This is a genomic window from Streptomyces sp. NPDC006450 (assembly GCF_040612195.1).
Lineage (GTDB): Bacteria > Actinomycetota > Actinomycetes > Streptomycetales > Streptomycetaceae > Streptomyces.
In genome coordinates, this window is the sequence record NZ_JBEXPT010000043.1 from 1 (window position 1) to 47,288 (window position 47,288).

Annotated in this window: 42 protein-coding genes, 1 tRNA gene and 1 pseudogene; 30 read left to right on the top strand and 14 right to left on the bottom strand. The window is 72.6% G+C overall.

What is annotated here, in order from left to right; genetic code table 11:
• Positions 1–54: 54 nt before the first annotated feature.
• The gene (locus ABZY57_RS15735) at positions 55–1,902 is read right to left on the bottom strand and encodes a glycoside hydrolase family 3 N-terminal domain-containing protein (RefSeq protein ID WP_356512131.1); all 1,848 of its coding nucleotides are present in this window, start codon (positions 1,900–1,902) and stop codon (positions 55–57) included.
• Positions 1,903–2,281: 379 nt separating this feature from the next.
• Here ABZY57_RS15735 and ABZY57_RS15740 point away from each other — a divergent pair, with 379 nt between their 5' ends.
• Entirely contained in the window at positions 2,282–2,941 is a 660-nt protein-coding gene (locus ABZY57_RS15740; protein ID WP_356512133.1) for a TetR family transcriptional regulator, read from the top strand.
• Between the two features lie 117 nt (positions 2,942–3,058).
• Here ABZY57_RS15740 and ABZY57_RS15745 read toward each other — a convergent pair whose 3' ends face one another.
• On the bottom strand, positions 3,059–3,682 hold the full coding sequence (locus ABZY57_RS15745) for a hypothetical protein (protein ID WP_356512135.1): 624 nt from the start codon (positions 3,680–3,682) through the stop codon (positions 3,059–3,061).
• Positions 3,683–3,873: 191 nt separating this feature from the next.
• Here ABZY57_RS15745 and ABZY57_RS15750 point away from each other — a divergent pair, with 191 nt between their 5' ends.
• The 5 genes from ABZY57_RS15750 to ABZY57_RS15770 all read left to right on the top strand — a co-directional run bounded on the left by ABZY57_RS15750 (position 3,874) and on the right by ABZY57_RS15770 (position 10,804).
• Positions 3,874–5,376, top strand: a complete 1,503-nt coding sequence (locus ABZY57_RS15750) for a hypothetical protein (protein ID WP_356512137.1) — start codon at positions 3,874–3,876, stop codon at positions 5,374–5,376.
• Positions 5,377–5,844: 468 nt separating this feature from the next.
• The gene (locus ABZY57_RS15755) at positions 5,845–6,726 is read left to right on the top strand and encodes a sulfurtransferase (protein WP_356512139.1); all 882 of its coding nucleotides are present in this window, start codon (positions 5,845–5,847) and stop codon (positions 6,724–6,726) included.
• A 73-nt stretch (positions 6,727–6,799) separates the two neighbouring features.
• The gene (locus ABZY57_RS15760; protein WP_356512141.1) at positions 6,800–7,738 is read left to right on the top strand and encodes a hypothetical protein; all 939 of its coding nucleotides are present in this window, start codon (positions 6,800–6,802) and stop codon (positions 7,736–7,738) included.
• A 108-nt stretch (positions 7,739–7,846) separates the two neighbouring features.
• Positions 7,847–10,261, top strand: coding sequence for an endopeptidase La (gene lon / locus ABZY57_RS15765; protein WP_356512143.1), 2,415 nt, complete (start codon positions 7,847–7,849; stop codon positions 10,259–10,261).
• A 102-nt stretch (positions 10,262–10,363) separates the two neighbouring features.
• Positions 10,364–10,804 carry a MarR family transcriptional regulator gene (locus ABZY57_RS15770; RefSeq protein ID WP_243336175.1) on the top strand — a complete coding sequence of 147 codons (441 nt, stop codon included), beginning with the start codon at positions 10,364–10,366 and terminating at the stop codon, positions 10,802–10,804.
• A 62-nt stretch (positions 10,805–10,866) separates the two neighbouring features.
• On the opposite strand, the gene ABZY57_RS15775 is transcribed toward ABZY57_RS15770, so the two are convergent.
• Positions 10,867–11,640, bottom strand: a complete 774-nt coding sequence (locus ABZY57_RS15775; protein ID WP_356512146.1) for a protein phosphatase 2C domain-containing protein — start codon at positions 11,638–11,640, stop codon at positions 10,867–10,869.
• A gap of 417 nt (positions 11,641–12,057) precedes the next feature.
• Here ABZY57_RS15775 and ABZY57_RS15780 point away from each other — a divergent pair, with 417 nt between their 5' ends.
• Genes ABZY57_RS15780 through ABZY57_RS15800 form a run of 5 tightly spaced genes read left to right on the top strand, consistent with a single transcriptional unit; the run spans position 12,058 to position 17,746 of the window.
• A complete protein-coding gene (locus ABZY57_RS15780; protein ID WP_356512148.1) occupies positions 12,058–14,955 on the top strand; it encodes a nitrate- and nitrite sensing domain-containing protein in 2,898 nt (965 codons plus the stop codon).
• Positions 14,952–15,443: a roadblock/LC7 domain-containing protein gene (locus ABZY57_RS15785; protein ID WP_356512150.1), complete on the top strand. Its 492-nt coding sequence runs from the start codon at positions 14,952–14,954 to the stop codon at positions 15,441–15,443. The genes ABZY57_RS15780 and ABZY57_RS15785 overlap by 4 nt, the downstream gene beginning before the upstream one ends.
• Positions 15,440–15,829 carry a DUF742 domain-containing protein gene (locus tag ABZY57_RS15790; RefSeq protein WP_327254930.1) on the top strand — a complete coding sequence of 130 codons (390 nt, stop codon included), beginning with the start codon at positions 15,440–15,442 and terminating at the stop codon, positions 15,827–15,829. The genes ABZY57_RS15785 and ABZY57_RS15790 overlap by 4 nt, the downstream gene beginning before the upstream one ends.
• A 19-nt stretch (positions 15,830–15,848) precedes the next feature.
• Positions 15,849–16,484 carry an ATP/GTP-binding protein gene (locus ABZY57_RS15795; RefSeq protein ID WP_356512202.1) on the top strand — a complete coding sequence of 212 codons (636 nt, stop codon included), beginning with the start codon at positions 15,849–15,851 and terminating at the stop codon, positions 16,482–16,484.
• An 11-nt stretch (positions 16,485–16,495) separates the two neighbouring features.
• Complete coding sequence (locus ABZY57_RS15800) at positions 16,496–17,746, top strand: styrene monooxygenase/indole monooxygenase family protein (RefSeq protein ID WP_356512153.1); 1,251 nt, start codon at positions 16,496–16,498, stop codon at positions 17,744–17,746.
• Here the strand turns inward: ABZY57_RS15800 and ABZY57_RS15805 are convergent.
• Positions 17,707–18,915: an NlpC/P60 family protein gene (locus tag ABZY57_RS15805; RefSeq protein ID WP_356512155.1), complete on the bottom strand. Its 1,209-nt coding sequence runs from the start codon at positions 18,913–18,915 to the stop codon at positions 17,707–17,709. The genes ABZY57_RS15800 and ABZY57_RS15805 overlap by 40 nt on opposite strands.
• A gap of 45 nt (positions 18,916–18,960) precedes the next feature.
• Here ABZY57_RS15805 and ABZY57_RS15810 point away from each other — a divergent pair, with 45 nt between their 5' ends.
• Positions 18,961–19,146: a hypothetical protein gene (locus ABZY57_RS15810; RefSeq protein WP_356512157.1), complete on the top strand. Its 186-nt coding sequence runs from the start codon at positions 18,961–18,963 to the stop codon at positions 19,144–19,146.
• A 49-nt stretch (positions 19,147–19,195) separates the two neighbouring features.
• On the opposite strand, the gene ABZY57_RS15815 is transcribed toward ABZY57_RS15810, so the two are convergent.
• Positions 19,196–19,579, bottom strand: a complete 384-nt coding sequence (locus tag ABZY57_RS15815) for an SHOCT domain-containing protein (protein ID WP_356512159.1) — start codon at positions 19,577–19,579, stop codon at positions 19,196–19,198.
• A complete protein-coding gene (locus tag ABZY57_RS15820; RefSeq protein WP_356512161.1) occupies positions 19,579–19,968 on the bottom strand; it encodes a DUF6325 family protein in 390 nt (129 codons plus the stop codon). Before ABZY57_RS15820 ends, ABZY57_RS15815 begins: the two co-directional genes overlap by 1 nt.
• A 125-nt stretch (positions 19,969–20,093) precedes the next feature.
• On the opposite strand from ABZY57_RS15820, the gene ABZY57_RS15825 reads away from it, so the two are divergent.
• From ABZY57_RS15825 to ABZY57_RS15835, 3 genes are read left to right on the top strand one after another with little or no spacing between them, the layout of a single operon-like run.
• Positions 20,094–21,464, top strand: a complete 1,371-nt coding sequence (locus tag ABZY57_RS15825) for an FtsW/RodA/SpoVE family cell cycle protein (RefSeq protein ID WP_356512163.1) — start codon at positions 20,094–20,096, stop codon at positions 21,462–21,464.
• Entirely contained in the window at positions 21,461–22,921 is a 1,461-nt protein-coding gene (locus ABZY57_RS15830; protein WP_356512165.1) for a penicillin-binding transpeptidase domain-containing protein, read from the top strand. The genes ABZY57_RS15825 and ABZY57_RS15830 overlap by 4 nt, the downstream gene beginning before the upstream one ends.
• Positions 22,922–22,964: 43 nt before the next feature.
• Positions 22,965–23,408, top strand: coding sequence for a DUF3291 domain-containing protein (locus tag ABZY57_RS15835; RefSeq protein ID WP_356512167.1), 444 nt, complete (start codon positions 22,965–22,967; stop codon positions 23,406–23,408).
• Between the two features lie 118 nt (positions 23,409–23,526).
• Here the strand turns inward: ABZY57_RS15835 and ABZY57_RS15840 are convergent, their stop codons facing one another.
• On the bottom strand, positions 23,527–24,633 hold the full coding sequence (locus tag ABZY57_RS15840) for a ferritin-like domain-containing protein (RefSeq protein WP_356512169.1): 1,107 nt from the start codon (positions 24,631–24,633) through the stop codon (positions 23,527–23,529).
• 196 nt (positions 24,634–24,829) lie between these two features.
• On the opposite strand from ABZY57_RS15840, the gene ABZY57_RS15845 reads away from it, so the two are divergent.
• The 3 genes from ABZY57_RS15845 (at position 24,830) to ABZY57_RS15855 (ending at position 26,908) form a co-directional block, all read left to right on the top strand.
• Positions 24,830–25,759, top strand: a complete 930-nt coding sequence (locus ABZY57_RS15845) for a diiron oxygenase (protein ID WP_356512171.1) — start codon at positions 24,830–24,832, stop codon at positions 25,757–25,759.
• A 44-nt stretch (positions 25,760–25,803) separates the two neighbouring features.
• Positions 25,804–26,520 (top strand): helix-turn-helix domain-containing protein, encoded by a 717-nt coding sequence (locus ABZY57_RS15850; RefSeq protein WP_356512173.1) that lies wholly within the window; start codon positions 25,804–25,806, stop codon positions 26,518–26,520.
• Positions 26,521–26,632: 112 nt separating this feature from the next.
• Positions 26,633–26,908, top strand: a complete 276-nt coding sequence (locus tag ABZY57_RS15855) for a hypothetical protein (protein WP_356512175.1) — start codon at positions 26,633–26,635, stop codon at positions 26,906–26,908.
• Positions 26,909–26,965: 57 nt separating this feature from the next.
• On the opposite strand, the gene ABZY57_RS15860 is transcribed toward ABZY57_RS15855, so the two are convergent.
• From ABZY57_RS15860 to ABZY57_RS15870, 3 genes are all read right to left on the bottom strand, one after another.
• Entirely contained in the window at positions 26,966–28,237 is a 1,272-nt protein-coding gene (locus ABZY57_RS15860) for a HAMP domain-containing sensor histidine kinase (RefSeq protein WP_356512204.1), read from the bottom strand.
• Entirely contained in the window at positions 28,234–29,022 is a 789-nt protein-coding gene (locus tag ABZY57_RS15865) for a hypothetical protein (protein ID WP_356512177.1), read from the bottom strand. The genes ABZY57_RS15860 and ABZY57_RS15865 overlap by 4 nt, the downstream gene beginning before the upstream one ends.
• 161 nt (positions 29,023–29,183) lie before the next feature.
• Positions 29,184–29,810, bottom strand: a complete 627-nt coding sequence (locus ABZY57_RS15870; protein WP_356512179.1) for a hypothetical protein — start codon at positions 29,808–29,810, stop codon at positions 29,184–29,186.
• A 222-nt stretch (positions 29,811–30,032) separates the two neighbouring features.
• Between ABZY57_RS15870 and ABZY57_RS15875 the strand changes: the two genes are divergently transcribed.
• Positions 30,033–30,857 (top strand): nuclease-related domain-containing protein, encoded by an 825-nt coding sequence (locus ABZY57_RS15875; RefSeq protein WP_356512181.1) that lies wholly within the window; start codon positions 30,033–30,035, stop codon positions 30,855–30,857.
• A 485-nt stretch (positions 30,858–31,342) separates the two neighbouring features.
• Here ABZY57_RS15875 and ABZY57_RS15880 read toward each other — a convergent pair whose 3' ends face one another.
• Entirely contained in the window at positions 31,343–32,521 is a 1,179-nt protein-coding gene (locus tag ABZY57_RS15880) for a Ku protein (RefSeq protein WP_356512183.1), read from the bottom strand.
• 31 nt (positions 32,522–32,552) lie between these two features.
• Here ABZY57_RS15880 and ligD point away from each other — a divergent pair, with 31 nt between their 5' ends.
• Positions 32,553–33,437 (top strand): non-homologous end-joining DNA ligase, encoded by an 885-nt coding sequence (gene ligD / locus ABZY57_RS15885; protein ID WP_356512186.1) that lies wholly within the window; start codon positions 32,553–32,555, stop codon positions 33,435–33,437.
• Entirely contained in the window at positions 33,437–34,336 is a 900-nt protein-coding gene (locus ABZY57_RS15890) for an ATP-dependent DNA ligase (protein WP_356512206.1), read from the top strand. The genes ligD and ABZY57_RS15890 overlap by 1 nt, the downstream gene beginning before the upstream one ends.
• A 57-nt stretch (positions 34,337–34,393) precedes the next feature.
• Here the strand turns inward: ABZY57_RS15890 and ABZY57_RS15895 are convergent, their stop codons facing one another.
• Together ABZY57_RS15895 and ABZY57_RS15900 are read right to left on the bottom strand one after the other, a co-directional pair.
• On the bottom strand, positions 34,394–34,798 hold the full coding sequence (locus tag ABZY57_RS15895; RefSeq protein ID WP_356512188.1) for a DUF6479 family protein: 405 nt from the start codon (positions 34,796–34,798) through the stop codon (positions 34,394–34,396).
• 59 nt (positions 34,799–34,857) lie between these two features.
• Positions 34,858–35,841, bottom strand: coding sequence for an XdhC family protein (locus tag ABZY57_RS15900; RefSeq protein ID WP_356512190.1), 984 nt, complete (start codon positions 35,839–35,841; stop codon positions 34,858–34,860).
• A gap of 969 nt (positions 35,842–36,810) precedes the next feature.
• On the opposite strand from ABZY57_RS15900, the gene ABZY57_RS15905 reads away from it, so the two are divergent.
• The gene (locus ABZY57_RS15905; protein ID WP_356512192.1) at positions 36,811–37,029 is read left to right on the top strand and encodes a hypothetical protein; all 219 of its coding nucleotides are present in this window, start codon (positions 36,811–36,813) and stop codon (positions 37,027–37,029) included.
• An 869-nt stretch (positions 37,030–37,898) separates the two neighbouring features.
• Positions 37,899–38,747 (top strand): annotated as a pseudogene (locus tag ABZY57_RS15910) (hypothetical protein).
• A 219-nt stretch (positions 38,748–38,966) separates the two neighbouring features.
• Here ABZY57_RS15910 and ABZY57_RS15915 read toward each other — a convergent pair.
• Positions 38,967–39,038 (bottom strand) — tRNA-Arg (locus ABZY57_RS15915).
• Between the two features lie 106 nt (positions 39,039–39,144).
• On the opposite strand from ABZY57_RS15915, the gene ABZY57_RS15920 reads away from it, so the two are divergent.
• The 7 genes from ABZY57_RS15920 to ABZY57_RS15950 all read left to right on the top strand — a co-directional run.
• Positions 39,145–39,615, top strand: a complete 471-nt coding sequence (locus tag ABZY57_RS15920) for a response regulator (RefSeq protein ID WP_356512208.1) — start codon at positions 39,145–39,147, stop codon at positions 39,613–39,615.
• A gap of 176 nt (positions 39,616–39,791) precedes the next feature.
• Complete coding sequence (gene nrtL, locus ABZY57_RS15925) at positions 39,792–40,820, top strand: ArgS-related anticodon-binding protein NrtL (protein ID WP_356512194.1); 1,029 nt, start codon at positions 39,792–39,794, stop codon at positions 40,818–40,820.
• Positions 40,821–40,931: 111 nt separating this feature from the next.
• The gene (gene lysA, locus ABZY57_RS15930; protein ID WP_356512196.1) at positions 40,932–42,323 is read left to right on the top strand and encodes a diaminopimelate decarboxylase; all 1,392 of its coding nucleotides are present in this window, start codon (positions 40,932–40,934) and stop codon (positions 42,321–42,323) included.
• Positions 42,324–42,484: 161 nt separating this feature from the next.
• Positions 42,485–43,783 (top strand): homoserine dehydrogenase, encoded by a 1,299-nt coding sequence (locus tag ABZY57_RS15935; protein ID WP_356512210.1) that lies wholly within the window; start codon positions 42,485–42,487, stop codon positions 43,781–43,783.
• A 6-nt stretch (positions 43,784–43,789) separates the two neighbouring features.
• Positions 43,790–44,860 carry a threonine synthase gene (thrC, locus tag ABZY57_RS15940; protein ID WP_356512198.1) on the top strand — a complete coding sequence of 357 codons (1,071 nt, stop codon included), beginning with the start codon at positions 43,790–43,792 and terminating at the stop codon, positions 44,858–44,860.
• Between the two features lie 423 nt (positions 44,861–45,283).
• Positions 45,284–46,210, top strand: a complete 927-nt coding sequence (gene thrB, locus ABZY57_RS15945) for a homoserine kinase (protein ID WP_243336217.1) — start codon at positions 45,284–45,286, stop codon at positions 46,208–46,210.
• A 461-nt stretch (positions 46,211–46,671) separates the two neighbouring features.
• Positions 46,672–47,288 (top strand): Rho termination factor N-terminal domain-containing protein (locus ABZY57_RS15950; RefSeq protein ID WP_356512200.1); only part of this gene is annotated, 617 nt, incomplete at its 3' end.

Sequence of the window (47,288 nt, forward strand, 5' to 3'; positions counted from 1 at the left end):
ATCCGGCCCGCCGGCGTGCGGGGTACGGGGTGCGGGGCGGGGGACGGGGGTGCGTCAGGAACGGACGGCCAGGCCGTGGCCGTGCGGGAAGACCGGGTCGGCGGTGTCGTTCGGGACGTCCGGGCGGGAGGCCGCGACGGCCGCCATCGAGCGCGGGAGCTCGAAGGGGAGGCGGCCCTCGGCTGCGGCCCGGCCGAAGGCCACGTCCAGGAGCGCGGCGTCCGAAGCACCGTAGTCCGCGATCAGCGCGGCTGCCCGCTCCGCGATCTCGGGGATCACCGCGGCCCGCTCCAGGTTGATGCAGACCAGGGTCGGGACGGCGTCCAGGAGGGAGAGGATCTCGGTGAGCTCCGGCTCGGGGAAGGCCAGCGAACCCGAGTGGAAGAAGGACTCGAAGATGTTCGTGCGGGGCTCGTGCGGGGTGCGCAGCCGCAGCACCGCCAGGTCCGCGTCGGCCGGGTCGGACACGAGTTCCCCGTACGCCGCCGCGACGTCCGCGTCCACGTCCTTGACGTACAGCTTCGGCCGACCGGACACCGGCAGGGTCTTCCCGGTGTTGGTGAGCACCGTCAGGGAGCGCCGCTGGGCCGCGGCGCCGGCTGCCGTGAAGTCGGCGCGGCCGACCGTCTCGGCCGCCACGTCCGGGTCCACGTACGGGTTCTCGAACAGTCCGAGGACGAACTTCTCGCGCAGCAGGCGGCGTACGGAGGCGTCGATCCGGGCCTGCGGGACACGGCCCGAGCGGACCAGCTCCACGATGACCTCGGGGCACTGCTCGCCGCCGAACTGGTCGCATCCGGCGTCCAGCGCGCGGGCGGCCCGCTCGGCCACGCTCAGGTGCTCCACGCCCCAGGCGCGGGCCGGGTGCGGCTCGCCGAAGATCGTCGATGCGTTGAGCAGGCCCCAGTCGGTGCAGACGATGCCCTGGAAGCCGAGCTCCTCGCGGAGCAGGCCGGTGACGACGCCCTTGTTGAAGCCGAAGCCGACCTCTTCCCAGTCGGTGCCGGTGGGCTGGCCGTAGTACGGCATCATCTGCGAGCAGCCGGCCGCGATGGCCGCCTTGAACGGCTCCAGGTGGTGCTCGCGCATCCCGCCCGGGTAGACCTGTTCCTTGCCGTGCGCGAAGTGCGGGTCCTCGCCGTCCTTCTGCGGGCCGCCGCCCGGGAAGTGCTTGACCATCGCCGACACCGAGGCCGCACCGAGCGTCTCGCCCTGCAGGCCCCGTACGTAGGCCCGCACCAGCTCGCCCGTGAGCTTCGCGTCCGAACCGAAGGTGCCCGACTGGCGCGCCCAGCGCGGCTCCGTGGCCAGATCGATCTGCGGGTGCAGGGCGACGCGGAAGCCGACGGAGAGGTACTCCCGCCGCACGGTGTCGGCGAACTCGAAGACCAGCTCCGGATCGCCTGTCGCGGCCAGGCCGATGGCCTCGGGCCAGGCGGAGAAGGCGCCGGCGTTGAAGGAGGCGCCGACGTTGTCGGTGAAGGAGTGCCGGGGGTCGGTGGACAGGGTCACCGGGATGCCGAGCCGGGTGCCGGCGGCCATCTCCTGGACCGCGTTCTGCCAGAGCGCCATCTCGCGGGCGCCGTAGCTGCCGAGGAGGTTGAAGTGGGTGAGGTGGCGGCCCTCGATCAGCTCGGGGGTGGTGAACGGGAGGATCGAGCCGTCGGTCTCGGTGACCGGGGTGCCGTCCGGATTCATCATCAGCATCGAGTGGAAGAGCTGGCCGGCCTTCTCCTCCAGGGTCATGCGGGAGAGCAGGTCCTCGACGCGCCGGTCGACGGGGAGGGAGGCGTCCCGGTAGGGGAGGGGGGCGGCGGGAGTGGCAGGCGTGGCAGGGGCGGTGGGCGTGGTGGGGGTGGTGCGCGGAGTGGGGGTGCTCGGGGTGCTCGGGGTGGCGTTCATGGCAGGGCTCCTGAGGCGGACGAGGGCGGCGCCGCCGGCGGTCGTGGCGCCGCCGCGAAGGCGGCGGTGCGCGCGCAGGGCCGGGTGGCGGCGTCCAGGCGGAAGGCCGACTCGACCGGGGCATGGGCCGGTGCGTGGGCCGGGAGAGCGGCCGGGGGCGGGGGCGGGCGTGGCCGGGTCGGTTCGGCAGGCGGCGTGGAGGGCGCTTGCGGGGTCCTGCGTGAGCGGCATGGGGGCTCCAACGTCTCCGCGTCGGCCTCGTCACCGACCGGGCGGTTTCACCGTAGGGGCGAAAACCGTGCACCCACTAGGTTTTCGTGCAGTGAGCTGGATCACGCGCTCGGGATGGCCGGAAACGGTCGGGATTAGGGTGGTCCGCATGGCACAGGACAAGGGCCGGACGGCCCCCAAGGCGGCGGCCGCCCGGGGCGGCTACGCGGTGGGCGACGCCCGGCGCCAGAAGATCCTCGACACCGCCGTCGAGCACTTCGCGCAGTGGGGCTTCCACGCCTCCTCGCTCGCCCGGATCGCCAACGACTGCGGGATCACCCAGGGCGGCCTGCTGCATCACTTCCGGGGCAAGGAGGACCTGCTCCTGTCCGTCCTGGCGCAGAGCGAGCAGCACGACGTCGAGCGGCTCTTCAGTGAGTCCGCGGAGGAGGTCCCCTCGGTCGCCGTGCACTTCACGGCGGTGGTCGCCCTCGCCGAGGACAACGCCCGCCGGCCCGGTCTCGTACGGATGTACAACACGCTGGTCGGTGAGTCCGGGAACCCCGGCCACCCCGCGCACGCCTACTTTCGGCAGCGCTACGACCGGGTCCTCGGCTACAGCGTCGGCCTGCTCAGGGCGGGCGTAGTGCGCGGCGAGGTGAAGCCGGACACGGACTGCGAGGCCGTCGGCCGGGAGATCATCGCGGTGATGGACGGCTTCCAGATCCAGTGGGTGCTGGAACCGGAGGGCGTGGACATGGCGGTCCTGCTCCGCGGGTACCTGGACCGGCGGCTGCGGGAGATCACGGTGGCGGGGACGGGGCTGTGACGGGGCGGTAGCGGCGGTTGCGGCGGTTGCGGCGGTGCCTGGTCCGGTCGTCCGGCTCGCCGTGGTCGCCGTGGCCGTCCTGGCCGCCCTGGTCGCCGTTCAGCCCGTGGCGTGATGTCAGCGCGGCTCGAAGGGCGGCAGGGCGCCAAGGACGCCTTCCAGGGGGCGCGGCAGCGTGGTCTGGGCGGCGGCGACCTCGTAGCCGCCGTGCCGGAAGGCGTACGTGAAGGCGTCGAAGACCGGCTCCTTGGGCATCGAGATGCGCGGCAGACGGGGGAAGTCCGCCTCCTGGAGCGCGGTGCGCAGCTTCGTGAGGGCGGCCGCCGAGAGCTTGTCGCGGTCGACCGTCTCGGCCTTCGCGTTGAGCCGGAGGAACGATCCGTCACCCTTGATGATCAAGGTGCTGGTCTTTCCGCCGATGCCGCCGCTGCGGGTGACCGCGAGGAGGGTCTCGCCGCCGGTGGGGGTCGAGGCGCTGGGCGCGGGAGCGGAGGTGCTGGGCGCGGGCTGCGGGGCGGGACCGGTCGTACCGGTGCCCGGCGCCGGACTCCGGTCGGCGCTCTCACCGGGGGACGGAGTCCCCGGGGCGTCCGTCGCCGTCCCGGACGGGGCGCTGGTGGCGGGGCCGGTGCTCGTGCCCGTGCTCGCGTTCGGTGCCGGGGAGGCCCCGTCCTTCGACCCGTCGGAGGAACACCCGCCCAAGGCCGCCACCACGGCCAGCGCCACGGCCGCCGTCGCCAAGCCCACTCGTCCACCAGGTGCTCGCACGCCCCACCCCCGCAGGTATCCGGCTCGAACCCCGAGTATGGAGTCAGTACCACCCGCACGGATAGCACCCGGAGGCCGACATCCGCCGCTTCGCCCCTTGGCGCTGGCTGCCGCCGCTCACCGCCCTCGCACTCGGGCTCTGGGGCCTCTCGCGGGGCGGCTCCATGTGGCGCGACGAGTCCGTCACGTGGCAGGTCGCGCACCGGCCGCTCGGGGAACTCTGGGAACTGCTCGGCCAGGTCGACGCCGTACACGGCCTCTACTACCTGCTGATGCACGCGGTCTTCGCGGCGACGGGCGGCGCCGCCCCCGATGCCGGCCTCTGGGCCCTGCGCCTCCCCTCGGTGGCCGCGACGGCCCTCGCCGCCTCCGGTGTGGCCGCGGTGGCCCACCACCTGACGCGTGCGGCTGCGCTGCGCGGCGGCCCCGGGCGAGGGGGCCGCGTGCCCGGCCTGCCCGGCACGTCAGGCGAATCCGACCAGGCCGACGGCCCCGACCGGACCGGAGGCCCCGACCCCGTGGGCCGCCCCGACCACACCGACCACACCGATCGGGCCGACCGGGCCGAGCGCGCCGACCGGCCCGGCGTCCCCGACGCCGCCGAGCGGGCCGATCGGCCCGGCGTCCCCGACCGGGTCGCGTTGCTGGCCGGGGTCGGGTACGCGTTGCTGCCGCCCGTGCAGATGTACGCCCAGGAGGGGCGCTCGTACGCCCTCGTCGCCGCGGCCGTCGTCTGGGCCACGTACCTGATGCTGCGCGAGCGCTGGGTCGCCTACGCCGTGGTGCTCGTGCTGGGGTGCTGGCTGCACGAGTTCGCCGTACTGGCGCTGCCCGCGCACGCGTTCGCCGCCCGGCGCTCGCGCGGCTGGCGGCTCGCCGCGGGGGCGGTGGTGGCGGCGCTGCTGCCGCTCGCCCTGGTCAGCGCGCGGCAGGCGCAGCAGCAGCTGGGCTGGCTCGGTCGGCCGAGCTGGCAGGACTGGGCGGCGTACGGGGTCCTCGCGGCCGCCTCGCTGCTCCTGGCCCGGGGAGCCGCGCGGGAACTCGTACGGGTCGCCCTGCCGCTGGCGCTGCTGCCGCCCGGGCTGTTGCTCGCGATCTCGCTGGTGCACCCCTGGTACGTGGACCGGTACGTCCTCTACGCCCTCGCCGGCCTCGCCCTCCTCGCGGGGGCGCGGCTCGCCGCGGCGCGGGGCTGGTGGGTGTGGCCGCTGGTCGGGGTCCTGCTGGCCCCGGCCGTGTTCTGGTCCGCGTGGCTGCGTACCCCCGAGAGCCGCAAGGACGACGCGCGGGCCGTCGCGGCGGCCGTCGGCGAAGTCGCGCGCCCGGGCGACGCGGTGCTGTTCCTGCCCTCGCGGAGGCGCGAGTGGCTGTTGTCCTCGCCGGAGGCCTACGGATCCCTCCGCGACCTCGCCCTGTCCCGCACCCCGGCGGCTTCGCGGAGCCTCCAGGGCGTGGAGCGGACACCGGAAGAGATCCAGGCGGCGCTGCTGGACCCGGCCGTCGACCGGGTGATCGCCCTGCTCGACCCGGTGGGGCAGCCGCTGGACGGCTACCCGGCCGAGGCGGTGAAACGCCAGACGCTGGTCTCCTCCTTCGACCTGTGCTCCGTGACGGACGTGCGCGGCGCCCGCGTGGCCGTCTTCGCCCGGCCGGGCACCTGCCCGTAGGCCCCGGCGGGCCCCTCCTGGCCCCACCGCCTGCCCCTCGGGGGGTGCCTGCGCCGACCGGTCCCGCCCACCTCCGGGCCGCCCGGCGCGAGCCCGGTACCGCCGCACCGGCCCGCCCCCGGACCCGCCGGGCGGAGTTCCCCTACCCGCCCTGCCACCGTTCCCCGGGCCGGCCCCGGCCCCGAAAGACCCAGGGCTCCGCCCCGGACCCCGCCGCGCCGGGCAGGACGGACTCGATGGACGGGGGGCTCCGCCCCAGGCCTGCCGCGCCCCGCCGGCCCGGACCCCGAAGACCCGTCGGCTCCGCCCCGGACCCCGCGCGGCTCTGCGTCAGGGCGGGGCCGGGCGGTGTGGGAACGTGCGCCGGAGGTGGGGGCGTTCGGGGGAGGCGGGGTCGGGGGAGGGAGGATGGGCGGCGGGTCGCCGATCTTGCCGGGGTGGTCCGCCGACTTCTGCCGGAGGTGCCGTATGGATGCAGCCCGTCCCCGCCCCCACTCGCTCGTGCCGCCCGGGCCGCTCGTCGATGGGGAGTGGCTCGCGGAGCGGCTCGGGATGCCCGGACTGGTCGTCTTCGACGCCTCCGTCGGGGCGCACCGCGACACGGACCGGCGGATTCCGGGGGCCCGCCCCTTCGATCTCGACGGCGCGCTGTCCGACCACACCGCCGCCGCCCCGCACACCATGCCCGGCCCCGCCGCCTTCGGCGAGGCGATGCGCGCCCTCGGCGTCGACGGCGGCAGCACGGTCGTCGCGTACGACGGCGCCGGGATCTACTCCAGTGCCCGCGCCTGGTGGATGCTGCGCGCCATGGGCTTCGACAGGGTCGCGGTCCTCGACGGCGGGCTGCCCGCGTGGCTCGCCGCCGGGCGGCCGGTGGAGGAGCGCCGGCCGGGGTACGAGGGCCCGCGCGGCTCCTTCACGGCCCGGCCCCGCGCCGGGCTGCTGGTGGACGCGGCCACCGTCTCGGCGGCCCTGGCCGATCCGGCCGCCGCGGTGCTCGACGCCCGGACCCGCGAACGCTTCGCCGGCACCGCCCCCGAGCCCCGTCCGGGTCTGCGCGGCGGACACATGCCGGGCGCGGTCAGCCTCCCCTTCGGCGAACTGCAGCGCCCCGACGGGCTGATGCGCCCCGCAGCCGAACTCCGCGCAGCCTTCGGGGCGGCGGCGGGTGAGCGGGAACGGCTGTACTTCAGCTGCGGTTCCGGGGTCACTGCCTGCGTGCTCGCGCTCGGCGCGGACCTCGCCGGGTACGGGGACCTGGCCGTGTACGACGGCTCCTGGAGCGAGTGGGGCATGCCCTCCCCGGACCGGCCGGTCGTCCGGGGCGAGGTTGACCCTGACACCGTGTGAGGCGGTCGACTGGTCCCGTACCCGCCGGGCGATCCGTCCGGCGGATCCTCCACCAGTCTGCGAAGGGTTCCCTGTGCTCGACTACGTAGGATCCGGCCCCTACTGCTACACCAACTCGCTGGCCATGGTGCTGGGTGGGGAGTCCCCGTCCACCGCGGTCATCGAGACGCTGACGGGCTCTCCGTTCGGCGCGCAGCTCATCGGCGGTTCCCTGCCGCTGTTCGATCCGTACGGGTGGGACCCCGAGGCGGGCCTCGACGCCGCGATCGCACGGCTGGGCTGGAGTTGTGAGCGCAGCGACGGCGGGTCGCCGGACGAGGCGGTGGAACGGTTGCGGGCCGCCTGTTCGCGCGGGCCGGCCCTGGTCGGGCCGGTGGACATGGGGCTGCTGCTGTACCAGCCCGGCACGCCGGACGCCGAGGGCGGCGACCACTACGTCGTGGTCCTCGCCGCCGGCCAGGACGGCATCGAACTCCACGACCCCCACGGCCACCCCTACGCGACCCTGCCCACACGGGCCTTCCTCTCCGCGTGGGAGGCGACGTCGGTCGGCTACACCGACGCCCCGTTCGTGCTGCGGACCGGCTTCGTGCGCGATCGCCGGGTCACGGCCGCCGACGCGCTGAGGCGGTCGCTGCCGGGAGCGCGCCGCTGGCTGGCCGGTCGCGCCGAGCTCCCCGTACCGGCCGGCACGCTGGGCGGGGCCGCCGCCGTCGAGAGGCTCGCGGAGATGGTCGCCGAAGGCCTGTCTCCCGGCATCCGCACCCTGCTCACCGGGTTCGGCGTCCGCGTGGGGGCGCGCCGCCTGAACGACGCGTCGACGTGCCTGGAAGAGCTCGGGCTGCCCCGCGCGGCCGCCCTCGCACAGGGCCAGGCCCGCATCCTGGGCGCCCTGCAGTATCCGCTGGTCCACGGCGACGACCGGACGGCGGCGGCGCTCCTGCGGCGGCTCGCCCCCACCTACGAACAGCTGCGGACGGCCTTGGGCGAGGCCGCCGACAGCACCCTCTGAGGACACCCCCTCCTCTTGTTCGCCCCCGGCGAACGGCACTTGGGGAACATTGGGGCGCGCACATGCATTGAGTCGGCATAGCTCAACTTCACTGCCGGAGGGAAGATCATGGCTTCGACGTCCGTAACGCTCACCCTGCCCGTGTTGCCGCTCGACGACGAGGTCGTGCTGCCCGGGATGGTCGTTCCGCTGGACCTGTCCGATGCGGAGGTGCGGGGTGCCGTCGAGGCCGCGCAGGCCGCTCAGGCCGCCGCCGGGGGCGACAAGCCGAAGGTGCTGCTCGTGCCCCGGGTCGACGGGAAGTACGCCGCCACCGGCGTGCTCGGGACCGTCGAGCAGGTGGGACGGCTGTCCGACGGGGACCCCGGGGCACTGATCAGGGGGCGCGGCAGGGTCCGCATCGGGGCCGGTACGACCGGGCCCGGGGCAGCGCTCTGGGTCGAGGGCGAACCCTTCGACGAGGCCGCCGAGGCCCTCCCCGATCCGCTGCCCGGGGCCGTCGCCGAGCTCGTCAAGGAGTACAAGGCGCTCGCCACGAGCTGGCTCAAGAAGCGCGGGGCCTGGCAGGTCGTGGACCGGGTGCAGCAGATCGAGGGGGTCGGGGCCCTCGCGGACAACTCCGGCTACTCCCCGTTCCTGAGCGTCGAGCAGAAGGTGGAGCTGCTGGAGACGGCGGACCCCGTCGCCCGGCTGCGCCTCGCGGTCAAGGCGCTCAGCGACCACCTCGCCGAGCAGGACGTCGCCGAGTCCATCGCCAAGGACGTCCAGGACGGCGTCGACAAGCAGCAGCGCGAGTTCCTGCTGAAGCGGCAGCTCGACGCCGTGCGCAAGGAACTGCGCGAGCTCAACGGGGAGTCGGACGGCGAGGAGTCCGACGACTACCGGGCCCGGGTCGAGGCCGCGGACCTGCCCGAGAAGGTACGGGAAGCCGCCCTCAAGGAGGTCGACAAGCTGGAGCGCTCCAGCGACCAGTCCCCGGAGGGTTCCTGGATCCGCACCTGGCTGGACACCGTGCTCGAACTGCCCTGGAACGAGCGGACCGAGGACGAGTACGACATCCGGGGAGCCCGCGCCGTCCTGGACGCGGAGCACGCCGGGTTGAGCGACGTGAAGGACCGGATCACCGAGTACCTGGCGGTGCGCAAGCGCCGCTCCGAGCGCGGGATGGGCGTCGTCGGCGGCCGCAGGGGCGGGGCCGTGCTGGCGCTCGTCGGCCCTCCGGGGGTCGGCAAGACCTCCCTCGGGGAGTCCGTGGCGCACGCCATGGGACGCGAGTTCGTCCGCGTGGCCCTCGGCGGAGTCCGCGACGAGGCCGAGATCCGCGGGCACCGGCGTACGTACGTGGGCGCGCTGCCCGGCCGGATCGTACGGGCGATCAAGGAAGCCGGTTCCATGAACCCGGTCGTCCTGCTCGACGAGATCGACAAGGTCGGCTCCGACTTCCGGGGAGACCCGGCGGCCGCGCTGCTCGAAGTCCTCGACCCCGCCCAGAACCACACCTTCCGGGACCACTACCTGGAGGTGGAACTCGACCTGAGCGACGTCGTGTTCCTGGCCACCGCCAACGTCCTGGAGGCCATTCCGGAGGCCCTCGCCGACCGCATGGAGCTGGTCCGCCTCGACGGCTACACCGAGGACGAGAAGGTGGTCATCGCCCGCGACCACCTGCTGCCCCGGCAGTTGGAGCGCGCGGGCCTGGCCACGGAGGAAGTGGTCCTGGAGGAGGACGCGCTGCGCAAGCTGGCGGGGGAGTACACCCGGGAGGCGGGCGTACGCACCCTGGAGCGTTCCCTCGCCCGGCTGCTGCGCAAGGTGGCCTCCCAGCACGAGCTGGGGGAGCGGGAGCTGCCGCTGCGGATCGGCGCCGGCGACCTGCGGGCGCTCATCGGGCGGCCGCACCACGTGCCGGAGTCCGCGCAGGACCCGTCCGAGCGGCGCACCGCGGTACCGGGCGTGGCCACGGGCCTCGCCGTGACCGGGGCGGGCGGTGACGTCCTGTTCGTCGAGGCCTCGCTGTCCGATCCCGAGACGGGCGCGGCCGGGCTCACGCTGACGGGCCAGCTCGGAGACGTGATGAAGGAGTCGGCGCAGATCGCGCTCAGCTTCCTGCGCTCGCACGGCGCCGAGCTGGAACTCCCCGTCGCCGACCTGAAGGACCGGGGCGTGCACATCCACTTCCCGGCGGGCGCGGTCCCCAAGGACGGTCCGAGCGCGGGCATCACCATGACGACGGCGCTGGCCTCGCTGCTGTCGGGCCGGCAGGTCCGCACGGACGTGGCCATGACCGGCGAGGTCTCGCTGACCGGCCGCGTGCTGCCGATCGGCGGGGTCAAGCAGAAGCTGCTGGCCGCGCACCGGGCCGGGCTGACCACCGTCATCATCCCGAAGCGGAACGAGGCCGACCTGGACGACGTTCCGGCCGAGGTGCTGGCAGGGCTGTCGGTGCACCCCGTGACGGACGTACGCCAGGTCCTGGAGCTGGCCCTGGCCGCGGCCGCGGTCCCGGTGGCCGCCGCGGCCTGACCCGGGCCGGGGCCCGGGGTCCACCGCTTCGGCGGGGCCCCGGGCCCCCGGCGTACCCGCTGCGAAATACTGGTGGGCCACACAGCAGCGAAGGAGCGGGCCTTGCACGGGACCGAAGACCAGGAGTTCCTTGCCCTGGAGCGGGAGCTGTCCGTCTTCCTCCGACGGGCCCGCGCCTCCTCCGGGGAGATGGCGCGCGAACTGCACCCGGAGCTGGAACCGGCCGCGTACGGGCTCCTCGTCCGGCTGGAGGCCGCCGGCCGCCAGCGGGCGACCGAGCTCGCCGCGTACTTCGGGGTCGGCAAGGCCACGATGAGCCGGCAGCTGCGGGCCCTGGAGGTCCTGGGCCTGCTGGCCCGCGAGCCGGACCCGGCGGACGGGCGGGCCTTCCTGGTCGGCCTCACGGAGGAGGGCCGGGAGCGCTTCCTGCGGGTCCGGGGTGCCCGGCGCGAGCAGTACATGCGCAAGCTCGCGGACTGGGACCGCGGAGAAGTGGCGGAACTGGCGCGGCTCCTGAACCAGTTGAACGCGGGCGGGGAGTAGCGCACTCCGCACCCCTGGAGCTCCGCACCCCTGGAGCTCCGCGGCCCTGGACTCCGCGTCCCCTAGAGCTCCGCGTACGCCGCCGACGCGTCGTCGTGGCGCTTGCCGCGCCCGTGCGCCCGGCGCGGGTCCGATTCCAGGGTGCGCACCCGGTCGATCAGGGACTGCGCGCCCTCCTTGCGCAGCACGGCCATGCACGCGGCCCAGTCGCCCTCCCCGAAGGTGTCCGTCCACCGGCTGGCCCCGTCCGTGAGCACCGCCACCGCCCGCACGTCCGCGCGCGGCGTCCGCCCGGTCACCGCCCGGGCCGCCACCTCCGGGTCCGCGGCGGCGGTGAAGAAGCCGCCCTCTGCGTTGCGCAGCACGTCGGCGGAGGCCTCCGTACGCAGCCGCTCGCGCGGGATCCGGTCCAGCCGGTCGTCGAGGACCGCACGCACCTCGCCACCGGTCGCCTGGAGGAGGAGTACGGAGTCCGAGAGCACCAGGTGTTCGACGCAGGACTCGTCCCAGCGGACCACGACCACCGTCGCCTGCGGCGTCCGGACGTGAGAAAGGTCACACGTGTCGCGGTGGGCGTCGGCGGTGCCGCGGATGGCCTCCGCCAGGATCCGGTCGAGGGGCATGTCCCGGCGCGATCCGGACAGTTCGGTCAATCGGCCGCCCAGCCGGGCCGCGAACCACGGCACTCCGTGCGCGCATCCGACCTCGCCCGGCGGCGGGGTGACCCCGTCGAGGGCGACCAGAACGCCGCCGCCCGAGGCGGGGATCGCGGCCGACAGCCAGTCCTCGTTGGGGCGTTCCGGGTTGCCGGGGGCGGAGGAGAGATCGATGCGCATGCGGACATTCTGCCCGCGCGGGGCTCCGTAAGGGCAGGAAGAGCCGGGGAAGGTCCGGACCAAAGCGGGACGGGTGGGGCGGGAAGGGACGCGCGGGGTCGGCGGGGTGACCCTCGGTATGTGGGCGGGCATCCTGCCAAAAGCCGCATCGATCTTTCAACCACCCGTCCACGGCGGGGCTCTGACAGCCGATCGCCGAGTTGGTCGCCAACTCCTCCGTGCTGTTCACTCCTTCGTGTGGCCGGGCGGGCGATGTACGGCCCTCTTCCCAACTCACTGCGAGGGTCTGAAGCGGTGCGGCGGTACGGCGCGGCGGTACAACGGAGACGGGGAACCGTTTGCGGTGACCGGCCGTCACCCCGGCCCCGGCAGACGAAGAGCAACGAGCAGCACACGTAAACAGGATTGCGAGCACCGGTGCAGAAGAAGCGGCCTCGGAAGAACGGCACCGTCGCGAACGGCACCGCACCCGACGGCACCGCACCCGTCCGGCGAGCCCCCGACGGCCCGGTCGCCGCGGCCGCTCCCGCGGGGCGCCGCGTCCGCGTGCGCCGCAGGCTGGTCATCGGGGTCGCCGTGGCCGGGCTCGCCGTCCTCGTGGCGGGAGCGCCCGCCGTCCTGTCCGCCTCCGCGGACCTGAAGGACTCCCAGGACCTGGTCACCCTCGCCGACCGGAGCCGGCAGACCCTCACCCTCGCCCACCTGCTCGGAGACGAGCGCGACGCCGTCACCGCGTACGTGGCCGAGGGCCGCCCCGGCGGCGCCCGGGGCACGCAGGCCGCCGCGGTCCAGGAACGCGCCGCGGGCACCGACCGCCAGCTCGCCGAGGTCCAGGCCGAAGCCGACGAGGAGCTCGCCCAGGCCCTCGGCCGGGTCGGCGCCGTCCGCGCCGCGTCCATCGAGGGCAAGGACAGCGCGCTCACCGCCCACCAGGCCTACTCCGGCGTCATCGCCGAACTCCTCGCGCCGAGCGCCCGGCTCGCCGAACTGACCCCGCCGCGCGCCGCGGACGCCCTCGTCACCACCCGCCCGCTGGGCCCCCTCGGCCAGGCCGTGGAGCAGGCCTCCGCCACCCGCGGACTGCTGCTCGCCGCGCTGTCCGTGCCCGGCGGCGAGCGGCAGCCGGGCAGCGCCTACGTGGACGAACTCGCCGCCGCCGCCCAGCGGGCGCGGGTCCGGGAGCAGGGCGCGCTGGACGATTTCGCGCGGGCCGCGCGGCCGGACGTACGCCAGAGCCTCGCCGCCACCGTCACCGGACCCGAGGTCAAGACGGCCGACGACTACCTCAGGCGGCTCACCGACCGGCCGTCCCTCTCGGCCTCCGACCGCAAGCTCGATCCCGGCACCGTGGGACCGGCCCTCACCGCCCGCGTCGACCGGATGCGCTCGGTCGAGGCCACCCTCGCCGGCCAGCGCGCCACCGCGCTCGCCGCGCTGCGCGACGACGACGTGACCGCGCTGGAGGTCAAGCTGGCCCTCCTCGGCGTGCTGTTCCTCGTCACCGTCGGCATCTCCACCGCCATCGCACGCTCCCTGACCCGCCCGCTGTCGGTCCTGCGGCGCGGCGCGGCACGGCTGGCGACGCCGGAGGGCTCGGTGGAACCGGTCCGCTTCACGGGCCGCAACGACGAGTTCGCCGAGGTGGTCCGCCACCTCAACGCGGTACGCGACCAGACGGTCTCCCTGCACACCCGGATCGCCGGACTCGATGCCGACCGGCGCCGCCTCATCGGCCGCAACGAGGCGCTCTCGGCCGGCCGGGAGGCGCTGGAGGCAGAGCTCGCGCAGCTGCGGGCGGGGCTGGAAGAGCACCGCCGCATCATGTCGACCACGTCCGTATCGCTGTCCCTGCGGACCCTGGGACTCGTCGAGCGCCAACTCGCCGTCATCGAGGAGCTGGAGTCCGAGGAACCGGATCCGGACCGCCTCTCCACCCTCTTCAAGCTCGACCACCTGGCGACGGTGATGCGCCGCCACAACGAGAACCTGCTCGTCCTCGCCGGCCAGGAACACGGCCACGGGCAGGGCCTGCCGGTGCCGCTGGTCGACGTCATGCGGGCGGCGGTCAGCGAGATCGAGCGCTACGAGCGCGTCGACCTCGGGGTGCTGCCCTCGTACACGCAGGTCGCGGGGCACGCCGCCGACGACATCTCGCACGTCGTGGCCGAGCTCCTGGAGAACGCGACGACCTTCTCCCCGCCGGACGCCAAGGTGAAGGTGTCCGGCTGGCTGCTGGACACCGGCGACGTGGTGCTGTCCGTCATCGACGAGGGCATCGGGATCACCGGGGACCGGCTGGCCACGCTGAACGAACGGCTGGCCACGCCGGACGCGTACGACGAGGAGCCCGAGTCGGAACACGGCCTGGGCCTCGGCCTGTACGTGGCCGGGCGGCTCGCGGCCCGGCACGGGGTCACCGCCGAGCTGCGCACCCTGCAGCACGGCGGTACGGAAGCCCTGGTCGTCGTACCTGCGGCGCTGCTGCCCGCCACCCCGCCGGCTTCGCCGGTCCACACCCTGGGGGCGCCGGGCGCACCCGCGCTGCACCTGCCCGGGGTGATCGCGGAGGCCAACGAGAACACCCTCCCCTCGCGCCTACGGGGCCCTGCCGCCTCCACGTCCGGGACCCCGGCGGCCCCGGCGCTGCCGGAGTCCGCCCCGGAGACGTCTGCGGAGCCTCACCCGGAGCCCTCCCCGGCGCCCTCCCCGGAACCGGAACCGTCCGCGGAGCCGGCCCCGGCCGCGCCCGAAGCCGAGGCCGTGGCGCCGGCCGCCACCCCGGCACCGGAGCCCGCCCCCGCCCCCGATCCCGCCGCCCTCTTCCCCGAGCCGGAGCCCGCGCACGAGACCGCGCGGGCCGCTGCCGCGGAGCCGCCCGCCCGGGTGGCGCCGGATCCCGCTCCTGAGGCGTTCGTGCCTCCGGCCGGGCAGTTGCCGCCCACGGAGCAGGTGTTCCGGGTCCCGGCGCCGGCCGAGGTACCCGCCGAGCAGGTGTTCCGCGTACCGCCGCAGGCCGAGGCGCCCGCCCCGAACGGGACCGAGCCGGAGGAACTCCTCACCGACAAGGGGCTCCCCAAGCGGAGCCCCCGCGTGGTGGCCGCCGGGCGCGGGGACGAGGTGCGCCCGGCGCCGGGCCGGGTGGACGCCGACGAGCTGCGCCGCCGCCTCGGCGGGTTCTACCGGGGTGCCCAGGACGGGCGCCGCGTCGTGGAGGCCGAGCTCGCGCACGCCCCCGGTCAGGACGCGCCGCAGGACCCGCCGCAGGACCAGGGGCAGACCGACCGGGGGGACACCGCACAGGAGGCACGCACATGAACGCGTCCAGTACGTACGGACTGAGCACCCAGGCACGCAACCTTCAGTGGCTGCTGACCGACCTCGTCGAGGAGGTCCCCGGGGTCAACTCGGTGGCCGTCGTGTCCTCGGACGGGCTCCTCCTCCTGTCCTCCGATCCGGTGGTGCCCGACCCACCGGCCACACCCTCGGCAGGCTCCCGCCCCAGCGGCCCCCGCGGCGCGTCCGCCGATCTCGCGACCATCGTCTCCGGCCTCGGCTCGCTCACCACGGGCGCCGCCGCCCTGATGGACGGCGGCTCGGTCAAGCAGACGATGGTGGCCATGGAACACGGTTCCGTGTTCGTCATGTCCATCAGCGACGGCTCGCTGCTCGGCGTGCACGCCACGCCCGACTGCGACATGAGCGTCGTCGCCTACCACATGGCCTTGTTCGTGGGCCGCGCCGGCCACGTCCTGACCCCCGAAGTCCGCAGTGAGCTGCGCCAGTCGATGGAGAACACCCCGTGAGGAGTCCGGCCTCCGACCGGCTGCCGATACGCGGCGCCGACCGCCGTCCCGCCCGCGTACGCCCGTACTCCCTTACGGGCGGCCGCACCCGCTTCACGCAGATCCTGCACGTCGAGACCTTCGTCGCGGCCCTCGACACCAAGGTGTCCGAGCCGCGGAAGGCCGACCGGATGCCGGAGATGCCGGCGATCGTCGAGGTCTGCCGCCGCATGCGGACGATCGCCGAGATCGCCGCGCTGCTGAAGCTACCGCTCGGCGTGGTCCGCGTCCTGGTCAGCGACCTCGCCGACCAGGGCAGGATCCGTGTCTACGGGACCGGGCACGGCAGCGGCCGTCCCGACCGCGCTCTGCTCGAAAGGGTGCTCAGTGGGCTCCGCCGTCTCTGAAACCGACCTCTTCTCCCCGATGACGGACCCGGACACTTCGGGGCCGAACCCGAACCCGGACACGGACCGGGACGACCCCGTACAGCCCTGGCAGTACGACCGCTCGCGCGCGCCCGTCGCCGTAAAGGTGCTGGTCGCGGGCGGTTTCGGGGTGGGCAAGACCACGTTCGTCGGTTCCGTCTCCGAGATCCGGCCGCTGCGCACCGAGGCGGTGATGACCGAGGCCGCCGCGCCGACCGACGACCTGTCCGCGACCCCGGACAAGCACACCACCACCGTCGCCATGGACTTCGGCCGCGTCACGCTCGACGACGACCTCGTCCTGTACGTGTACGGGACCCCCGGCCAGGAGCGCTTCTGGTTCATGTGGGACGACCTGGTGCGCGGCGCCGTCGGCGGGATCGTCCTCGCGGACACGCGGCGACTGCGCGACTGCTTCCCGGCGCTCGACTACTTCGAGAGCTGCGGGCTGCCGTACGCCGTGGCCGTCAACCACTTCGAGGGCACGCCTTCCTACGAACCGGAGGACGTGCGGGAGGCGCTGACCATACCGGCGCGCGTACCCGTCGTGATCATGGACGCGCGCCGCCGGGTCACGGTACTGGAATCCCTGATGACGCTCGTGGGCCACGCCCTCGACTCGACCCCTGAATAGAGGACGTGCAGATGCGCAAGATACTCGTCGTCGGCGCCGGCCAGTCCGGTCTCCAGCTCGCCCTCGGACTCCAGGCGAAGGGGTACGAGGTCACCCTCATGTCCAACAGGACGGCGGAGGAGATACGCACGGGGCGTGTCATGTCCACGCAAGTCATGTTCGACACGGCGCTGCAGCACGAACGGAACCTCCAGCTCAACTTCTGGGAGCAGCAGGCGCCGAAGATCGAGGGCCTCGGCGTCTCGGTCGCCACGCCCGACGCCGGCCGCGCCGTCGACTGGCTCGGCAAGCTGAAGGGCTACGCGCAGTCCGTCGACCAGCGCGTGAAGATGGCCGGCTGGCTCGACACCTTCGCGCAGCGCGGCGGCCAGCTCGTCATCCACGGGGCCTCCGTCTCCGACCTGGACTTCTTCTCCCGCACCTACGACCTGGTGCTGGTCGCGGCCGGCAAGGGCGAGCTGGTCTCGCTGTTCGGCCGGGACGCGGCCCGCTCCCCGTACGACGCCCCTCAGCGCGCGCTCGCCGTGTCGTACGTGCACGGGCTGGCGCCGCGCCCCGAGCACCCGGAGACGGAGGCCGTGCGCTGCAACCTGGTCCCGGGCGTCGGCGAGCTGTTCGTGATGCCGACGCTGACCACCTCCGGGCGCGCCGACATCCTGTTCTGGGAGGGCATCCCGGGCGGACCGCTGGACGCCTTCGGCGGCGTGAAGGACCCGGCGGACCACCTCGCGCTGGCGCTGGAACTGATGGAGGAGTTCACTCCCTGGGAGTACGCGCGGGCGACGAAGGTGGAGCTGACGGACGCGGGCGCCACGCTCGCCGGGCGGTACGCCCCCGTCGTCCGCAACCCCATCGGCCGGCTGCCGGGCGGCGGTCTGGTGCTGGGCGTCGCGGACGTGGTCGTCGCCAACGACCCGATCACCGGGCAGGGTGCGAACTCCGCCGCCAAGTGCGCCGCCTCCTACCTCTCGTCGATCCTGATGCACGGGGACAACCCGTTCGACGAGGCGTGGATGAAGGCGACCTTCGACAAGTACTGGTTCACCAGCGGCAAGCCCACCACCCAGTGGACGAACGCCATGCTCGGCGTCCCGCCGGAGCACGTGCTGAACCTGATCGGCGCGGCCGGGCAGCTCCAGCCGGTGGCGGACCGGTTCGCCAACGGCTTCGACAACCCGGCCGACTTCGACGCGTACTTCTACGACCCCGAGGACGCGGCGGACTACCTGGCGGACGTCGCGGGAGCCTCGGCCTCCGAGTAACCCGCATCGTCCCCCGCCGTCGCGGACTCGGGCAGCGGCGGCGGGCTGAAGGAGCGCAGCGGAGCCCCGTCGGGGTCCGGCCGTACCGCGCCGAGCAGCGGATTCGCGGCGATCGGCGAGACCTTCACCTTCGCGCCCGGCCGGGGCGCCTGGATGACCTTGCCGTCGCCGACGTACAGGGCCACGTGGGTGGCGGTCGGGAAGTACACCACCAGGTCGCCGGGGCGCAGTTCGTCGAGCGGCACCCTGGGCAGCCGGGCCCACTGCTCCTGACTGGTGCGGGGGATCTCGCGGCCCGCGTGCGCCCAGGCCTGCGAGGTCAGTCCGGAACAGTCGAAGGAGGCCGGCCCCTCGGCGCCCCAGACGTACGGCTTCCCGATCTGGGCGGCCGCGTAGGTGAGGGCCGTGCCGCCGGCCGCCGTGGGGGTGCGCAGCGACGGCGCGCCGCCGCTGCCCAGCTTCCCCGAACCGAGCAGCTCCCGCTGCGCGGTGGCGGTGTCCTCGGCTTCCCGCGCTTCGAGCTCGGTGAGCTGGGCGGGGCTGAGCGAGGCCAGCATCCGCTCGACCTCCTTGAGCTGCGTGGCGGCCTCCTCCTTGCGCTGCTTGGTCTCGGCGGCCAGCTTCTGCTCGGAGTCCAGGGCCTTGCGGGCGGCGGTGGCGAGGGCGTCGGCCTGCTTCTCGCCGCGGGTGAGCCGCTCCAGCGCGGCGGCCCGCCGGGCACCCTCGCGCGCGGCGACCCGGCGCTGCTCCAGGGCCCCTTGGGGGTCCCCGGCGAACAGCATCCGGGCGTACGGGGAGAACCCGCGGCCTCCCTTGTACTGCTCGCGCGCCAGCCGGCCCGTGGTGGCCTGCGCATCGGTGACGGCGGTACGGGCCTTGCCGAGCTCGGTGCTGAGCCGGCTCTCCTCGCGCCGGCGGGCGGCGAGGGCGGTCTCGGCGGCGTTGTAGGCCTCGGTGGCCTGCTCGGCACGCTGGTAGAGACCTTGCAGCCGGGTGAGGAGGACACGGACGGGCTCGGCGGGTGCCGCGGGGGCGTCCGGGGCCGCGGGTGCCTGCGGGGCTGCGGGGGCTGCGGGCTCGCCGTGGGCGACGGGGAGCGGGCCGGCCGTGACGAGGGCTGCGGCGAGGCACGCGGCGCGAAGCAGCCGACGTCGGCGTCGTCGTGACATGGGGTCACCTCCTGGCGGCCGATGCTGCCACGCGCGATATGACAAATGGCCCACCCGGAACGGCCGGGCCGCATCGCTCACCCGGTCGGCGTACGCCCGCCGACCGGATCCGGCGCATCGATCGACGCGCCTCCGGCCACGTACGGGGCGAGGGCCGTCCGGGCCGGGCGGCGGCCGGGCGGCGGCCGGGCGGCGGCCGGCGGGGTGACCGGCGGGATGGCCGACGGGTGACCGGCGTGGTGACCGGCGTGGTGACCGGCGGATTGATCCGCCGGCCGGGTCAGCCGGCCAGCAGGCGGGCCTTGGCCGCCGAGAACTCCTCCGGCGTGAGCAGGCCTTCGCGGGCCAGGGCGGCCAGTTGGGTCAGCCGGTCCGTCAGGTCGGCTCCTGGGGGCAGCGGTCCCGGAGCCGCAGGCCCCGGGTGCGGAGCCGGGCGGGCGGCCGCGGGCTCCCGGCGGGCGGAAGGGGCCGGGGCCGCGCCGGGGGGAGCGGCCGGGGCCGGGGCCGTGCCGTCCTGCGGCTCCGGATGCGGCTGCGGGGCCGCCGCCGGGTGGTGCGCCGCGTCCCAGACGTAGGCCCCGCGCGCCAGGATGCCGCGCAGCAGGGGGTGGCCCGAGGGGCGCTGGGAGGGGTTCACGACAGAGCCGATGGGGCGGATGAACATCAGGCCGCCCCCAGCCGGTCGGCCGGCAGCCGGACCGCTCCCGCGATCCGGCCGCCCGCCGCACGTACGGCGATGGCGGCGTCCTCGGCCCAGACGTGCTCGACGACCAGGAGGAGTGCGCAGCTGCCGCGGTCCATCAGTTCGGCCGATTCCGTGACGTCCTCCGGGCCGATCAGCGGGGCCGCCTCCCGGTGGGCGAGCAGGCCACGGAGTTCGACGAACTCGTCGAACTCCGCCGACAGCACCTCACCGGACGCCGTCTTGGTGGCCACCAGCCCGTCGATCAGCCGGACGACCCCGGCCTTGCGCAGCCCCATCACCGCCTCGACCGCGGCGACCCGTAGCTGTTCTTCCGGAAAGGCCAGGACGATGAACTCCGCAGGTCCCATGACAGGAGACTCCTGATCCGCTGACGCGCTGATCCGCTACTTCACTTCCGACCAGTTCTGACGACTCTTCGGCACACTATGACATAAGCGGACATACGGCCCGGCTCCTTGCTACGTTTCCCCGTATGACCGCTCTGACGGCGAAGGTGGCGGAACCCGCCCCGCCACCGCCCCCCGACGCCCGTGCGCCCAAGCGTCGCGGAGTCGAGCTGTCCCTGCTCTGCGGCGCCGTCCTGATCGCCGTCCTCGGCCACCTCTACGTGGGGCTCGCCACCACCGGCCACATCCCCGAGCCCGCCGCCCACTACGCCGCCGGGCTCTCCGCGGCCGCGCTCGTCGCCCACCTCGCCGTGCGCCTGTACGCCCCGTACGCCGATCCGCTGCTGCTCCCGATCGCCGTCCTGCTCAACGGCCTCGGCCTCGTCCTCATCCAGCGCCTCGACGCCACCACGCCCGGAAACGCCACCGCCGGTGAGCAACTGCGCTGGTCCGCACTCGGGATGATGCTCTTCGTGCTCGCCGTCGCGCTGCTGCGCGACCACCGGGTGCTGCAGAAGTACGCGTACCTGTCCGTCGCCGTGGCGCTCGCGCTGATGCTGGTGCCCGTCTTCTTCCCGGCCGTGAACGGCGCGCACATCTGGATCCGGTTCGCCGGGCTCTCCTTCCAGCCGGGGGAGTTCGCCAAGATCCTGCTCGCCGTCTTCTTCGCCTCCTACCTCGCGGCGAACCGCACCGCCCTCGCCCTCACCGGCCGCACCCTCTTCTGGAAGCTGAGGCTGCTACCCGGACGGGTCCTCGGCCCGATCCTGGCCATCTGGCTGCTCTCCGTCGGCGTGCTCGTCCTGGAGCGCGACCTCGGGACCTCGCTGCTCTTCTTCGGCCTCTTCGTGATCATGCTGTTCACGGCCACCGGCCGGATCGGCTGGATCGCGATCGGGCTGCTGCTCGCGGCCGTGGGCGCGTACGCCGTCGGGACGTTCGAGCCGCACGTGAACAGCCGCGTGGACGACTGGCTGAATCCTTTCGCCTCCATCGAGCGCGGCGACGGCCCCGGCCAGCTCGCCCAGTCCCTCTTCGCCTTCGGGGCCGGTGGACTGCTCGGAGCCGGGCTCGGCCACGGCCAGTCCTTCCTCATCGGCTTCGCCGCCAAATCGGACTTCATCCTCGCCACCGCCGGGGAGGAGCTCGGCCTCGTCGGCCTCACCGCGATCCTGCTCCTCTACGGGCTCCTCGTCGCCCGCGGATTCCGCGCCGGGCTGGCGCTGCGCGACCCCTTCGGCCGTCTCCTCGCCACCGGGCTCGCCTCGATCGTCGCCCTCCAGGTGTTCGTCATCGCCGGCGGCGTCACCGGCCTGATCCCGCTGACCGGCATGGCCATGCCCTTCCTCGCCCAGGGCGGCTCCTCCGTGGTCACCAACTGGATCATCGTCGCCCTCCTCGTCCGGCTCAGCGACAGCGCCCGCAGGCCCGGCCCGGCCGAGGAGGCCGAAGCGTGATCCGCTACATCCGCTGGTGCGCGTACTTCTGCGCGCTGCTGCTCGCCGCCCTGCTGGTCAACGTCGGTCGCGTGCAGGTCTGGGAGGCCGCGGGCTACGGAGCCAACCCGGCCAACAAGCGCCCCGCCATCGAGCGCTACGCCGAACCGCGCGGGGACATCACCGTCGACGGCCGTCCCGTCACCGGCTCCCGGGACAGTCGCCAGCTGCTGCGCTACGAGCGCACGTACAAGAACGGCCCGCTCTACGCCCCCGTCACCGGCTTCGCCTCCCAGACCTACGGGACCAGCTTCCTGGAACGCGCCGAGGACCCGGTCCTCTCCGGCACCGACCCCGGACTCTCGGCCTTCCCGCTCTGGTACGAGCTCTCGCGCGGCCGCCCGGGCGGCGGGAACGCGGCCACCACCATCCGGGCGAACATGCAGCTCGCCGCGTACACCGGGCTCGCCGGCAAGCGGGGCGCGGTCGCCGCCGTGGAGCCGGCCACGGGCAAGATCCTCGCGCTGGTCAGCAGCCCCTCCTACGACCCCGGGGTGCTCTCCGGCACGGGGCCGCGGGTCAAGGAGGCCTGGGAGAGGCTCAACGCGGACCCCGCCAAGCCGATGCTCAACCGCGCGCTGCGCGAGACGTACCCGCCCGGCTCCACGTTCAAGATCGTGACGGCGGCCGCCGCCCTCGACGCGGGCGTGGTCACCGACGTGGACGCGCCGACCGAGACCCCGGACCCGTACCCGCTGCCCGGCACCAGCACCCTGCTGCCGAACGCGGGCACGGGCTGCGCCGACGCCTCGATGGCGGACGCGGTGCAGTGGTCGTGCAACACGGTGATGGCGAAGATCGGCGTACGGGTCGGGCTGCGCGGGATGACGGAAGCGGCGCGGCGGTTCGGCTTCAACGACGCGGGGCTGCGGGTGCCGGGCTGGGTGTCGCGGTCCAACTTCGACACCGACATGAGCCCCGACCAGCTGGCCCTGTCCTCGATCGGGCAGTTCAACACCAAGGCCACCCCGCTGCAGATGGCGATGGTGGCGGCGGCCGTCGCCAACGGCGGTGAGCTCAAGGCGCCCTACCTGGTGGACCGCACGACCCAGGACGACGGCGACCCGGTCCGGCGCGCCGACCAGCGCAGCCTCGGCCGGGCCATGACCCCGCTGACCGCGATGCGGATGCAGGAACTCATGGTGAAGGTGGTGGAGAGCGGCACCGGCCGCAACGCGGCGATCCCCGGCGCCGTGGTCGGCGGCAAGACCGGCACGGCCCAGCACGGCGTCGGCAACGCGGGCACCCCGTACGCCTGGTTCATCTCCTGGGCCAAGCCGGAGGGCGGCCGGCCGCCGGCCGTGGCGGTCGCGGTGGTCGTCGAGGACGCCTCGGCCGTCCGCGGGGACATCAGCGGCAACGGCGCGGCCGCGCCGATCGCCCGGGCGGTGATGCAGGCAGCACTGTCCGCCCCGTGAAACGGCCGGGCGGAGGCGGCAGTTCCGTGATTACGGTGCGGAAATGAACCACGAACTGGCACAGGTGAACATATCCCGCCTCAAGTACCCCCTGGACTCCCCGGAACTGAAGGACTTCGTCGACGGCCTCGACCACGTCAACGGCGTCGCCGACGCGGCGGAGGGCTTCGTCTGGCGGCTTGAGGGCGAAGGGGGCGACGCGACCGGGGTGAGGGTCTTCGACGATGAGTGGATCATCATCAACATGTCCGTGTGGCGTGACTTCGACGCCCTGAACGCCTTCATGTACGCCGGACGCCACCGGGAGCTGATGGCCCGCCGCCGCGAGTGGTTCGAGCACGTCAAAGAGGCCATGACGACCCTGTGGTGGGTCCCGGCGGGGCAGCGCCCCACGGTCGCGGACGCCGAGGAGCGCCTCGTCCACCTGCGGGAGCACGGCCCGACCCCGTACGCGTTCACCCTCCGCGACCAGTTCCCGCCGGCTTAGCACCCCGCCGGCTCAGCGCCTCGCCGGCTCAGCGCCTCGCCGTCGCGGTACCTCGCCGGACCTCGTGCCGCCATCCGCCCGCGCCGCCATCCGTCCCTGCCCCCGTCCGCCCGCGCCCCTATCCGCCCGCGCCCTCCGTGACGGCCTCCGCCACCTCCGCCACCCGCTGTGCCTCCTCGACCGCGAACCGTTCCCGGTCGAGGGCCTCGGCGATCTCCTCGTCCTGGCTCATCAGCAGGTCCAGGTTGGAGTCGCCCATCTCGAAGACGCCCATGTCCAGGTACGCCTTCTGCAGCCGCTCGCCCCACAGCCCGATGTCCTTCACGCACGGCACGATCCGGCTGAACAGCAGCTTGCGGAAGAGCGCCAGGAATTCCGACCGCTCGCTGAACTCCTCCGCCTCGACGCGCGAGATGCCGAAGTTCTCCAGCACCTCCACCCCGCGCAGCCGGTCGCGCATCAGGTAGCAGCCCTCGATCACGAACTCCTCGCGCTCGCGCAGCTCGGCGTCCGTCAACTGCTTGTAGTAGTCGCGCAGGGCCATCCGCCCGAAGGCCACGTGCCGCGCCTCGTCCTGCATCACGTAGGCCAGGATCTGCTTGGGCAGCGGCTTGTTCGTGGTGTCGCGGATCATCCCGAAGGCGGCCAGCGCGAGCCCCTCGATGAGCACCTGCATGCCCAGGTACGGCATGTCCCAGCGGGAGTCGCGCAGGGTGTCGCCGAGCAGTCCCTGCAGGCTGTCGTTGATCGGGTAGAGCATGCCGATCTTCTCGTGCAGGAACCGCCCGAATATCTCCGCGTGCCGGGCCTCGTCCATGGTCTGCGTCGCGGAGTAGAACTTCGCGTCCAGGTCCGGCACCGACTCGACGATGCGTGCCGCGCACACCATCGCGCCCTGCTCGCCGTGCAGGAACTGGCTGAAGTTCCATGCGCTGTAGTGCCGGCGCAGCTCGCCCCGGTCCCGCTCCGTGAGCTTGGCCCAGTGCCGGGTGCCGTGCAGCGGCAGCGTCTCGTCGGGGGTGCCCAGGGGATCGTACGGATCCACTTCGATGTCCCAGTCGATGCGCTTGGCGCCGTCCCACTGCTTGTCCTTGCCCTTCTGGTACAGGGCCAGCAGCCGTTCGCGGCCGCCGTCGTACTCCCAGCTGAAACGGGCGTTGCCGGAGGCGGGGACCGGCCAGACGGTCTCGCCCGGATCGTTGGTGTAGAGCTCGTGCGTCGACACTGACGCCCCCTCGTCTCACGTAACCGCGTACTTGCGTGTACTTGCGCGTACTTCCGTACGGGACCGGACAGTTGGCAGCGTCACACGTTGGTAGACGCGCGGTCAACAAGTCGTGCGCGAGGGATTGACGGTCTTGCTGACAGGCAGTCTCATAAGAGGTGACCGCCGGTAACTCGACGACGAGGTGTCCGAAGCCATGACCACCGTGACCGAACGAGCCGAGCTCCGCGACGCCCTCGGCCTCCTCAAGGACCGCGAGCAGATCGCCGAGCGGCTGCTCGAATCCTCGGCGAAACACTCCTTCGACCCGGACCGGGAGCTCGACTGGGACGCCCCGCCCATCGACGGCAAGTACTACTGGCCGCCCGAGCTGCTCTCCCTCTTCGACACCCCGCTCTGGAAGAAGATGGGCGAGGAACAGCGCATCGAACTCTCCCGCCACGAAGCGGCGGCGCTCGGCTCGCTCGGCATCTGGTTCGAGATCATCCTGATGCAGCTCCTGGTCCGGCACATCTACGACAAGTCCCTGACTAGCAATCACGTCCGGTACGCGCTCACCGAGATCGCCGACGAGTGCCGCCACTCGATGATGTTCGCCCGCATGATCAAGACGGGCGGCGCCCCCGAGTACCCGGTCTCCCGCACCAACCACAACCTCGCCCGGGTCCTGAAGACCGTCTCCACCACACCCGGTTCCTTCGCCTGCACCCTCCTCGGCGAGGAGGTCCTCGACTGGATGCAGCGCCTGACCTTCCCCGACGAGCGCGTCCAGCCCCTCGTCCGCGGAGTCACCCGCATCCACGTCATCGAAGAGGCGCGCCACGTCCGCTACGCCCGCGAGGAACTCCGCCGCCAGATGCTCACCGCCCCGCGCTGGGAGCAGGAACTCACCCGCGTGAGCTGCGGCCAGGCCGCCCGCGTCTTCTCGCAGGCCTTCGTGAACCCCCAGGTCTACGACAACATCGGCCTCGACCGGCGCGAGGCGCTCGCCCAGGTCAAGGCGAGCGGCCACCGCCGGGAGGTCATGCAGACCGGAGCCAAGCGGCTCACGGACTTCCTGGACGACATAGGCGTGATGCGCGGCGCCGGCCGCAGGCTCTGGAAGAGCTCGGGCCTCCTCGCCTGAACACCCCATGCCCCAGGGCCGCGGGGTGGGGCTACCCTGCGGACATGACAGCCGTACGGGCGTACCGCAGGTTGAGCGTCGAGGAGCGCCGGGCCCAGCTCCTCGACGCGGCCCTGACGTTGTTCGCGCACCGGGCGCCGGAGGAGGTCTCGCTGGACGACGTGGCCGAGGCCGCCGGCGTCTCGCGCCCCCTCGTCTACCGCTACTTCCCCGGCGGGAAGCAGCAGCTCTACGAGGCCGCCCTGCGCTCGGCCGCCGACGTGCTGCGGCTCTGCTTCGCCGAACCGCAGGCCGGACCCCTGACCCAGCGGCTCTCCCGGGCCCTGGACCGCTACCTGGCCTTCGTCGACGAACACGACGCCGGCTTCTCGGCCCTCCTGCAGGGCGGCAGCGTGGTCGAAACCTCCCGTACCACCGCCACCGTCGACGGCATCCGCAGGGCGGCCGCCGAGGCGATCCTCTTCCACCTCGGCGTGCCGGCCCCCGGCCCGCGCCTGCGCATGATGGTGCGCACGTGGATCACGGCGGTCGAGGCCGCCTCGCTGATCTGGATCGACGAGGGCAAACAGCCGGAGACCGACTCGCTCCGGGACTGGCTGGTCGACCAGTTCATCGCCCTGCTCACGGCCACGGCCGCCACCGACCCGGAGACGGCCGCGGCGGCCCGCGCCGCCCTCGCGCTCGAATCGGCGGACGGCCCGGTGGGGGTCCTGGCCCGCCGGGTGATCCCCGTGGTCTCCGAGGCGGCCCACCTGCTGTGACCGCTGAATGGCCGTGCCCCTTGAGCAGCTGTGACCCCTGAGCAGCTGTGCCCCTTGAGTAGCTGTCCCCCTGGAACAGCTGTGATTTTTGAAATGCTGTGAGACTGGTGGGGTGAGAAGCCAACACACCCCCTTCGAGGGCGGCCCGATGGACGGCCGGACCCTCCCGATCCTCCTCGGCCCGACCGGCCACCCGTCGAAGTGGTACGAGATCCCGGTCCCCGCCCCTGACGGCGGCGCCCCCACGGTGCTGCTCTACGAGCGGGTGCCGGCGGGGTACTCCAAGCGACTGGGCCTCCAGCAGGGCTGGAAGTACGTCTACGCCCCGGGCGGCCAGAAGCCGAAGCTCCGCTGGCCCTGGTCGAAGCCGACCCCGCCGGGGGAGTGAGCGCCGGGCCCCACCGGGCCCCGCGCCGCGTCGGGTCGGTGGCGGCGGGGCGCCACGTCACGGCAGCCGGGCCTCGACCAGGGTCAGTACGGCCTCGGCCCCGCCCACCGCGCCCTCGCCGTCCCCGGTGGGCTCCGCCTGCCGGAACACCAGCCCGGCCCCGATGACCTCCGCCTGCCCCACCGCGATCGTCAGCCCCAGCCCGTGCCCCTTGCCCCCGCCCCCGGTACGGAACCGCTGGGGCCCGTGGGACACGAGGTACTCGGGATAGCCGTCACCGTGGTCCCGTACCGTCACCACCGGCCCGTCCACCGTCACCACCACCGGCGCCCGCCCGTGCTTGTGGGCATTGGCGACCAGATTTCCCAGCACCCGTTCCAGCCGGCGCCGGTCGGTCTCCACGTGCGCGTCCCGCACCACGACCACCTCCGTGTCCGTCCCCGACGCCCGCACCACCCGCCGGGCGAGACGCCCGAGCTGGTGCAGGTCCGTCTCCACCACCTCGCTGCCCGAGTCGAGCCGGGAGATCTCCAGCAGGTCCTCCGTCAGCTGCCGCATCGTGCGCACCCGCTCCTGCACCAGCTCCGTCGCCCGCCCCTCCGGCAGCAGCTCCGACGCCGCCTGCAGACCGGTCAGCGGGGTGCGCAGCTCGTGCGCGACGTCCGCCGTGAACCGCTGCTCCCGCTGGAGCTTCGTCTGCAGGGTGCCCGCCATCGTGTCCAGGGCCGCCGCCACCGTCGCCACCTCGTCCTGGTGCCGCGAGGGGTCCTTCGTCCGGGGGTCCCGGACCCGTGCGTCCAGATCGCCCTGGGTGATCCGGCGGGCCACCGTCGCCGTCTGGTGCAGCCGCCGCGTCACCCGGGTCACGGCGAAGGCTCCGACCAGCAGCGTCCCGCCGATGGCCAGGACCGATGATCCGATGATCGCGTTGTCCAGCCCGCCGATCGTCCGCGCGCTCTGCCCGTAGTCGACGGCCGCGGCCAGCGCCTTCCCGTCGGCCGGGGCCGCCGCCCACATCAGCTGCCGCCCCTCGTACTCCGCCACGAGCGTCCCGCGCTGCCCGGCCAGGGCCAGTGCGCGCAGCCGGTCCGGCAGCCCGGCCGGATCCAGCCCGGACCCCGGCGGCAGCATCTCGCCGGCCTCGTAGGCGCGCGAGGCGTCGGTCAGTTTGCCCAGCGCCTTCTCACGGGCCGTCGCGACGGTCTGCCCGGTCACCTCCACGTGCACGAGCACACCCAGCACCGCCGCGAGGGAGCAGCACATCAGCACGATGAAGCACGCCGACTTCCAGGTCAGCGTCGCCGTCCACGCGGGCAGCCGGGGCCTCACCGCGCCGCTCCCGTCGAGCCGGGGCTCGGGGAGGGTCCCGGGGCCCGGCTCGGGCCGGTGCCGGGCACGCGGACGATCTGCTCCCACGTCGGCAGCATCGAGCGCTGCGTCGCGTCCCAGGACCAGGTCGTGTTCACCTCGTAGCCCGCGTTGCCGCTCGGGACGCGCAGGATCACGTCCCGTCCGGCGAGCTCGACGCTGATGACGGTGTCGGTGGTGGCCATGATCCGGTTGAGCCGGCCCTGGGCGTCCGCCGTGTACACGCGTACGGACATCTGCTGATCGGGGTACTCGATGCCGACGATCAGCTCGTCCTTGCCGTTGCCGGTGAGGTCGCGGTAGTACGGCGTCAGCACCGGACACTTCTTCGGATCGGCCCCGTCCGTCCCGCACTCCCGGATCGCGGCGACGGTCTCGGGCGGCATCCCGTCGGGACCGGTCCGCACGTTCGGGTGGGCCCTCAGCTCGGCCTGCACCAGGGCCGCCGGGTCGACCCCGTGCACGCTCTGGTCGTGGACGGGCGCGATCCCGGGTACGTACTCGGGCGGTGCGCCCCCCGGATCGGCGGGCGGTACGACGGCCCCCGCGCGCCCCGGCCACAGATGTACGGGCCCGCTCGCGGTCGGTGTCGCCCCGGCGCCGGCCAGCCCGCCGGTGTCACCGCAGGCGCCGATCAGCGGCAGCAGCAGGGCGGTCGGCAGACAGGCCCGCAGCCCGGCCCGGACGCGCCGGCGCCGGCTGCGGTGTCCGGCACCGTGGGAGGGAACGGATCCGGATCCGATCACCCGTCGACCCTCCTCTCCCATGAGCATGTGCCCGTCCACAGTAGGCAGAGCCGCATCGTTTCTGCCCGTGCGCCGGGGCCGGTGAGCCGGGGTGTCGACGACGAGCAGATGATCAGGGGAAGCGGGTGGGGAAGCCTGCCGACGAGGACCGCTGCGACGGCTTACGCGGTCGTACGGCCGCGGCGCAGCATCGCGAAGCCCAGCCCCGTGGCGCCGATCGCCGCGATGCCGCCGCCCGCGGCGAGCAGCAGCATGCCGTCACCCGGGCCGTCGGCCAGCGTGTTCAGGCCGAGCGCCTCGAAGGTCCCCGTACCCGATCCCGAGGGCGCGACGGCGGGCACGACGCGGCCGTCACGGCTCGCGGTCTTGTGCCCGGCCGGGCCGCCGGTGGCGGGGGAGCCGCCGGAGTCCTCCGTAGCGGTTCCGCTCCCGGCCCAGGAACTGAGCCGGCCGTCGGACCGCAGCGCGAGGTGCATCTCACCGGCGTCGACGAAGCCGGTGCTGCCGTCAGTGCTGGTCAGGGTGGCGGCCGTGGAGCCGTCGGGGTTGAGGACCTCGGCCTGGTAGGCACCCTTGGCCACGCGGTACACCTTCGCGGTGGAGACGCCGTCCGCGAGGGACAGGGTCTGGACCAGGGTCCGCGGGGCGACCGCGCCCTGCGCGGAGGAAGCCGACGGCACCCCCTCGGCGATCGCGGCGGCCGCGGGGAACGCCAGCAGGGTGCCGGCACACACGGTCACGGCGGCGGCGCGTACCAGACTGCGGCGGCTGCGGTTCACGGTGCTCACGGGACGTCCTTCGATGCAGGTCGGGCCCTGGGCTGTCCAGGTGGGACAAACGTATGCACCGGCCGTTGCGGTAACCCGTTGCTTCTGTAACAGCCACGCCTCAGCGACCCGACGGAGTCGTTACACGCCACGGTCCGGACGATCCCCGCCGCGGGCCGGACCCCACCGGGGGATTGCCGCGGGCCGCGAGGCCTGGTCCCATGGACGCCGGGGGTGAGGGCAATGGCTTCGACTTCGGCTTCGGCTTCGGCTTCGCGGGGACTGAAGGTGCTGCCGAGCGGCCGTCCGGGCCGCGGCAGGCTGTACGTGAACCTGCCCGACGGCCGGGCGGTGGCCTGGTACGACCGGCGGGCCAACCGGATCAGCGTGCTGGCGGACGAGCGCCGGGAGGAGATCCTGACGGCGTTACGCCCCTACCTCACCGGAACCGTCGCCATCGGCCCGCCACCCGTCCCCACGGCCGAGGACCTGCTCCGCCTGTCCCTCCCGCCCGACGAGGACCTGGCCCCGAACCGGCCGGGGGAGGCGCAGCTCGGCACCCTCACGTACGGCACCACGGGCACCCGCGCCCGGCACCGGCTCCGGCAGGAGCTCACGGTGAGGCAGCGGATGGGCGACGTACTGGACGCCCTGGCGGAACTCGAGGACTGGAAGGTCCTCCACTCCCTGCACTCCCTCCACCCCATCGCGGACCACCTGCTCATCGGCCCGCCCGGCGTCTTCTGCATCCGCACGGTCCAGGGCCGCCGCCAGCGCGCGGTGATCGGAGACCTGCTCCTCACGGTGGGCCGCTCCGACCCCACCCCGGACCCCCGCGAGGCCCGCCGCGCGGCGGCGTACGCGACCCGCGCCCTCTCCACCCCGGTGACCCCGGTCCTGGCCGTGGTCGACGCGACCCGCCTGGAGGTCGCCCCCACCCTCCGCGACGTCCGCGTCATCACCCCGTCAACGACATCGACCTTCCTGACGAACGCCCCCACCACCCTCAAACTCCCGGACGTAGAAGCCCTCTTCACCACGGCCAGAGACCGCCGAACCTGGCACTGACGCCTCCGGCGTCCTTCAGCGTCCCGGATCACCGGAAGCCTTCAGCCGTCCCCGACTTGTGATGCGCGGGTCTGGCTTTCAGCCGCCCCGACCTTTGATGTGGGGGTCTGGCGTTCAGCCGTCCGAGTGTTGAGGTGCGAGGTCTGCCTTTTTCAGCCGTCCGGCGTTTGAGGACCGGTGCCTGGGGCGGAGCCCCAGGGGGTCCGGGCGGCAGCCCGGTACCCCCTTCCAGTGGGTCTGCGCTGAGGTGCGGGTTATAGGAGGAGCCTTGGAGGGGCCGGGCGCCAGCCGGTTACCCCTCCCAGCGGGTCCGGCGCTGAGGTGCGGGGTCGGGGGCGGAGCCCCAAGGGGGGTCCGGGCGCAGCCCCGTACCCCTCCCAGCCCGTCCGGCGCTTGAGGACCGGGTCAGGGCGGAGCCCTGGGAACGGAGGAAGGGCGGGTAGGGGACTCCGCCCCGCAGGGCCGGCGGCCGGCCCACGGCCCCCTCAAGCGGAGCTCCGCTTGCGCGGCGTCACCGCCTTCTTCGCGGCAGCCCGTGCCGGCTTCGACTCCGCGGCCTTGGCCGAAGCCGCCGTCTTCTTCACAGCCGCCGCAGCGGACTTCTTCTTCGCAGCGGCCGAAGCCGTCGACTTCTTCCCGGCACCGGCACCGGCACGGGAACCCCCACCCGCCGCCGAAGCCGTCGACTTCTTCCCGGCACCCGCACCCGCACCCGCACCCGCACGGGAACCCCCACCCGCCGCCGACGCAGTCGACTTCTTCCCGCCCACCGCTTTGGGCGCGGCCCCGGCCCCGGCCCCCCCGCGCGCGCCCTTCCGCCGAATCGGCGTGACCTCCGCCCCAGCACCATCCCCCTCCGCCTCCGGCGAACCCGCCCCCGTCCGAGAAGCCTTCGCCGCCCGCACACTGTTCTCCAACGCCGCCATCAGGTCGATGACCTGCCCACCCGCACCCTCCGCCGGGGGTCCCGGCGCCACAGCCTGTTCACCCCCACCCGCCTTCGCCGCGACCATCGCCTCGACCGCTTCCCGGTAGTCGTCGTGCAGCGAGTCCATCTCCACCTCCCCCAACGTCGCCATCAGCGCATCCGCGAGGTCCAGCTCGGCCTCCCGCACCGACACCGCACCCTCGGGCGCCACCCCCTCCGGAACCCGGATCTCGTCCGGCCACAGGAGCCCGTGCATCGCGATCACGTCGTCGACGACCCGCAGCATGCCCAGCCGTTCCCGCCCCCGCAGCGCGTACTTCGCGATCGCGACCTTCCGGCTCCGCTTCAGCGCCTCCCGCAGCAGCGTGTACGGCTTGGCCGCCGTCGCCCCGCTCGCCGCCAGGTAGTACGCCGCGTCCATCTGCAGCGGATCGATCTGATCGGCAGGCACGAACGAAACGATCTCGATCGTCTTGGCGGTGGCGATCGGCAGCTGCGCCAGGTCCTCATCCGTGATCGGAATGATCGACCCGTCGGCCTCCTCGTACCCCTTGCCGATCTCGGCGGTCGGCACCTCCTCCCCGTCCAGCTCGCAGACCTTGCGGTAGCGGACCCGCCCGCCATCGCTGGCATGGATCTGGCGGAAGGAGATCGAGTGGCTCTCCGTGGCGTTCACGAGCTTGATCGGAATGCTGACCAAGCCGAAGGAGATCGCCCCGTTCCATATGGATCGCACGGTTCCTCCTGTTTCGTGGCAGTCTCATCGTATGACGCCGATCACCCTGGTGGAGGGCCGTCGTATTTCGCTCAGCAACCTCGACAAGGTCCTCTACCCGGAGACCGGCTTCACGAAGGGCGAGGTCCTCCACTACTACGCCACGGTCGCGGGCTCCCTGCTCGCCCACATCCACGACCGCCCGGTGTCCTTCCTGCGCTATCCCGACGGCCCGGACGGACAGCTCTTCTTCACGAAGAACCCGCCGCCCGGTACCCCCGGCTGGGTGAAGACCACCCCGGTTCCGCGTTCCGAGGACCTACGGGCCGAGCAGGTGGTCGTCGCCGACCTGCCCACCCTCATGTGGGCCGCCAACCTCGTCGTCGAGTTCCACACCCCCCAGTGGCCGGCCGGCGCCCCCGCCCTCGCCGACCGCCTGATCCTGGACCTCGACCCGGGTCCCCCCGCCACCGTCGTCGAATGCTCCGCCGCGGCCCTGTGGCTCCGGGACCGGCTGGCCGCCGACGGCCTCCACGCCTCCCCCAAGACCTCCGGCTCCAAGGGACTCCACCTGGCGGTCCCCCTCGAACCGACCCCCTCCGAGCACGTGTCGGCGTACGCGAAGGCCCTCGCCCAGGAGGCCGAGCGCGAGCTCCCCGACCTCGTCGTGCACCGGATGGCCAAGGCACTGCGCCCCGGGAAGGTCTTCGTCGACCACAGCCAGAACGCCGCCGCCAAGACCACGGCGGCCCCCTACACGCTGCGCGCCCGCGATCTGCCCACCGTCTCCACCCCCCTGTCCTGGGCGGAGGTCCAGTCCTGCCGGACCCCTTCCGACCTGGTCTTCCTCGCCGACGACATCGTGCCCCGACTGGCCCGTGAAGGCGATCTCTTCGCCCCGCTCCTCGACCCCGGCCGGGCCGGACGGCTCCCGTGATCACCGTCGCGCTCGCGGTCGCCGTACGGACGCTGCCGCGCGGGCCCGGTCTCGCGTACGAGCCCAAGTTCGACGGCCACCGCCTCGTCGTCATCCGCACCGTCGACGGGGTGAGCCTCCAGGCCCGCTCCGGCCGCATCGTCACCGCGGCCTTCCCCGACCTCGCGGCGGCCGCACACCACCTGCCCGCCGGGACCGTCCTCGACGGGGAGGTGGTGGTCTGGCACGCGGGCCGCACCGAGTTCGCGCTCGTACAGCGCCGGGCGGCCGCTGCCTCGGCCGCGCGGGCCGGCGTACTGGCACAGACCCTCCCGGCCTCGTACGCGGCCTTCGACGTCCTCGAACTCGCCGGGCTGGACCTGCGCGCCCGCCCCTACGAACGCAGGCGCGCGCTCCTCGTCGACCTGCTGCTGCCGCTGGGCCCTCCGCTGCAGCCGGTCCCGATGACGACGGACCCGGAGCTCGCGGAGACCTGGTACGAGACCCTGCCCGCCAGCGGTATCGAGGGCCTGGTCGTGAAACGGATGGACCAGCCCTACCCCGCCGGCCAGCGCGGCTGGCAAAAGCTCCGCCACACCAACGTCCGCGACGCGGCGGTGGTCGGCTACACGGGCACCGCCCGCCGCCCGCTCGCACTCGTCCTGGTCATGCCGGTCGGCGACGAGACCCCGCTGGTGTCGAGCCCCCTGACGGCGGCGCTCCGCACCGAGGTGGCGGCCGCCGTGGCCGAGCGCACCTCAGCACACACCTCGCACGCCTCTCAGGGCGCCACCGTCACGGCCATCGGCCTCGGCGAGGTCCCCTTCCACCTCCTGGACCCGCCGCTGACGGCCGAGGTCCGCCACACCTCGACCCGCCACCCGCCACCGGAGGTCCTGCGCCTGCGCACAGACCTGTGACCCGCGCGGGAGGCGCGGGTCACAGGCCGGCCGGCCCGTCGGCGGGTGATCGCGGGGTCAATCGTGCGCGCCCCGCCCCGAGTTCGGTGGAGCGCCGGGCTGCGGGTGCGGGCCCGGCCCTTCGACCTGCCTGTATCCGGACTCCCGTTCGGCCCTGACCTCCTTCGGATGGCTTGAGGTGGTGGAGCCGAAGTTCCCGTAGCCCTGCATCTCGTGCGGGCGCAGGCCGCCCTCGGGGATCTCCACAGGGTCCCGCTCCTCGCGCACCTCGTAGACCGCACCGCCGTTCGGCAGGTGGGGTTGGCTCTCGGGAGTGGGCGGCGGGGGCTCGTTGGCGCGGACCCGCTGGCCGAGCTTGAAGCCGCCGAGAAGAACGCCTACCACGGCGATCCCGACGACCAGGAACCACGCGATGTTGGTCAGTGTTCTGTCCAACGCGAGGAAGGTCAGAGTCGTGTCCATGTGACCCATTTTCCCGCATCGGCGCCCATTTCACCCGATCACGCCCCCGAGCCGCCTCCTCACCCCTTGAGCGGCCCGTCCGCATCCCGCACTCCACGCACTTCCCTGCCCCCGAGCACCGCCAGGATCTCCGCACAGATGGCCAGCGCCGTCTCCGCCGGAGTCTGCCCGCCCAGATCCAGGCCGATCGGCCCGTGCACCGTCCGCAGCCGCTCCTCGCTGACCCCGGCCGCGAGCAGCCCCTCGCGGCGCCGCGCGGTGGTCTTGCGGGAGCCGAGCGCACCGACGTACGGAATCCCCAGCGCGAGCGCGGTCCGCAGCGTCGGCACGTCGAAGTCCGGATCATGGCTCAGCATCGCCAGGCAGGCCGCGTCACGCCGCGCCTCGAGCAGCTTCTCGGCCTCGCCCCCGGAAACGACGATGCTCACCTCCCACCCGAGCAGACGGGCCTGCGCCTCGATGACCTCGGCCAGCTCCCCGCCCCCGCCGATCACCACGTACGGAGCCGAGGGGTACGCCTCGACGAGCACCAGCCCGGACCCCGCGTACAGCGCGTCCCGCCCCGGCCGCCGCGTCCGCAGCAGCTCGCCGGCCCGCCGCTCGGCGTCACCGGACGGCTGATCGGACCCCCGCACCACGACACTGACGGCCTGATCCGCCCGCTCGTTCAACTGGGTCACGAGCGCGACCCCGACCCCCTGCCCGAGCAGCTCCCACCACTCAGCGGGAATCGCGCTCAGCGGCTGCAACAGCACCTCGGCCTGCCCGCCGCACGTCAGCTTCGCCTCGACGGCCTCGCCGCCACCCACCGAAACCTCGCACACCCGCGCGGTCTCCCCGCCCCCCATGGAGGCAGCCTCCGCCACCAGCTCGGCGTCGAACACCCCCCGGTACAGGGCCCCGACGCACTCCCCGCGCGCATCCACGAGCACCGCCCCGGCCGGATCACGGGGCCCGAACCCCTGCTCGGTCACGGGCCGCGCCAGAAACCCGACCCGCCCCTCGGCCACCCACTGCCGCGCCGTCTCCACCAAGTCACGCATTTCGCGCCGCCCCATCCTCACCGTCAGAGCACGCCACAAAGCACCAGGTCAACGACACCAAGTGGCCTCCCGCCCAACGTACGCACCCCCACCCCTCCACCCCACCCCCCAAAACCCACAGTTCCACCCCCACATCCTTCGTACGGACCACCGGACCCGACCCCGGAACTGCGGTCGCCGCACAGGCGCCAGACGCTGCCCGAACCTCACTCCACGGCGAGACCGTCACGTACGTGATGCTTGGAGGTCAGGATCGGCCTGGACGCAGAGGGCATGCCACGCACCGACGCGGAGAACACCCCCCACCGGCGACCGGCGTACAGAAACCTTCCGCAGAACGGCAGTTGACCCAAGAAACGCGAGGACCCCGTCTCAGCGTTCTCGCTGACGGCGGGGTCTTGGACACACGTGCACCGTGTGCCCCCGGCAGGATTCGAACCTGCGCACACGGCTCCGGAGGCCCCGGGCGTCTCACGCGTTCCATCAGGTCAGCGCCTTACAGACTCCGACCGATCCCCCGCCGGTCCACGCATAGGCCGCGGACCGGCGATGAGGGAGCACGTACGGGATGAGGCCCGGTTCGGTGCTGTCGTAGCTCTTGCCCTCGGGCCAGATCACGACACATCCCTGGCTCTGGGCGAGGTCGAGCAGGTCCCTGATCTCATAGCCGCGACAAAGGGCATGAGCTTGGGAATCACCGGGCCGTCACGGAGGGGTTGACGCTGACCAGTGCAAACGGCCTCTGGTGATGAATCGCGAGGCGTCGCGCCCGACTGCTCTTGACCGCTGGGATCCGCTCTTCCTGGCACGAATGCGGCACGGGCTTCCATCCGCTCTGACGGGTCGCGTCACCGACCCCGCATCCGACAACACTGTCACCCGAATGGCCCAACATGAGGTGCCACCCACACGGGTGAAGATCAAGCTGGCTAGTGCCCCAACCGAGGCAATCTGTGAAAGGCGAACCACATGCGCATTCGACGAATACTCGCCGCGGTCTTCGCCACGGCAGCCCTCGCCGGACTCGGTCTCACAGGCGCCGCCACCGCCACCGCCACCCCCGGCAGCGTCACCCCGGCCAGCGTCACCCCGGGTGAGTGCACGGACAACGGCGGAACGATCGATCGGTCGACGCCCGTGCTCCCGACCTGCAGGGGCGGTATGTACGACGGGCAGACGGTCGACTAATCCCCACTAGGCCCGTTGCGTCAGTGGATCGTCGCCCCGCAGCCACGCGTTGCGGGGCGACTCCCTCGCGAGCGTTCTCCCTCGGCTGACGGCTCAACGTACCTGGGAGGCGTGACGATCGCACACGGGCCCGGGCCTTCGCCGTGGAGCGGGTGACGGGAATCGAACCCGCGCTCTGAGCTTGGGAATTACCGATCTTGCCCGCACGATCCCGCCCCTGAGCTGTATGAACGGGTACGAGGGAGAACCTGCGGGCCGACCCTGGCGCCCGCCGTCTACCGCTGCTCCCCGCCCTGCCTGGCACGCGTCTGGCACGGCTCGACCGGGGTCTGGTGGGGGCTATCTAGGACGCCGATCGCACGCCACGCCGTACGGCCACCCCGTGAGCCGCCTCTTACCCCCACCAGTTTGGCTTCCGCCTGGGGCGCCCCCGGGCGCCGGTTGTCGGGACGACGTGACCGTACGGCCATGGGGGATCTGACTTCAAGGCGTTTCTCAGTTAGACACATAGCCCTGCGCTAGGGGGGCGGCCACCGAACAGCTCCGGGTAAGGGCAACGTTCCGGTGAAGCCTCCGGCCGATCTGCCCACTGCCACCAGATGTGGCGCTGGGAACAGCCCCATACGCCGCGGCGAACGTGCTCATTGCCACGATCGCAGAGAGCGAACCCGCCGAACTTCATCGGCTGACTGCACTCGGGACATTGGGGAGTCGGACGGCATGAGCGGACCGTACTCGGCTGGCCGGCTCCCTGCACCCTTAGCCTTCTGATCCGTAGCTCTAGCCCGACCGGTCAGCGACGGCCATACCGGCCACTACGGGGCCTCGGAAGGACGTTGAAAATCAGGGGCAGTTGCTGTGGTTGCGGTATGAAGCTGCTGTACCGCTACGGCCTGCTCCGCGTTCTCAGTCCGGTACGAGACCGTCAAGACGTGGAACCCTCCACCGCTGGAGGATCGTCCTGGCTGCTCTCCAAAGCGAGGACGAAAGGGCTCGCAGACAACCTCCGGTCCAAGTTGATGCGGGCGGCCCGTGACGGCGAGGAATTCGACACGGAGTCGGGCCTTCCCGGTTCGATGGCCGAGCAGAAGGCGACGCTGAGCTGGTACGCCTTCGCGCTCAAGTACCTCGCCATGAAGTGGCCCCACGCGGCGCCGAACACCCGGGACGGGATCAACGCGCGCGAGCGGTGCTTGATTCACTGAAGGTCAAATTGGATGGGACTGCGGCTGCTGCTGAGACCGTACGGCGGAAGCGGCGCACCTTGGTCAATGCCCTGCACTACGCGGTGGATCTCGGGGAATTCCGGGCTGAAGAACCGGCCCACGGAAGACGTCCGGCGAGTGCCGATCCCACCCCAGCTCGTGAGCATCCTGCGCGAGCACCTCGATACCTTCGGCACCGCCAAGGACGGACGCCTCTTCTTCAGCGAGGGCGGGGGAGTGGTCTCCTCCTCGACCTACTACCGGGCGTGGCAGGAAGCCCGAGTGCTGGCCCTGCCGCCGGCCGCCGCTGCTTCGCCGCTCGCCCACCGGCCTTACGACCTGAGGCACTCGGCGCTCTCTCCCTGGCTCAATGCCGGTGTCGACCCCACCGAGGTCGCCGAGCGGGCGGGCAACAGCGTGGAGGTCCTGCTCAGTCGGTACGCGAAGTGCCTCGACGGTCGGCAGGAGGTGGCCAACCGGAGGATTGAAGATCTACTCAGCGAGTACGAGTGATCGCGAGTGACTGGCGATACGCTGCGAGGCCCCTGGACCTGTCCGGGGGCCTTCCGCGTTTCTACGGCTGACCTGGGGCGATGGACCAAGATCCTGTCCACGAATAGTCCACAGGGCCTGACATACGGGTGCACAGGGCGGCAGTTGGCTGCGCATACGCGAAGACCCCGTTCTCAGCGTTAGGGCTGATGGCGGGGTCTTTGGGCACTTCATGCGAAGTGCCCCCGGCAGGATTCGAACCTGCGCACACGGCTCCGGAGGCCGTTGCTCTATCCCCTGAGCTACGGGGGCGCTGTCGCTGGTGTTGCTGCGACGGGTTGAACACTACCAGCTTCCCGGTGGTGATCAGGAACGGATTCCGGGGGATCGGGGCGTGGGTCGCTCGGACGGGGTGGAAGTGGCAAAAACCCGGACGCGGGAGCCGGGGCGGACCTACTCTCGAGTTGTGTCAGGCGCCTCGGGCCGGGTGCTTGTTGTCGACGACAACAAGGTCATCCGGCAGCTGATCAAGGTCAATCTCGAGCTGGAGGGCTTCGAGGTCGTGACCGCGAACGATGGTGTCGAGTGCCTGGACGTGGTGCATCACGTGCTGCCCGATGTGATCACCCTTGATGTGGTCATGCCCCGCCTGGACGGGTTCGGGACTGCCGCGAAGTTGCGGGCCGACCCGAGGACGCGGCATCTGCCCGTTGCGATCGTGAGCGCCTGCACGCAGAACGAGGTCGAGACCGGGATCGCCGCCGGCGTGGACGCCTTCCTCGCCAAGCCCTTCGAGCCCGCGGAGCTGGTGCGTGTCGTGCACCGGCTCATCGAGCGCCGTGACAGGAGGGAGAGGAAGGGTGCTCCCGCCGGGAGGGGGAGGGGGTGACCCTTTCAGTCGCTCCAGTTGGTTCCCGTCGCGCCCGTCGCGCCCGAGGTTGTAGCTCTGCTCGGCCCTTCGGGTCTTGCAGTTCCCTTCGTCCTTGCGGCCCTTCCGGTTGGGGCCGCTGTTCACATGGCGAAACCGTTCGCGTGACGTGGGGGCTTCTCCCCTAGGCTGGTCACGTGACCCCCGTCGACCTCTCCCGCTCCGTCGTGCGCGCCCTGCGCCGCGCCGTCGAGGACGGGGAGCTGCCCGCCGGTGTGGTCGTGCCCGAGCGGGTCGTCGTCGAGCGGACGCGGCCCGGGGGAGTGGGGGACTACGCCTCGCCCGTCGCGTTCGGGGTGGCGAAGGGTGCCGGAGTCGCGCCCCGTGGAGTGGCCGAGGTGCTGGCCCCGCGGCTGGCGGGTCTGCCCGGGATCGAGCGGGTGGAGATCACCGGAGCCGGGTTCCTGAACTTCGTACTCGCCGCGAGTTCCGTCGGAGAGTTCGTACGGGGCATTCGGGCCGGCGGAGCGTCGTACGGACTCGCCCCCGAGGGGTGCCGGGCCCCCGAGCCCGTCGACGGCGGCCCCGGTGCGGCCCTGCGTGAGCGCGTCGTGCGCGCTGCCGTGCAGCGGATTGCCGCAAGTCAGGGGGTGGGGGGAGATCGTGCCGCCGCCGACGCTCCCCGCGTCGCCCCCGTAGCCAAGCGGGACGGGGACGTGGTCGCCGCGTACGGGGCCGGCGCTGCCGTCTGGGCGATGCTGGGCGTTCCCGCCGCCGAGACCCCCGTGTTCTCCGCGTCGCTGCTCGTCCAGGACGAGTCCAATGAGTTCTTCCGGGTGCGGTACGCCCACGACCGGGCGCGCGCCCTGACCCGTAATGCCGGGCAGTTGGGGTTCAGCAGTGAGCCCGGTGAGCCCGGTGAGCCCGGTGAGCCCGGAAGCCCGGGTGAGGTGCATGGCGCCGACGTCCTGCTCGGGGTTCTTCGCGACCACCCCCTCGTGCTCGAAGCCGCCGCGCACCACCGTGCGCCCGAGCGGCTCGTCCGGCAGCTCGTCGCGATCGCCGACGCCCTGCTCGACTTCCAGTACCACGTCCTGCCCAAGGGCGACGAGAAACCCTCGGCCGCCCACCGTGCCCGGCTGGCCCTTGCCGAAGCCGCCGGGACGGTGCTGGCCGGCGGCCTGGCCCTGCTCGGCATAGACGTGCCCGACCACCACCACCTGTGATGCCGCGAACAGTATGCGATCTGATGTGATCCGACGTGATCCGATGTGTCTCGTTGGGGTCCGATGTGATTCGCCTGTGTTCCGGTTGATTTGCGAAGAGAGAATGTCGAGATGAGTCGTTCCGCACACCCCGCCGGGCCCCGCCACGCCGACGTCATGCCCGAGGGCCACTACGCCCCGCCGCCCGCCGACCTCAACGCGCTCGACGAGAAGGTCTGGGCCCGGACGGTGAGCCGGAACGCGGACGGTGTCGTGTCCGTCGGCGGGATCGAAGTCACCAAGCTCGCCGAGGAGTTCGGGACGCCCGCCTACTTCCTCGACGAGGAGGACTTCCGGGCGCGCTGCCGTGCCTGGGCGCACGCCTTCGGGCCGGACGCCGACGTCTTCTACGCCGGCAAGGCGTTCCTCTCCAAGGCCGTCGTGAAGTGGCTCAAGGAGGAGGGGCTCAACCTCGACGTGTGTTCCGGAGGGGAGCTCGCCACCGCGCTCGCCGCCGGGATGCCCGCCGAGCGGATCGCCTTCCACGGCAACAACAAGTCCACCACGGAGATCACCCGTGCCATCGAGGCCGGTGTCGGCCGGATCGTGCTCGACTCCTTCCAGGAGATCGCCCGCGTCGCGCACATCGCCCGCGAGCGCGGCGTACGCCAGCCCGTGCAGATCCGCGTCACCGTGGGCGTGGAGGCGCACACCCACGAGTTCATCGCCACCGCGCACGAGGACCAGAAGTTCGGGATCGCCGTCGCCGACGGGTCGGCGGCCGAGGCCGTACGGCGCGCCCTGGGGCACGACAGCCTGGAGCTGCTCGGCGTCCACTCCCACATCGGCTCGCAGATCTTCGACATGGCCGGCTTCGAGGTCTCCGCCAAGCGCGTCGTACGCCTCCTCGCCGCCGTGCGCGACGAGCACGGGGTGGAGCTCCCCGAGATCGACCTCGGCGGCGGGCTGGGCATCGCCTACACCTCCGCCGACGACCCGCGCGAGCCGCACGAGATCGCCAAGGCCCTGCACGAGATCGTCGCCCGCGAGTGCGAGGCGGCCGGCCTGCGCGCCCCGCGGATCTCCGTCGAACCCGGACGGGCGATCGTGGGGCCGACGGCCTTCACCCTGTACGAGGTCGGGACGATCAAGCCGCTCGAGGGCCTGCGGACGTACGTCTCCGTCGACGGCGGGATGTCCGACAACATCCGGACGGCCCTCTACGACGCCGAGTACTCGGTCAGCCTCGTCTCCCGGACCTCCGACGCGGAGCCCATGCTGGTGCGCGTCGTGGGCAAGCACTGCGAGAGCGGTGACATCGTGGTCAAGGACGCGTTCCTGCCCGCCGACGTGGCCCCCGGGGACCTCCTCGCGGTGCCGGCCACCGGCGCGTACTGCCGTTCCATGGCGAGCAACTACAACCACGTGCTCCGCCCGCCCGTCGTCGCGGTGCGCGACGGAGAGGCGCGTGTCATCGTCCGCCGGGAGACGGAGGAGGATCTCCTGCGTCTCGACGTCGGCTGACACGCATTCTTCTGGGGGACGGCCCCCGGACCTCGGAATAGGTGTCTCACTCAATGGACCGAGGGTGGAAACTGTTGTCCATTGAGTGAGACTGGTTCACACCTGGGGTGCAAACCGCGCAACAGGTACTGATGTGAAGATCGAAAGGCGTAGGTCGAATGATGCGTACGCGTCCGCTGAAGGTGGCGCTGCTGGGCTGTGGAGTGGTCGGCTCGGAAGTTGCCCGCATCATGACGACGCACGCCGACGACCTGACGGCCAGGATCGGCGCGCCCGTCGAGCTCGCGGGCGTCGCCGTGCGCCGCCCCTCCAAGGTCCGCGAGGGCATCGACCCGGCCCTGGTCACCACCGATGCGACCGCGCTGCTCAAACGCGGTGACATCGACGTCGCGATCGAGGTCATCGGCGGCATCGAGCCGGCCCGCACCCTGATCACCACCGCCTTCGAGCACGGCATCTCCGTGGTCTCGGCGAACAAGGCGCTGCTCGCCCAGGACGGCGCCGCGCTGCACGCAGCCGCCGAGGCGGCCGGGCTGGACCTGTACTACGAGGCCGCCGTCGCCGGCGCCATCCCGCTGGTCCGTCCCATGCGCGAGTCCCTCGCGGGCGACACGATCAACCGGGTGATGGGCATCGTCAACGGCACGACGAACTTCATCCTCGACAAGATGGACTCCACCGGCGCCGGGTACCAGGAGGCCCTCGACGAGGCCACCGCCCTCGGGTACGCCGAGGCCGACCCCACCGCCGACGTGGAGGGCTACGACGCCGCCGCCAAGGCCGCGATCCTGGCCGGCATCGCCTTCCACACCCGGGTCCGCCTGGACGACGTCTACCGCGAGGGCATGACCGAGGTCAGCGCCGCCGACTTCGCGTCCGCCAAGCGCATGGGCTGCACCATCAAGCTCCTCGCCATCCTGGAGCGCGCCGCCGACGGCGAGTCCGTCACCGCCCGCGTCCACCCGGCGATGATCCCGCTGACCCACCCGCTCGCCTCCGTCCGCGAGGCCTACAACGCGGTGTTCGTCGAGGCGGAGGCCGCCGGGCGGCTCATGTTCTACGGTCCGGGCGCGGGCGGCGCGCCGACCGCGTCCGCGGTCCTCGGCGACCTCGTCGCCGTCTGCCGCAACAAGCTCGCCGAGGCAAAGGGGCCCGGCGAGTCGGCGTACACCCAGCTGCCGGTCAGCCCCATGGGGGATGTCGTCACCCGTTACCACATCAGCCTCGATGTGGCGGACAAGCCGGGCGTCCTCGCCCAGGTGGCGACCACCTTCGCGGAGCACGGAGTGTCGATCGACACCGTCCGCCAGCAGGGTCGCCAAGCTCAAGACGGCGAGGCCTCCCTCGTCGTCGTCACTCACCGCGCACCCGACGCCGCCCTCTCCGGGACCGTCGAGGCGCTGCGGAAGCTGGACACCGTCCGCGGTGTCGCCAGCATCATGCGTGTTGAAGGGGAGTAAGGACCCATGAGCAGCAATCGCACCCACCAATGGCGCGGCATCATCGAGGAGTACCGGGACCGCCTGCCGGTCACGGCCACGACTCCGGTGGTCACGCTCCGTGAGGGCGGCACTCCCCTCGTCCCCGCCCAGGTGCTCTCCGAGCGCACCGGCTGCGAGGTACACCTGAAGGTCGAGGGGGCCAACCCCACCGGGTCCTTCAAGGACCGCGGCATGACCATGGCGATCACCAAGGCCAAGGAGGAGGGCGCCAAGGCCGTCATCTGCGCCTCCACGGGCAACACCTCGGCCTCTGCCGCCGCCTACGCGGTGCGTGCCGGGATGGTCTCCGCCGTCCTCGTGCCCCGCGGCAAGATCGCGCTCGGCAAGATGGGTCAGGCGCTCGTGCACGGCGCCAAGATCCTCCAGGTCGACGGCAACTTCGACGACTGCCTGGCCCTGGCCCGCGCGCTTTCCGACAACTACCCGGTGGCGCTGGTCAATTCCGTCAACCCGGTACGCATCGAGGGCCAGAAGACGGCGGCCTTCGAGATCGTGGACGCGCTCGGCGACGCCCCGGACATCCACGTGCTGCCCGTCGGCAACGCCGGCAACATCACCGCGTACTGGAAGGGCTTCAAGGAGTACAAGGCCGATGGCCTGGCCTCCCGTACGCCCCGCGTGTGGGGTTTCCAGGCCTCGGGCTCCGCGCCGATCGTGCGCGGCGAGGTCGTCAAGGAGCCGCACACCATCGCCACCGCGATCCGCATCGGCAACCCGGCCTCGTGGGACTACGCCCTGCAGGCCCGGGACGAGTCGGGCGGCCTCATCGATGAGGTGACGGACCGCCAGATCCTGGCCGCCTACCGCCTGTTGGCCGCTCAGGAGGGCGTCTTCGTCGAGCCCGCCTCGGCCGCTTCGGTGGCCGGTCTGCTCAAGGCCGTCGAGCTCGGCCTGGTCGACCCCGGCCAGAAGATCGTGTGCACCGTCACCGGCAACGGCCTGAAGGACCCCGACTGGGCCGTCGCCGGCGCTCCCCAGCCGGTCACCATCCCGGTCGACGCCGAAGCCGCCGCCATCCGCCTCGGCCTCGTCTGACCGGGAGCCCCGGGCCGGAATTCCGGCCGACGGTCCCCGGGACCCCTGGGACCCCCGGGACCCCCGGGACCCCCGTGGTCCCAGCAGTACCGCAGTAACCGAGTTGCCGGATTCCGGAAGCCTTTCGAAGGCAGAGGAATCCGGCAACTCGGGCCGTACGGCACAAAGAACGACGGAATCCCGCCAGATATCTTGGCGGAAACCCGACCTGACCGGCGGGAGCCGGCGACACGCATCGTGCGCCTGCTGTGCGCCCTATGTCGGAGAAGAACCTTCCTTCGATAGGCTGTACTTACATCCGCCGCCGTGCATATGACCGCGGTGCTGCCCACAGGGCCTTCGGGTGTCGTACGTTCTCCAGTACATTCACAGCGAGCCAGCGAAAATCCCGTCTCGCACAGTCACAAGGAGTGTCATCGGAAGATGGCCGGTCCAGCGTTCCGCGCCGCCGCCGTACGGGTGCGCGTTCCCGCCAGCAGTGCCAACCTCGGCCCGGGCTTCGACGCCTTCGGGCTGGCCTTGGGGCTCTATGACGATGTCGTCGTACGCGTGGCCGATTCCGGCCTGAACATCGACATCGCGGGCGAAGGTGCCGACACCCTGCCGCGGGACGAGAGCCACCTCCTCGTACGTTCCATGCGCACCGCCTTCGACCTGCTGGGCGGCCAGCCGCGCGGCCTCGAGGTCGTCTGCGCCAACCGCATCCCGCACGGCCGCGGCCTCGGCTCCTCCTCCGCCGCGATCTGCGCGGGCATCGTGGCCGCCCGCGCCGTGACCATAGGCGGAGAGGCCAAGCTCGACGACACGGCGCTGCTGGAGCTCGCCACCGAGATCGAGGGCCACCCCGACAACGTCGCCGCCTGTCTGCTCGGCGGCTTCACCCTCGCGTGGATGGACGGCGGCAGCGCCAAGGCGATCCGCATGGAGCCCGCCGATTCCATCGTTCCGGTGGTCTTCGTCCCCTCCAAGCCGGTCCTGACGGAGACCGCGCGCGGCCTGCTGCCGCGCACCGTCCCGCACGTGGACGCCGCCGTCAACGCGGGCCGCGCGGGTCTGCTCGTAGAGGCCCTGACCAGGCGTCCCGAGTTCCTGCTGCCGGCCACCGAGGACCGTCTCCACCAGGAGTACCGGTCCCCGGCGATGCCCGAGAGCGTGGCGCTCGTGGCCCGACTGCGGGCGGACGGCATCCCCGCGGTGATCTCCGGCGCGGGACCCACGGTCCTCGCGCTGGTCGACAACGGTGCGGCCGACAAGGTCGCACGGCTCGCGGGCGAAGGGTGGGCGGCCAACCGGCTCGCACTCGACGCCGCGGGCGCGAGCGTACTTCCGCTGGGAACCCAGGGCGGCTGATCCGCGCAGGAGAGGACACAGCCGGCCAGGGGCGGGCGGCCAGGGCAGGCCGCCCGCGCGGAGCCCGCGCGAAACCCGCGCGGATGGGCTCGATAGCCGGTGATGGAGAGGGGGAATGTCTGTTGGATCCGGTAGTGTTAGTCTCAAGTGCGCATCCGAAGCCGCCATGGCTTGGTGCTCAGTGTCCCTATCAGGGACCACCTTTCTTCCGGGAGCCTCCCCGACTGCTTTGATCGCTGCCAGCAGTTTCGAGCACGCTCCGGAATCGGCGTGACATTCCCACGCTTCCAGCTCGGGGGCTTCTCGCCGGAACCACCCACGCACATGCACGTTTCTCTCCGCCGTATCTCTATCGGCGGACCACCGCCCCGGCACAGTCCGCACATTCCGGACTGTTGTCGGACAGCACAACCGGTCGCCGAGCCAGACAGGCCGACGTCCGCTCCAGGGAAGGACCCTTCGTGAGCGACACCACCGATCTGATGGGCGCTGCCGACACCAACGTCGGTACCAGTGCCCCCGCCGAGGGCGCCGCGCCGACCAAGCGCCGCCGCTCCGGCACCGGCCTTGACGGCATGGTCCTGGCCGAGCTCCAGCAGGTCGCGTCGGGCCTCGGCATCAGGGGCACCGCGCGGATGCGCAAGGGCCAGCTGATCGAGGTCATCAAGGAGGCGCAGGCGGGAAGCAGCGCCCCCAAGGCCGCGGCCTCCGCGCCCGCCGCCGCCCCGGCCGCCGACAGTGGCGAGACCAAGCCGAAGCGCCGCGCCACCAGCAAGGCCCGTACGGGCGAGGCCGCCGCCGAGGCGCCCGCCGAGAAGACCGCCACGCAGGCCCAGATCGACATCCCGGGCCAGCCCGCCAGCGAGGACGCCCCGGTCGGCGAGCGCCGCCGCCGGCGCGCCACCGCCCCCTCCGGCAGCCCCGAGGCCTCGGCCCCCGCCGCCGCCGTACAGGTGGAGCAGAAGTCCGAGACCGTCGCTCCGGCCGCCCAGGCCGAGGCGAAGGCCGAGGCCGCCACCGCCCCTGCCGGCCAGGCCCAGGGCCAGGAAGGCGAGGGCCGCGGCCGTCGCGACCGCAC

What these genes read in the sequence shown, in the direction of transcription:
- ABZY57_RS15935 (WP_356512210.1), top strand. Translation starts at nt 42,485, where the DNA reads ATGCGTACGCGTCCGCTGAAGGTGGCGCTGCTGGGCTGTGGAGTGGTC.
- ABZY57_RS15850 (WP_356512173.1), top strand. Translation starts at nt 25,804, where the DNA reads ATGACAGCCGTACGGGCGTACCGCAGGTTGAGCGTCGAGGAGCGCCGG.
- ABZY57_RS15750 (WP_356512137.1), top strand. Translation starts at nt 3,874, where the DNA reads ATGTGGCGCGACGAGTCCGTCACGTGGCAGGTCGCGCACCGGCCGCTC.
- ABZY57_RS15835 (WP_356512167.1), top strand. Translation starts at nt 22,965, where the DNA reads ATGAACCACGAACTGGCACAGGTGAACATATCCCGCCTCAAGTACCCC.
- ABZY57_RS15795 (WP_356512202.1), top strand. Translation starts at nt 15,849, where the DNA reads ATGACGGACCCGGACACTTCGGGGCCGAACCCGAACCCGGACACGGAC.
- lon (WP_356512143.1), top strand. Translation starts at nt 7,847, where the DNA reads ATGGCTTCGACGTCCGTAACGCTCACCCTGCCCGTGTTGCCGCTCGAC.
- ABZY57_RS15820 (WP_356512161.1), bottom strand. Translation starts at nt 19,968, where the DNA reads ATGGGACCTGCGGAGTTCATCGTCCTGGCCTTTCCGGAAGAACAGCTA.
- thrC (WP_356512198.1), top strand. Translation starts at nt 43,790, where the DNA reads ATGAGCAGCAATCGCACCCACCAATGGCGCGGCATCATCGAGGAGTAC.
- lysA (WP_356512196.1), top strand. Translation starts at nt 40,932, where the DNA reads ATGAGTCGTTCCGCACACCCCGCCGGGCCCCGCCACGCCGACGTCATG.
- ABZY57_RS15805 (WP_356512155.1), bottom strand. Translation starts at nt 18,915, where the DNA reads ATGTCACGACGACGCCGACGTCGGCTGCTTCGCGCCGCGTGCCTCGCC.
- ABZY57_RS15845 (WP_356512171.1), top strand. Translation starts at nt 24,830, where the DNA reads ATGACCACCGTGACCGAACGAGCCGAGCTCCGCGACGCCCTCGGCCTC.
- ABZY57_RS15775 (WP_356512146.1), bottom strand. Translation starts at nt 11,640, where the DNA reads ATGCGCATCGATCTCTCCTCCGCCCCCGGCAACCCGGAACGCCCCAAC.
- ABZY57_RS15815 (WP_356512159.1), bottom strand. Translation starts at nt 19,579, where the DNA reads ATGTTCATCCGCCCCATCGGCTCTGTCGTGAACCCCTCCCAGCGCCCC.
- ABZY57_RS15800 (WP_356512153.1), top strand. Translation starts at nt 16,496, where the DNA reads ATGCGCAAGATACTCGTCGTCGGCGCCGGCCAGTCCGGTCTCCAGCTC.
- thrB (WP_243336217.1), top strand. Translation starts at nt 45,284, where the DNA reads ATGGCCGGTCCAGCGTTCCGCGCCGCCGCCGTACGGGTGCGCGTTCCC.
- ABZY57_RS15810 (WP_356512157.1), top strand. Translation starts at nt 18,961, where the DNA reads ATGGCCCACCCGGAACGGCCGGGCCGCATCGCTCACCCGGTCGGCGTA.
- ABZY57_RS15895 (WP_356512188.1), bottom strand. Translation starts at nt 34,798, where the DNA reads ATGGACACGACTCTGACCTTCCTCGCGTTGGACAGAACACTGACCAAC.
- ABZY57_RS15900 (WP_356512190.1), bottom strand. Translation starts at nt 35,841, where the DNA reads ATGCGTGACTTGGTGGAGACGGCGCGGCAGTGGGTGGCCGAGGGGCGG.
- ABZY57_RS15735 (WP_356512131.1), bottom strand. Translation starts at nt 1,902, where the DNA reads ATGAACGCCACCCCGAGCACCCCGAGCACCCCCACTCCGCGCACCACC.
- ABZY57_RS15740 (WP_356512133.1), top strand. Translation starts at nt 2,282, where the DNA reads ATGGCACAGGACAAGGGCCGGACGGCCCCCAAGGCGGCGGCCGCCCGG.
- ABZY57_RS15755 (WP_356512139.1), top strand. Translation starts at nt 5,845, where the DNA reads ATGGATGCAGCCCGTCCCCGCCCCCACTCGCTCGTGCCGCCCGGGCCG.
- ABZY57_RS15825 (WP_356512163.1), top strand. Translation starts at nt 20,094, where the DNA reads ATGACCGCTCTGACGGCGAAGGTGGCGGAACCCGCCCCGCCACCGCCC.
- ligD (WP_356512186.1), top strand. Translation starts at nt 32,553, where the DNA reads ATGACGCCGATCACCCTGGTGGAGGGCCGTCGTATTTCGCTCAGCAAC.
- ABZY57_RS15785 (WP_356512150.1), top strand. Translation starts at nt 14,952, where the DNA reads ATGAACGCGTCCAGTACGTACGGACTGAGCACCCAGGCACGCAACCTT.
- ABZY57_RS15875 (WP_356512181.1), top strand. Translation starts at nt 30,033, where the DNA reads ATGGCTTCGACTTCGGCTTCGGCTTCGGCTTCGCGGGGACTGAAGGTG.
- ABZY57_RS15905 (WP_356512192.1), top strand. Translation starts at nt 36,811, where the DNA reads ATGCGCATTCGACGAATACTCGCCGCGGTCTTCGCCACGGCAGCCCTC.